We start from the raw sequence: 57,671 nt of genomic DNA, 5'->3' as shown, positions 1-57,671 counted from the left end.
ACTTCTGTCGCCCGGGCCTTCACCCTGAATTGAACTGAATCGCCCTGCTTGAAAAATGAAGTATATGCCTCCGGCACCGAAACAACCAGACGCAAACGACGCTGCTCCTGTAACGTAAGGAGCGGAAACTCTGAGCCCTTGCCCGTGGGCCCGACATATGCACCAAGGTTTACGTTACGGGCACTTACAACGCCCGAAAATGGAGCGCGAATTTCTAGATAGCGCCGCGTATCACCCACCTCCTGAAAGGACGCCTTGGCAGACTCCAGCTGTGCCAGGTCAGCATTCATGCGCGCCTTAGCCTGGTCAAGATCATTTTGTGACACTGTACCGGGAGTCTTGCTGGTCTCCAGCAGACGATCATACGTTGCCTTGCTTGCGGTGTACACAGCCTCCTGCGACTTGTAACGCGACTCTGCCCCCGACAACCGCGAGTTGATCTCCGGCGCCTCCATGGAAATTAACAAGTCACCCTGTTTAACTTCTGAACCAACATCAACGTACAATTTCTTGACAAAAGATGTCTCCCGCGCATACAGATCCACCTGCTGATACGAAATCAATTCACCGGGCACCCCAAGTTCTGTAGTAAACAGTTCCTTTTGAAGGTTAAAAGTCTCCAGCTTTGGGGCAGCCTTCACCGGTTGGGTGTCCTCTTTCCTGGAACAGCCGGACGTTATCGCAACAGCGACGAGGCAAGCCGCCACAAATCGCACCCTCAGGACGTCATTCATATATTTTGCAAATGCCTCAAGGCTTACAGTTCCAACGGTACAGGTATCCGCCTTGCGCCTCCTATTGATATTTCTTTCGTTCATACGATCAGTTCTATGACGACCACAAGTATTACTCCTGATGATCGTGTGCTTACGGTCTCTTTATCCATTGACAAAGGCAACATGTTGCCTCGTCTTGTTATTCCACATAGTATTTGCTTTCCTTATCCTCCGGGTCAAGTGATACGGATACAGTCGAAGTTTTCTCCTGCACCCAGGCAAACACCAGCGGCAGCAGAATAATAACAGCGAACGTAGAAAAGAAAAGTCCTCCAATGACGGCTCTGGCAAGTGGCGCTGCCTGATCACCACCCTCGCCGTGGCCAATCGCCATCGGCATCATACCTGTGATCATCGCGACGCTGGTCATTAAAATCGGGCGCAACCTCAGGGCTGCTGCTTCGCGGGCCGACAGTAATGCGTCGCCGTTATGCCTGCGTAACTCCTCCGCGTTTGTAATCAGCAATACCGCATTGGCAATCGATACCCCGACCGACATAATGATCCCCATATAGGATTGAAGATTCAGCGTCGAACCCGTCAGCAACAAAGAAATCAATGCTCCGGAAATTACTGCAGGCACAGTTGCCAGGATCACCAGCGAAACTTTGAATGATTGGAAGTTGGCTGCCAGCATCAGAAAGATAACGACAACAGCAACAACAAGGCCCGATTGAAGACTTTCCAGCGTTTCTCCAAGCACGAGACCGAGACCGATGGGTTCGATCACCATACCCCGTGGAAGCTCGCCAAGCGAAGCAATTACTCTTTTCACTTCATCAGTGGCCGTACCCAGGTCCATGTCATATAAGTTCGCTGTTACAGACACGATCGGCACTGCACCAAGGTCATCGTTTCTGCCATAGGTAGTGTCGTATGTAAACGTGGCTACATCGCTCAACACAGGCCGTGACATATTGCGCTGTACCGGAATTTCAGCGAGATCATCCAGTGTGTTCATTTGGTTCTCCGGAACCTGTACCTGCACACCGTAGCTCAACCCCGAGGCTTCGTCCAGCCAAACGTTCTTGTCGGTATATCTCGATGATGACGTGGATGCTACCAGTGAACGTGAAATGTCTGTTACATCCACGCCAAGCTGTGCTGCGCGCAGCCTGTCGATTTCGATCTTCAATGATGGATACCGGATCGATTGAGCAATCTGGACATCGCGCATGTACGAGATCCCTTTCAGTTTTTCAACCAACTGAAGAGCCATACGCTCATTGTTCTTCTTATTTCGGCTCGCAATGCGTATCTCTACCGGTGTAGCAGCACCTTGAGCAAGTATCCGCTCGGTAAGCGCTATTGGCTCAAAGGATACTTTTATGCCGGGCAACTTTTCAGACATCATCTTCCGGAAGTCGTCCTTGAACTGATCGATATCAACATGAAATTCCGGCTTCAGGCTAACCTGAAGCAATGCCTCATGCGGACCACCCATGAATAGATAAATCGGACTTGTTGAAAAGAGACCGGGATGCTGACCAACATAAGCAGAAGTAACGGCAATGTTTTCCTTTCCAACCATGTCCTCCATGTAGCCAAGTGCCTTGATCAGCATTTCTTCCGTGCGCTCAACGCGAAGCCCTTCGCGTGCTTTAAGCCTGACCTGAAACTGTCCTGATCGAACTTCCGGTAACACATCCCTTCCGATGTTTAACAACAAGGTCACGGCAAGCGCTATGGTAAGCAAACTATAAAGGATAACGACAGGTTTCCGCACGGACATTAGTCTCTCCAGCATCCGCATAAAGCGCTGCCTGAATTTCTCAAAAGGTGTATCCGCTTTCCCCTCAACCAAAAGTTTCTTGTCATCCCAGGTGTCACTGGTTTCGTGATGATGTGCCGGTGCCTGAATCTGATGGTCGCTCTCCTTTCTCTTATGCGGCTTCATTATCCAGTTCGCCATGACAGGTACAAAGGTCTGTGACAACAGGTAAGACGTGATCATGCTGAACGCAATTGCCAGTGAGAGGGGAAAGAACAACGATCCTGGTATCCCCTTCATCGTCAATGCAGGTGCAAATACAGCGAGGATACAAAACAGGATGAGCAATTTCGGAAAAGCAATTTCCTTACAGGCATCCCAGATAGCAAGTGCTTTTGGTTTTCCAAGATCGAAATGCTGGTGAATGTTTTCAATCGTTACGGTCGATTCATCAACGAGGATACCTATGGCGAGCGCAAGGCCACTCAGCGTCATGATATTGATCGTCTGGCCAAAAAGCTGCAGAAACAATATCCCTGAGATAATGGAAGTAGGTATAGTTAGAATTACGATGAGCGCTCCCCTAACATCTTTAAGGAACAACAACACCATGAGTCCGGTTAAGATGGCACCAATGGCTCCTTCCGAAATAAGGCTCTTTACGGCATTGATTACGTACGTTGACTGATCAAATTCATAAGACAACTTTACATCTTCAGGCAACTGCGCCTGAAACCGGGGCAAGTTCTTTTTCAGTGTCTGCACCACTTCCCACGTGGAAGCATCTGCAGATTTCGCAATATTCAGGTAGATCGATCGCTTGCCATTTACCTGCGCATATCCCATGGTGATATCTGCGCCGTCCTCTACCGTTGCAACGTCGCCGAGATACAGGTTTTGTACGCCACCTTTGAACAATGGGATTCGCTCAAACTCTTTAAGCGTTCGAATCTGCGTATTGGTTGGTGTGAGGTAATTAATATCGCCAATCTTCATACTACCTGATGGCGAAGTCTGATTATTGATGCGAATTGCCTCTACAATCTGATCAGGAGTCAGGTTGTGAGACCGAAGCAATTCCGGATCTGCTTTAATAACAATGGTCCGCACATTTCCTCCAAACGGCGCAGGTGATACAAGGCCAGGAATTGATGTGAATGAAGATCGCACATAGGTGTTTGCAAGATCCAGCAGCTGATTGTTTGATCGGGTTTCGCTGCTGATTACCAACTGACCTATAGGAAGTGTTGATGCATCGAATCGGATAATGAACGGCGGCTGCGATCCTGGTGGGAAAACGGCCTGCAGTCGGTTACCGAACGCACTCACCTCTGCCTGCGCACCGGCCATGTTGGTGCCCGGATAGAACGTGAGTTTCATGAGCGTGAGTCCCTGGAGGTTACGTGTCTCTATGCTCTTCAAGCCGTTCACATAAAGGAAAATGTTTACGTACTGTTTTGCGAAGTACGCCTCCATCTGCGACGGCGTATATCCACCGAATGGGTGTGACAAATAAATCACCGGCAGATCCATCGCCGGAAAAATATCAATCTTGATAGTACGCACGGCGCCGATACCAAAGAATAGCAAACCCGCCACAAGTACGACGATGGATATTGGCTTACGTAAGGCGAGACGGATCAGGTTCATAGGATAATCCTGGTTGAAATACTAGCGTGCCTGGTTAATAAACAAATCAAAGTCGCCGGTAGCGGCCGCCTTCAGCAACAGCGCCTGCCACACATTAATGAAGGCTACGCTGCGATCAAGCTCGGCACGATTGAGGGCATACATGGCCAGTTGGAGGTCAGGAAGGTTGGTAAGACCGTTCTTATATAAAACACTCTTCTGCAGGTAAGCATCACTCGCCGCCTGAAACTGAAGCGGAACTTCTCTCGCACTGCGAAGACTGTTGGATATTCGCTGGTCAGATACCAGCAACTGATTCTGGAGTTGAGTATTAATAAGGTTGTATTCATTCCGGTATCCCTCTGCCACGAATTCCTGGGCGCGCGCCTGCTGCTTTACCCGAAGCGGGCTTAACAAATTCCAGAATATGCTAAAGCCCGCTACATAATTGTGACGGTCGGGACTAACGCCATCGGTATATGATTGAGAATATCGTTCAGGAAACTGCGGTGTGTAGTTATACTGAAATCCGGATCCCCGGGCCTGGTAAATTCCAAACAGTGTAAGACCGGGCATTATGCTTCTGCGGGCAACCGTGGCGGCGCGCTGAGCCTGATTGATACGTGCTGCAAAAAACTTCGATTGTGGATTGTCGGATATATCTGCCGTTGTTTGAAATTCCGACGGTATCCGGTCGAGAAAAGTGGTATCAAGCTGAAATGTCGTAGCCGTCGTGTTCAGCAATACGGCCAGGTCCTGACTGCTCTGCAGCACGTTGTTCTGCATGTCTACAAGCGAAATCCTCGCCCGGGACGCATCGGCATTGGCTAATGAGGAATCAACCCCGGGATTCAAGCCAGATAGTACTCTGGCCCGTACATTTTGTCTTACAACTTCTGCCCGACTAAGGTTAGATTGAGCATTGCGTACGAACCTCTGGGCAACAAGGAGGTTGAGATAGGCCGAGGCCACCCGCACGGAATGCTGAAACTGTTCCTGCAAAAGATCAGCAGAGTCCTGTCGAACCTGCGCGTCAGCCAGCGCGATGCGTGACTTCAGGCGTCCAAATGAAAACACCTCCCAGTTGGTGTTGAGTATGTACATCGCGCCAAAGGCCGAGTTCCAACTCTCGGTTCCGAATGGCGGACCTGCAGAAGATAGTCCAAGCACACCTATCGCGGCAGCTGGCCCGAACTGACCGTTCACGGTGCCGTACGACTGTTGTGCCGATGCAATTACATTGGGCAAATATTCGTTTCTCGCGTTACGCGACAGTGCCATCGAGGCATGGTAATAGTTCTGTTTCGCCTTGATACGCTCAAAGGTTAACAAGCCCTGTTCAACAGCATCTGGCAGACTTAATTGAACTTCAGGTTGCTGCGTTTGTGCCCAGGCACTGCCAGCAATAAAGAGAAAGATGAGTAACGGTGCGTACGAAACGCCTGTTCGTTTGGTAAAAATCAAAGTATTATGACCTAGGAAAGGGTTAAACTTAACTATCGGCGCGCGGTTAGAAAAGTAAGGAGGTGATCATTTTATCACCATTATGTTGCAATCGGTTGCCGCGTGCCGCGAACGGAGTAAATGATACTCATCACTTTCCGTTTCTGTATTCGCCAAGGATCCCCTCCCACACTACGCCACGGCCATAATTGCCTGCCACAAATTCCCGGGTCGCTTTCCCAAACCGCTCGCGCATCTCACGGTCGTTCGCAAGCTGTCTCATCGCGTGGGTAAGAGCCTCAGCATTCTTGGATGGCACTATCAGGCCAGTTTCGTTTGCTGTTATGATCTCATTGCAACCGTTGATGTCCGAAACTATACAAGGCAATTCTAACAGGCTCGCTTGCATGACCACATTCGGAAATCCCTCTCTATAACTCGGGAATACAAACACATTGGATGCGAGAAGCCAAATCCGAACATCCCGTTGGAAGCCTGCTAAGACAACATCCGGATCACTCCTGAGAAACTTCATGTATTCGGCAGGCAATGGGTCTAAATCTTCTTCAAAGTCGCCAACGATTAACAGCTTCTTGCCTGAAGAACGTTGTGACTGGTTACCCTGCACATCTTTTTGCCGCAGTTGCTGGAAGGCCTGAATGAGCTCAACAATACCCTTGTCGCGAACAACGCGTCCAATAAAACAGAAAACAAGGTCCTGATCGGTGATGTGATTTTCCTTCCTTATGCGTTGTGCCTCTGCCTTTAGCGCATCTGTTGCTTTGAAGTATTCGGTATCGATACCGTTGCTACTTCCTTTTGCAATCACCTTAAGTTTTGGTGAACTGATGCCAAATTGCTTTTCAATGAACCGCTTCAGTCCCGACGAATTGGGATAAACATTGGTGGCACATGCGTAGGTCACAGCTTCTGTAAATTCCAGGATGCGGCGCTTAACCCCCGAAGCTTCCATCAGCGGAAGACCTGCAACGGTATGCATTCGCATCGGAACATTACACATGCGCGCTGCGAGCATGCCGATCAGGCCCGCCTTGGGTGTATGCGTGTGAATGATATCCGGTCGCTCTTTGCGAATGAACCTCAGCAACATGAAGAGACAGCGCAAATCCTGAAATGGAGTTATCTTCCTCGTGAACGGTACGGCTATGTGCGGCACTCCCTCCTTGATGACCTCACTTACCTCCTTTCCCGACGCGCTCATCGTGTAAACTTCAAACCCCTGCTCACGCATAAATCTGAACTGACCGGCCAGTAGCAGATGTAAGGAGATGGGAACGGTCGTTATACGAAGGAGCTTCGGCACAGGATGTCAGCGTTTCTGTTTATCAGCGTAAAAATAAAGAACATGCAAGGAAGTTTTTCAACTGCTTGTGACATAGCAAGTTCAAACAATTCCCATTCGAACTTCAAATGACAAATCGCCTCGGTTCCGGAATCAATATTTCCAACGTACTTTTCAAAATGCTTACGAAGACAGAAATCGAAGAATTCATCACCCGTGGCTATGTTCGGGTTGACAACGCCTTCCCGGTGGAAGTTGCGAGCCAATGTCGTGAATTACTATGGAAAGCTTCGGGATGCAATCCCGAAGATAAAACTACCTGGACGCAGCCTGTGGTCAGAATTGGCGAGATGGCCATGAAGCCTTTCGTTGACGCATCAAATACTGCCGTGCTGCATGAGGCTTTCGATCAACTGGTTGGCGCCGGCAATTGGATACCCCGACAGTCCCTCGGAACCTTCCCGATACGATTTCCCTCACAAGCTCCGGCAAATGACACGGGATGGCATGTAGATGCAAGCTTTCCCGGCGATGATCCCGTAAACTATCTGGAATGGCGAATCAATGTGAAGTCCCGCGGTCGAGGCCTTCTTATGCTGTTCCTGTTTTCGGATACGGCAGACAACGATGCGCCTACACGCATTCGCGTCGGTTCCCACCTCGACATCAGTAGAGTTTTGGCCCCACACGGCGACGCAGGACTTTCGTTCATGGAGATAGCAGAAAATCTTGCAAAGCTCCCGGTGCGGACCGAGGCGCTGGCCACCGGAAGTGCCGGGACAGTTTACCTCTGCCATCCTTTTCTTGTCCACGCTGCCCAGGAAAACAGAGGATCACAACCCAAATTTATGGCGCAACCTCCCCTGCATACACGACAGGACTTTTCAATTGTCCCAAGCGGGGATACATGCGCGGTTGAGGCGGCAATCAAACGAGCGCTGGCACAATTGTGAATCCGGGCATAAATTCTGATTCCACGAAACGATAACTATAATATCTGACATCTCACTATGCGCGAATTTTCCACGAAGACGGCTCCCCATAGTGATGAGATGACACCTCGTTCGTATCGGTTCTGTTGTTCAACTTCTTTCTCGCATTCGCAGCAACGACGAGGTTCATTGAGGTTTAACAATTGAAACAACGGGAATAAATTTCTCAAAAGCTTCTCCTTCATCACTCCGGTATTCATGGCATCTGAATTGAGAATCTTCTTGTCATAGCGTCAGTCGATGAAAACAGATATGACCATCATCTGAGTTTTCCTCGGACGAGTGATACCAATTTTGTAAATTGAATAGCAACCTAAAAGTCAAAGCCATGTTTGAGCCAATCACTTCCGAAATTGATTTGCACACCGGCCAGGTGCTGAAAGAAATTGCGACCGGAACATTGTTCGAAGTTGGAGTGCGGATGCGTGATGGATCCGACAAGTGGGAAGTCAGGGAAATGGAACCAGAGAATCACGCCCGAATTATTATGGTAGCCGATCGTCAGACATTAGCAATGAAATTCTTCGCAGAAGCAGAAGATTGAGAATCAAAAAAACGATTAATTCATGACTGAGTTATGACAGAAACAGAAGACCTGCCCGGGGTTCACATCAGCGAACTGCACAAACGTAAAAACACACTGCGAACCCTCCTGGTTATATGGACTGTCATTCTGATCATCCTGGGTTTGACGGCCATTTTCATAACGCTCAAACAAGGATACAGCGTGTTCACTGTGCTTCCTGTTGTATTCCTTCCAGGATTGATTGTTTCAAAGCGAAAGCTTGACCTGATTAATGTTGAATTGAAAAGGAGAAACCCCTAGTAGATAAAACGGCTGAAATGCGGTCTCTTAAAATCGTGCTCGATTCTGGCGCGGATCTCAGTGTCCACATTCTCAAAGTTCTTCTTTACCAAAATCAGTATCGGCATACAGAATACCGGAAGCAAAGTGATGACACTGAAACCATGTTTCGTCACCATCACTATCGAAACAGCGAACATCAAAACGATCGAGCCAGTGAAAATAGCCAGAGTCTTTTTCAGTGTTACTCTTCGTTTGTAAAGGTTGTCGGTAGACAGGCGTCTTAACTCAATATCCCTCATACAATGGATTTCAAACGTTATAAAGTTAGTAATTTTTTGATCATATACGCAACGCCTCGTTAACAGAGCCACTTGCGCTCAGATGTCCGTCAAAAAATTGGCAACGTTTGCACCATCACTCAAAGGGGAAATCAGGTGATGGAATCCTGGCCTGAGTCATAATTTTTCTAAGCTTGATTACACGCTCGGCATTGGAGGAAGAAACATCATGTTGTTCCGAAGGATCGGCCTTTAGGTCGAACAGCTCATAGTTTGTCTTCGTCGGGTCGAGTACATTCCTGCATACCAATTTCCACCGTCCCTGGCGAACAGCCTTAGATCCTCCTCCTTCGTGAAATTCCCAGTATAAAAAGTCGTGTCCCGTCTGCTTTCCTGAGCCCAATATCGTAGGCAGCAGGGAGTGCCCCTGAACGGCCGGCGGTTCGCTCACCTTACTCAGAGCGGCAAGAGTCGGAAGCACGTCCCATGCTGCCGCAAGCACATCAGACTTCGCTCCTGCACGAACCTTCCCCTTCCATCGGACAATGAACGGAACTCTGATTCCGCCTTCATACAAATCGCGCTTGTAGCCGCGAAGTATTCCATTGCTATCGAAGTAATCAGGATCTGCTCCGCCCTCAAGATGCGGACCGTTATCCGAAGTAAACATCACAAGAGTGTTGTTTGCTAATCCGAGTTCATCCAATTTTTTCATTAGTTCCCCGACCTGCCGGTCAAGGATTGTGATCATCGCAGCAAATGCCGCGTGTGGCTCTGGCTGAGAGCCATAAGGTCCCTCTCGAAATTTACTGTCGCCCGGGTTCGTGCCAGCATACGGCCGTTCAGGATCGTACTTACCCCGAAAAGGTGCCATCTCCTCCTCGGGTACTAACAACTCAGCATGAGGTAATGTGGTGGGATAATACAGAAAGAATGGTCGATCCCGATTAGCCTCCATAAATGCCAGGGCCTGGTTATGGATGAGAGCAGGTGCATATGCACCCGTGCCGGCATTGTTGTTGGCTGACAGATCTACCCGATGCCGGTTGTCCCAAAGATGATCCGGATAGTAGTTGTGGGCCAGCGACTGGCAATTGAAGCCAAAGAAACGATCAAATCCCTGGTGGTTCGGATCACCTTCAGTTTCAATATATCCAAGCCCCCACTTACCAAACGCCCCGGTCGTATAGCCCGCCTGTTGCAGCAGCTCGGCAATCGTGATGGACTTTGCAGGCAGTGGCCACTGACCTTCCGGCTCGACACTCTTGTTGCCCCGTATTGGCGTATGTCCTGTATCTTGTCCGGTCAACATAGCAGAGCGTGACGGGGCACATACCGATGTGCCAGCGTAATACTGTGTGAACAACATTCCTTCTGCCGCCAGCCTGTCGATATTTGGAGTTGGTACTTTTTTCTGATCGTAGCAGCCAAGATCTCCATAGCCAAGATCATCGGCGACAATGAGAATAATATTCGGAGTACTCTGAGACTTTGCCTTTGACGAGTCACTATGGAATTCAGGCAAGTTCAATAATTCAAACCCGCCAAAACAGTTTGATGAAAGAATGGTCGCAACAGCAAGAATCCAGACTTTGCTTAACTTTTCGATACAAATCATGATCGTCGAAAATAACACTAAAATCGTATAGGCATGGAACGCGTGTCCGGAAGATATTGCCGCATACACGCCAGTGGCCTGGCGACGTCTCTTCTTTTAAACTTAGCACTGATCATATTTCCTCTCATGGCAAATGGTCAGGCGGCCTTCCCGTTAAAGATCAGCCCGGACAACCGCTACCTGATGGACCAAAATAATAAGCCCTTCCCGATACTTGGGCGCACGGCCTGGTTTGTTGTTTCTCAGTCGGAAGAAGGATACAAAAAATTCATCTCGAATACCCTTCAGCACGGCTATAACTCGATTGAACTTAGCGTAATCACGCATTGGCCGATGGGCAATCATGCGCCCTTTAACGCAGCAGGAGATCTTCCATTTCTAAAGCGACTGGACGGTACACCCTGGCGTGGCCAGCTTGCCTACGACTCGATCGATATTCAGGCACCCGATCTCACAACACCCAACGAAACGTACTGGCAATTTGTTGACAATTTTCTCGGGTACTGTGAGTCAAAGGGTGTTGCCGTATTTATGTTTCCCGGCTACGTCGGGTATGAAGGACAGGAGCAGGGTTGGATGAAAGAGCTCATGGCGAATAAGGACAAGACGGAAAAATACGGTGCCTGGATTGCGTCACGGTACAGAAACCGGAAGAACATCGTCTGGATGTTGTTGGGCGATATGGGAAAATTCAATCAGGAACAGGAACGCGCGGAGTCGCTTTTAATCAAAGGACTGAAGAGCGTTGCTGGCCAGTCAACTGAGTACACTGCCGAATCTCACAGCGGAGAAAACGCTGCCGATAATGTTCAGTTTGGCCGTGAGATGACACTCAATGGTTGTTATACCTGGGAGTTAAAAGTCCCGGTACCCCACCTGGCACGAAGGGCCTATGCGCACAAACCGGTAATGCCGGCGTTTCTGCTGGAAGAACCATACGACGAAGAGGGACCTGATGGCAACAACTATAACCCCAACGCGACCCAGCCAGTGAGACGCTTTCAATGGTGGGGCTGGTTAAGCACTATTGGTGGCTATATCTCCGGTAATGCTTATGTGTGGCAATTTGTCGATCCTGTTTGGGAGCAGCACCTTAATACTCAGGGGGCGATGGACATGGAAAGATTAAATGCTTTCATCAACTCTATCAGATGGTGGGACCTGATTCCTTCAGGAATGAACGGAATGAAAACTCTTGTGACCAATCCGGCAAACATCGATTCAACGGCTCATTACGTTTCGGCCGCTGCCACCAAAGATGGCTCACTGCTTATTGCCTATTTACCACCGGCTCAACGTGGAAGCATATCGATTGACCTGAGTGCACTGGCAAAAAAAAGTTATGGCTATTGGTATGACCCGACCAGTGCAAAGTATTCGGCCATTCCAGGCGGCCCGTTCGTTAACAAGGGTAAAAAGGAGTTTAATCCTCCAGGGCTTAACAGCCGTGGTGAATACGATTGGGTTCTCATGCTCACTACTGATCCATCAAAAAAATAACTTTCCGCGTGAAGCTGAGTGCTCTGTGTTACAAGGTGATAACGCGATGGTGAGCGTACCGCGTTTCTTTTAAGTCGTCAGGGGAAGAATTCCGGCCCATGATAAATGCAGAAGCCGGCGAAATACCGGCTTTCTGATATTTGAACGGGGAATTCCCGCGATATGACTGGGTTAGCTTCCTTTCGGCTCCTGGCGCATATGCCGCCCGTTGTTATGACTGCGATCCTTCTTCATTTCAGACCATTTCTTATACTGGTCTTTGCTAAAAATTGACTTTATCGACTTGTCATAATTCTTTCTAAGCTTACTAAACTCATTTTTGCGGGTATCATCACTTAACTGTTTTTGTTTCAATTCATGCGCCTGCCGGCGAAACGCTGCGTTCGCCTTTTGGAACTTTTCGAATTGTGCATCACTTAATGAAAGGTCCTTCCGGATCTTCTCCGCACGATCATTCGCCACCCTCTGACCATGAGCCCGATGCTCATCGCGTCTTGCCGACTGTTGCGCCTGCCATTTGGATCTCTGTTCTTCTGTAAGCACACTTTCAACTTCTTTCTTTCTGGTGTCGCTTAATGAATGCATCGATTTCACCTTAACCTCTTTTGTCTTCGTGGAGTCTGACCTAAGATCATGAAACTTTGCCTTATAAGATTTATCGATGACCTTGATCTTCTCATACTGATCGTCGCTCAAAGACAATTCAGTTTTCATTTTCTCAGCCATATCCCGGTGGTGATCACCTCTCCCCTTCTCCTGAGCCGACACAACAGCAGCCGCCATTATGAAGGCCATTAAAGCCAAATGCTTCTTCATACTTCGTTGTTTAATTTGACTTCAAAGAATCAACAACAGTTCCAAAAACCATTGATTTGGAAAGTATTAGACAAACATCATCAATTCATCTACAGATGCAGCCAATGAGGCGATTGGCTTTTCGTTTATGCTGATCCATTCAAAGGTCGCCTGCAATTAGTCGACGGATGGTAACTCCGCAACTAAAACGCTGACTCGGCAATGTCCACGTCCGCGGACGAGAATGCCTGTCGTGCCTTACCCTTATTGAGTTCGGCATCTTTGGTTTTGCCCTGCTTTTGCAAGGCCTGGGATAGGCCTGTCAACGACCATCCATTCAGTGGATTGTGAATGAGGTCCTCGCGATAGACACTCTCTGCTTCCCGGAGTTTTCCATTCTTCAAAAGATATTTACCAAGAAACTGCCGGGCAGGAATCACCCAGTCATGTGGTTCGCGATATATCAGTTTGTCTTCTTCAGCGATTGCTTTGCGGAATGCGTCAAATGATTCAGTTGCCTTACCCTCACTGTAAAGGATCTCACCGGCAAGCAACGCAGAAGCTATACGGCATGACTGGACAGGACTATTAAAGGGCATATATCGTATAGCTAGTAATGAATCCGACAATTGCGCATTGATCCGTTTCAGGCATTTATTAGCTTCCTTCTGCTGATTGTGCCGAACATGAGCGACACCACGGGCAAACTGATCGAGAACATATGCGTATCTCCAGGTGCTGTCGGGCGCGCTGCCGGCTAGTATCTCTTCCCATTTGCCCAGACGAATTCGCGCCAGGACGGGCATCATGAAAACGAACTGCCCATAGGGATCTGTTCGCAAGTCGGATGACAGCGCAACGGTACGGTTACGCGCTCGATCATAAATTGGCAACCCATCCTTATACATGCCAGCTGTCATTGCACAGAATGACTGAACAGCAAAGAAATGAGTTGACCGGTCCTGCCCCAGGCGCAGACCCGGAATGCGCAGATCTGTCACGTTGTTAATCGCATTTGCCTGTTCGTTTACACGAACACCTTCGCTGTACAGACCATTTCGCTGATACATGTGTGTTGCCATATGCACCATATGACCTATTCCGGGATTCACATCTTTCAATGCATCGGCCGTCCCTAACGCGCGGCCTGGTGTACGCGAAGCCTCGACCAGGTGAATATAGTAATGCATGATTGCAGGATGCCTTTCCTTTTTAAGCACTGATTCACAAATGTTCACCAGAGAGTTTGTCCAGGGGCGTGGATTTCCGTCATTGCTCCAGAAATCCCATTTGTGCTCAAGCATAACAGCATCCACATACAATGACTTGATGTCACTGTCGTCAGGATATTTAGCCACAAGTTTTTCCAGTGCGGATGCATAGCTGCGATTCAGCAGCTGTCGGTCGACGTTGCTCATATCGCTGGAATACCGCTGACTCATGGCTGAAATGAGGTCGGACTCTTTTGCACTCACTTGCATTGCTGCGCGTCGCATTTCCACAATGATTTCGGGCACCTCTTTAGGCATCTTGTAAACAAACGTGTTATAGTAAGGACCGCGGGAGAGTGCCTGGCCCCAATAGGCCATGGCGCATGTGGGGTCAAAACGCGAAGACTCCTTGAATGATGCAAATGCTTCCTGAAAATGATAACCATAATAGAAGCCCAAACCCTGGTTGAAATAATACTGCGCGCTGTCGCTCTTCGTTGATATTTTGTAATTGCGGCCGCCCCAGCCCGGCAAGGCTTTTATGAACTTTCCATCATCACCAGCCTCTATATTAGCTCCAGTCGAGCCACACAACGCCGACGCGTTGAGCTCAGCCGCCTTAACACTTTCGGATCGTTGGCGCCGACTATAGGTCCAATCCGCACCCATCAATAGCACGGCACCTATGAAAGCAACCAAAAGGAAAAAGTTCAGTTTTCGCATGGCAAGTTGGTCGTCGAGTGTTTTTTGCAATATACTGGAACGTGCAATGGAAAAACACTGCTGCCTTATTGCAATGGCCCGACGCAAACCTATCGACGGTCAGCCGGGAATCGCTGCAGGGTTGAGAACAAGACAACGGCGATAGCCATGAACATCAGTGCAATAAACGATCCTCTCAACGTGGCGGCGGCTGCAATGAATCCAATCGATGGTGGGCCGATGAGAAACCCCATAAAGCCCAGTGATGACACCGCAGTTATTGCAATGCCGGGGGCCATATTAGTCGATTGACCGGCGGCACTGTAAACCATGGGCACTACGGCAGACACGCCCATTCCTACGAGCGCGAAGGCGATCAGGGCTGGCGCGAACTGAGGAGATACAACAGCGAGTAGCAACCCCGTTGTAGCCAGCGATCCACTGAGTTGAAGGGTTCGCCGCAGACCAAAGCGCGCCGCTATTGCGTCAGCCATAAAACGCATCGTTGTCATGGCAATCATGAATGCCGAGTATCCCATCGCCGCGTGATCGCGGGTCGCCTGTACAACTTTACTCATATACACACCACTCCAGTCAAACATAGCCCCCTCAACCATCATCGAACAGAAGGCAATCAATCCCAATCCCAAGAGCGATTTATCAGGAAGAGCCAGCAAAGACTGCTTCTCTTTTGTAGTGCGATCGCCTGGCGACAGGAAACGCGTCGCGAATGCGAGCCCCGGCACAAAAACGCATGCTATACAGACAAAGTGCCAGAACGGATCAATGTTATGACTGATCATCCAAGCACCCGTCGCTGCTCCGGCGAAGCCTGCAAGACTCCACAGCCCATGAAACGAAGCCAGCAGGCGCTTGCCATATGCCTGCTCGATGGCAACAGCCTGAGTGTTCATAGAAATGTTCAGCATGTTAGCAAAGAAGCCAAACAGCAACAGGCTAACGGCAATCTGTACACCCGTTGTTGCTACACCGATTCCGATCAGCGAAAGGCTGTAACACGTTGACGACAACAACACCACCTTCTTGCTGTGCAGCCTGGCGATGAGCCACCCAGAAAATGGGAGAGAAACAAAGAAGCCGACAGGCAGCGCAAACAGAATTGTACCGAGTGCTGCTTCATTTAATTGTAACTGTTCCTGAATCGTAGGGATGCGCGATGCCCAGCTGGCAAAGCACAGGCCGTGAAGTATGAAGAAGACGCTTACACCCACACGACGCGAGAGCAACGAATACCTGCTAATTGACGGCTGCGTTGCAGCAATGAAGGAAGAATCGTTCATCTGTTCCTGTTTCTCTGATGCCTGCTGAACCGCCTTGAGGCCGCTATTCGACAGTCTAAAATCTCTTCTTATTTGATCCATAAGTTATGTCGTTTGCAATTTCATGCAAACAAAGGAAGCGACATTGCAACAATAATGCAACATTATGCTACATTTTGTGCAATATATTGCAATAAAAGCACCATTGAATCCCAATAAAATGCATAATATTGCACCATGTTAAAGGAAGAACGATTCCAGTATATTCTCAGGAAGCTTTCTGAGGACCAGAAGGTTAACCTCACCACCCTGAGCAAAGCTCTTGATGTTTCATCATACACTGTTCGCAGAGACCTAAAGGAACTTACAGACAAGGGCCTGTTGCAGGCAGTCCGTGGTGGCGCCGTTCCGCACTCTCCTACTCCACATCATTTTCTCGATCGTCTTGGATATCAACAGGAGCAAAAGCGGGCCATTGCTGCAAAGGCTGTATCCATGGTGAAAGACGATCAGGTGATAGTACTGGACAGTGGCACGACAGCGCTGGCAATTGCCAGCATGCTTCCGCGCGAGCTTCGAATTACAGTCGTGACCAATAGCTTCCCCGTTGCAAGTGTCCTGGAATCTCATCCTTATATCGAAGTTCTTTTCGCCGGTGGGCGCCTCTACAAAAGCGCATTTACTACTACTGGTCACGACACGATTAGATTTTTTAGAAATATCCGCGCCGACATCTACTTTATGGGGATTTGCAGCATTCACCACTCCATTGGAGTCACCACCATTAACTATGAAGAAGCAGAAGTGAAGAAATCTATCGTTGAGGTATCGAAGCAGGTCATCGCACTTACGCCACACGAACGAATTGATACTGCCGAGGCATTTATCATTTGCCCGTTGGAAATGGTCGATACTGTCATCACTGACGATGAAGGCGCGGCTGTGGCCAGAGACCTCCTGGCCGGTACCGGAATCACCGTTCTATAAAAGAACCAGGCGCAAATCATAAAGGATCACTCATCCTTATTGGTAACACAGGCACATCAATTGCAGGCGAATGTTCACACAAGGTTGATAAACCACCCTTAGGTTATTCTATTCGAATTCGTTAACATTATTCAGCCTATCAATAACAAAACCAACTGCATCATGAAAAGAACCTCTCACTTCCTCTCTGCTCTCATTGTGCTGGCCTTTGTCGTTGTCGCCTGCGGGCCTAACGATGAAAAAATCTCTGCTGCCGTTACGGAAGCCTTGAAGACCAATCCCGAATTATCGCCAGTGTCTGCTGCTGTCAAGGACGGCGTCGTTACGCTTACAGGTGAAGTCGAAGCCGATGAACAAAAATCATCTGCTGAGTCTGTCGTGGCAGCCGTCAAAGGCGTGAAAAGCGTCAACAATTCGGTAACGGTTAAACCCAAAGGTCCATCGCCTGAAGAACTAAAGAAACAGGCCGACGACGCATTGACAGCCAAGGTTAATGCGAACTTCACAACCTATAAAGTCGAAGGTGTAACGGCTACCGTTTCCGACAGCATCGTAACTCTAACCGGTGAGATCAAGCGTGCAAATCTTCAGAATGCAATGAAGGCCGCTATGGAATCAGGCGCAAAAAAGGTAGACAACAAACTAACCATTAAGAAATAGCTATGACACTGCAGGAAAAATACACGGCGGTGATCGACATCGCTAAGAAGAATGGCGTCGCCAATCTTAAAGTGGAACAACAAGGTGCAGTGCTTCACATTGCCGGAAAGACAAGCGAGACAGTGAAGCAGAAGATGTGGGATGCCTATTCTAAAATCGATCCTGACATGCGGGCAGGAGATCTCATGCTCGATGTTGAAGCAGCCGATTTCGACGAAGTCTATGAAATAAAAAAGGGTGATAGCCTGAGCAAAATCGCGAAGCAGTTCGGCACCACCTGGCAGAAGATCCATGAGATGAACAAGGATACTATCAAGAATCCGGACGTGATTTTTCCCGGTCAAAAGATCAAAATCCCGAAAGGTTAGTTGGTATCACAGTTTGACAGTAAGATTCTGGCTGGTAGGACATTTAATTATCCTACCAGCCTTGTTTCAATCTTTTGCAAACGCAGTCCCTGCATAGTCCCAGTACGGCCCCAGTACGGCCCCAGTCTCCTCCAGCCCTCGCCAAGACTTCTCCAGACTTTCCCAGACGTCGCCGCGTTTTGCAGCTTCGTCCAGCATTTAGTATCTGGCCGCATCCCATACGGGAATTCATTAACCGGAAAAACTCTAACTTTCCACAAACCTATTCCTATGAGCTCCGCTTCTCGCACTTCAGCCTTGTTGTTCGCTGACAATTTGCGCCTCGTCTGCACGCACATCGTCGTTGTCTTTACTGTTCTCATATACAGTCAATCACGCGGTCAGGATCTTAAACAGCTGGACGCATATTACGCAAAGGCATTGAAAGACTGGAACGTTCCTGGAATGAGCGTCGCCATCGTTAAGGATGGAAAGGTTATTTTTTCCAAAGGCTATGGCGTGAAGGAAGCCGGCAAAGCTGATCCTGCCGATGCCAATACACTATATGCCATCGCCTCCAATAGTAAAGCATTCACAACCGCTGCTATCGCCATGATGGTTAAGGAAGGGAAACTTTCATTCGACGATAAAGTCCGCAAGTATCTTCCCTATTTCGAACTCTACGATCCGTTTGTTTCACAAGATGCTACCATCAGCGACCTCCTTTGTCATCGTATTGGATTTCGAACCTTCAGCGGCGATGCCATATGGTACCTGTCCGACGATCTCACTGCGGAACAGATCATCAGGCGTGCAAAATATCTGGAGCCCACTTATCCATTCCGCGCGGGGTACGGCTATTCAAATGTAATGTACATTACTGCGGGGGAGCTTATGCGCACCGTTGCCGGCAAGCCATGGGGTGAGATCATTCAGGAAAAGATATTCAACAAACTTGGGATGGATCGCTCAGTTACCTCGAGCCAATACATCGACTCCAAAGGGAACTTTGCTACGCCTCATGCGCTCGACGGCGACAAACACATTCCTATTGCCTGGGAAAACTGGGATGCAATTGCTGCAACAGGTGGTATCGTGTCGAGTGTTGAAGATATGAGCAAGTGGATGATCTTCAACCTGAACAACGGAATATGGAAAGGCGACACACTGCTCACCACTGCACTAAGGACAAAATTATGGACGCCCCATAACGTGTTCCCAGTTAACAATACAGACGACAATTTTGAAACGCACTTCGCCGGATACGGCCTCGGCTGGTCGCTCACTGACTACAAAGGGAAAATGCGTGTAGGCCATACAGGAGGATACTCAGGAATGCTCTCACTTGTTACAATGATCCCTGATGAAAAACTCGGCGTGGTCGTTCTTACCAACGGAATGAAAGGTGGACTGATGCGCGCGATCGGCGATTATACCGTCGACAGTTTCCTCAAACAAAAGGTCAGAGATTATTCCGCAGAATATCTTGCTGAAACAAAAAAACGACGCGCAGCAGATACTCGTATTACGGACAGGGAGAAGGCGCGTGTTTCGGGAACAAAGCCATCTGTACCACTCGGGCAATACGCCGGCAGTTACTCAGCAGACATCTACGGTAACATCGAAGTGAAGAAAGATGGAGACAAACTTCGCCTCTCATTCGAGCATTCAAAACGATTCAATGCCACTCTCGAACATTGGCATTATGATGTTTGGCGAATCAAATGGGACAATGCAGAACAGTTGTCATGGTTCAGTTTCGGCACGGTAGCATTTCAACTCGACAACAACCTAATAGTGAAGGGACTGGAATTCGACGTACCGAATGATGACATCTGGTTTGAGGAACTGAAGGGAATTAAGAATTAAGAATTAAGAGTTAAGAATTAGCTGCCAGCCTTTGGCTGTCGGTGGGCACGACCGTAGGTCGTGAAAGCTAATTCTTAACTCTTAATTCTTAATTCTTAATTCTCTTCTTTCCTACAAACCTAACCACCGAACTCGCACCCGAGTGATACCGTCCCTCCTCGTTCAAAACTTCCAGTTCTTCGAGCATGATGATATCATAGCCTGAGAAATCGGCTGCTAGTTCTTCTGTCGAGAACAGCATCTCAATATCCCGTGGGCCACCAACTTTTGGATTTGCCTTCACGTATTCAAGGTGAGCCTTACTGAAGGCTTCGAATATGATAATACCTCCTGGCTTAAGAAACGTGCTTAGCTTTCGATGGATCGATGACTTCTTATTGGCAAGGAAATGCGCGTAAATAAGACCAATTGCATCGAATGACTTTTCCTGAAATCCAAGCCGTTCAAGATCACCCACCAGGTATTCAATCTCAACATCCATTTCGTCGGCAAGACGCAGCGCCTTGGATCTGCCTTCGACGCTGAGATCAACGGCAGTCACCTCCCATCCAAGGGTTGCCGCATAGACGCCATTGCGACCTTCTCCGTCGGCAGGCATCAGGATCGAACCTGGTTCTAATCCCTTTAATTGATCGCGAAAGAATTCATTGGGGGCTTTTCCGTAGGCGAATGCCTCGTCGCTGTAGCGCTGATCCCATTGCTTCTTATAAGATTCATCATTTTGACTCATAACTCGTAAGGGGTTTATTGATAGCTTTTGTTTGGTCAACCAAAAACATATACCGCGTGGTTCCCGGCAGCGATGTATCGATCAGAATATTGTTGAGGTATCGGATGATTGGTCAAAAGCGGGAAGTTGTCTGATCCGGCTATGGCTATACAGGTATTTACCCGTAAATTACCTGTTTATGAAGCAAAAAAAGGGAAAGAAACCGTTTCCTGTCTTTTCTAAAGATGATCGTAAGAGGATTGTTGACCTGATTGAGCGAGGTGAGATTAGCCGTAGTCAAGCGATGGAGCAATACGGTATTTCTTCGGTGGAGACTATACGGTCATGGATCCTGAGATATTCAACCAGCCCTGAAAGTATTTTAGGAAAAGTATTTACTAAGGCGGAAAAACGACAAGCCGCATATCGCATTATAGCTGGTGAGGTTACTAGTTCACAGTTGGCGATAGAGCTTAGTGTAGACCCTAATTCGTTGAGAAGATGGGTTAGAGAGGTCAAGTCAGAAACTGGCTATGGCGAATCAATCAAGAATCCTCATTCTGCTAAACTGATGGCTGTTCAAAGCCAAACCGTGGAAGATTTGCTGCTTAAGATAGCGGCATTAAATACCTTAATTGATATTGCCGAAAAAGAACTGGGCATCGATATCAGAAAAAAGTCTGGTACCAAACAGTAGTGATGATGAAGGGATCTTTTGCCAAGGTGGGTGTCGGCCGCCTTTGCAAACTGTTTGGTAAGACGCGACATGCCTTCTATGAAAAGACCTGGTATAAGCAGCAGCGTTACAGCGATGAGCAGATTATTGTTGAGCTACTGGTGACTTTGAAGCGTGAGATACCTGTGCAATCAACTAAGAGCATTTATATTGTGCTCAAGTCCACCTTACGGAGTCATGGTATCACCATAGGGCGGGATAGTTTGCATCAAATACGAGAGCGATACAATCTCTTAAACAGGCCCAGGAAACGATATTATAAGACGACAGACTCATTCCATCGCTTCTATAAATATCCTAACAGGATAAAAGATCTGGCCATTACCGCTATTGAACAAGTTTGGGTTTGTGACATTACTTACATCCGGGTCGGAGATCAATTTAGCTTCTTGTCTCTTGTCACCGATGCCTATTCACATTTTATTGTTGGCTATTGCTTGTATCCAACTTTAGCTGCTGAAGGTTCCTTAATCGCTCTTCGTATGGCGATAGCAACACTAAAAGGTAATGGTCATGGTCTCATTCATCATTCCGACAGAGGCATCCAATATTGTTGTGATGTATATACCGAAGAGTTAAGAAAGCACAATATTGAAAGTAGCATGACGGAAAACGGTGATCCATACGAAAATGCAGTTGCCGAAAGGCTGAATGGCATCTTAAAGTACAATTTTGGCTTGGGTCAGAACTTCACATGCGAACAGTTTGCCGGACAAACGGTAGATAGATCAATTAAAAACTATAATCACCTAAGGCCTCATCAGAGTGTTAGCATGTTTACACCTGCTACTGCCCATCAATACGATGGCGACCTAAAACGATGCTGGAAAAAGAAATCCTACAAGGCGAGGGACCCAACAATATCGACTATTGAAGCTGAGCGAGACGCCTGTTTATAGATGTTGAAATATGGATAACTCCAAATCATTTATTGCTTGCCGAACGTTCCTGCGGGAGTTACCCACATTCCAACATCGACAACGATGATTACTTAAAAATTAAAACTACTTTTAACCAACCTGTATAGCTATAACCGGACTAATTCGTGAGCCTGTAAAGTCCCAGCCGGAATAACTCAGACTGTAAAGGTTTTTCCGGATCGGACAAAGACTGGCAAACTCTGGGAAAAGCTGGGAAATACTCTGGGAAAGTCTGGGAAGACTTGGGAAAAAGTTGGGAAAGACTTTGGGAAAGTCTGGGAACACCTGGGAAAAAGTTGGGAAAGACTTTGGGAAACGTTGCCTGAGAGCTGCGGACCTGGCGCCAAAGACTAGCCAAATCGTTGCGGCCTATATGCCGACTACATGCCTGCTACCAGCCGACCAGCCTCCCACCAAATTTCACGACGCCTTCTTCCCCATACTAGCCTTCAACTGTTCCATCAGATCCATCGGCTTGCGGTGCGTAACCTTCATTACAGGTTCTTTCACCTTGCCGCCTTTAGCCTTAGCTTTAATGAACTTCATAAGAGCAGCTGTATATGTGTCCTTGTATTCAGTGATATCGAATTCTGTTGTCAACTGATTGATCAGACTAAGCGCCATCTTCATCTCTGTGGCTTTCGCCTTTGCCTTGGGGACCTTAAGCTCAGAGGTCTTGCGGATTTCCTCCGCGAAGCGGATCTTCTCAAGTAACAATATGTTTTCATAAGGCTTTATCACACACAATTGTTCTTTGCTTCGGAGCACAAAACTGCCAACACCAACTTTTCCGCTTTTTTTCAACGCATCGCGCAACAACACATAGGCACGCTCGCCTCCCTTAGTTGGTTCCAGATAATAAGGCACTTCGTAATAAACTGTTTCGATCTCCGCCTCATCGATGAACGCCTCTATGTGCACAGTCTTTGTTTTCTCCGGACTCGCTTTCTTGAAGTCCTCGTCGTCGAGAATTACATAGTCTCCGTTCAGTTTGTATCCCTTAACAATGTTCTTCCACTCAATCACTTTGCCCGTGTCTTCGTTCACACGCTGATAGTGAATGCGGGAATGATCTTTCTTATCAAGCATATCGAGATCGAGACTGCTTTCCTGCGATCCACTGAAAAGTTTAACCGGGATGTTGACTAATCCAAAGCCTATTGCGCCAGTCCAAATTGCTCTCATTTGTTTTAATTTTGTCCAACGAATATCTGCATCTCAAACCGTGTGCCTGCAGGGTTAAAGCGAGGATACGCCGTGGCGCTGCGGACTAATTTCTACAATGGAGGGACGAATTGAGCAAAATAAATAATGGTAGGGAGATGGCATGAAAAGGAAACGTATAAAGAAAAGTGGTGTGCAGATACCGCACAACAACGAAAGCGAGATAACTAAAACGAGATGTCCCACTGAACGCGATAGCGCCACCCCTTTGTAAAGTCTAGGTCATCATTGAGGAAGTTGAAGTAGCTGGCTTCGGCGGTGAGCTTATTCTTGTGACCTTTGAAGAACCAGTTCATATCGAAAGATGTCTCTGTCTGTGCATCGTCGTCGACATTAACTTTCGGACGATACGTGGCGTGCCTCACGGCGAATTCTAAAGGTTTTGGCCACCAATGAACAGACTGATGCACCATATAGCCAGCCTGGACATAAAATCCGTGCAATAGAGTAGTCTGATCGCTGTTCAACTTATCTATGACCTGTTTCCAGTGCAGTTCAGACTGCCAGCTAAGGCCGCGGTACTTAAATGCAGTTTCGATGTTGAGTTGATTAACCCGGTATTGGCCGGGTGCACCTTCTTCGAACCCTTCCAGAGTACCACCTCCCGCCTGAGAGAAGCGTGTATATGGGCTGCGGTTGGTCACTGCCGCAACGGCCAGGATAGCCGCCGGCTTAGGCGTGATCTCCAGATCACTTCCCTCGAATTCCACTTCACGCCCAAGAAAATTCCATTGCAGCCGGCCAAAGTACATAAGATTGCCGTCATCGTTTTTAGTATTCCCTCTTCCTGTACCCGTGAGCGCGGCTGCCCAATAATTGAAATCGGCGATGCCCTCCCCTTTAAGATGGCCATATACTTCCACTCCCTGCTGACGATCGACCGTGAAAGCCCGATTAATTAGTGATCTTTCGATCAATTGTTGCTCACCGCTGCTGATGAATCGTTCACGCGTAAATTCGACCTTCCATTGACCAAGCTTGAAATTCAACCATTCCCACTTCTCAATCATAACGCGAAAGTCGAGCAGGTTCGATTGTGACAACTCATATTCCCAGTAATAGCCTAACCACGGCTTGAAAGCGTGTCCCCCAATCTTAATGCGGGCTCGGTTGATCTTAAATACAGGCTTCCGCTCACCAACAAAATCGTCGTAAGTAATCGGATCGGTGTCGGCAGGGGTTGCAAAGCGAAATTGAAGACGGCCCTGTATTTGAAGAAGAAAATTGTTATCAATAGTACGGAGCTCAAACCCTTTATTTCCATATCGCGCCACGACGCGGCTCGAATCGGAGTTCTGGGCAAAAACTTCACCCAGACCGAGCACACAGTTTATCGCCGTCAGAATTATGGCGACGCGAATATTCAAATACGGGGCTAACGACTTTGACATCTTGACTTAGGGGCAAGGACTAATAAAAGTAAGAATTAACGATGAAGAATGAACAATCGATGGATGGCCTTTTGGCTAACGCTTCTACGAATGAACAAAGCGAACATACCGACATCGTTCTGATTGGTGCCGGTGTCATGAGCGCAACGCTTGGGTTACTGCTAAAAGAGCTCGACCCTGCGTTTACGATACAAATCTTTGAACGTCTTGACGGCGCAGCCATGGAAAGCTCCGATGCATGGAACAATGCAGGAACGGGGCATTCGGCATTTTGCGAACTTAACTATACGCCACAACGGCCTGACGGCACCATCGATATTACCAAGGCCGTCAAAATTGCATCATCGTTCGAAGTGTCGAAGCAGTTCTGGGCACATCTTGTTGAACAGGGAATATTAGGCACTCCATCCTCTTTTATCAATCAGGTTCCGCACGTTAGCTTTGTGTGGGGACAGGACAATGTTCAGTTTCTGCGGGCCCGTCATCGCGCCATGATCGAATGCCCTCTGTTTGAAAGTATGCAGTATTCTACCGATCGAAATCGACTAGATCGCTGGATGCCGGTTGTCATGGATGGACGTGACAGCGCCTTACCTCTGGCTGCAACCTGCATGGACATTGGCACCGATGTAAACTTTGGATCTCTTACCAGCAATATGATTGGCACCTTATCATCACGCCAGGGTGTTCACGCACACTACAATCACGAAGTGAAAAAACTCAGACGAGACCAAGCTGGAATGTGGAATATAAAAGTGAAGGATCTTCAAACAGGTGACAAGCGCCGGATAACCGCGCGCTTTGTATTCATTGGAGCCGGCGGGGGCTCTTTGCGTTTGTTGGAAAAATCCAGGATACCTGAAGGCCGCGGTTACGGTGGCTTTCCGGTAGGTGGACAATGGTTGGTCTGCACTGATGATGCCGTAGTTAGCCGTCACGACAAAAAGGTGTACGGTATGGCACCCGTTGGCTCTCCGCCCATGTCGGTGCCACATCTGGATACGCGGGTCATTGGAGGACAGAAGGCATTGCTGTTTGGTCCCTTCGCCGGATTCTCCACGAAATTTCTAAAGGAAGGATCGTACCTGGATCTGTTCAAGTCCATTCGCGTCGACAACATACTTCCGATGATCGCAGCCGGCATGGACAATATTCCCCTCACCCGATATCTGATTGATCAGTTGCGCCTGTCGCCGGATGAACGGATTCAGGCGCTACGCCAATACGTCCCACTTGCCAAACGCGAAGACTGGAAACTGGAGGTTGCCGGGCAACGGGTTCAGGTTATTAAGCGCGGAGAGAAAGAGATTGGAGTATTGGAATTCGGAACGGAAGTGATCGCATCAGCCGATGGCTCGCTTGCCGCACTGCTCGGTGCATCGCCGGGGGCGTCAACCGCTGCATCCATCATGCTCGATGTTATTCAAAGATGCTTTCCATCCAGGATGAACGAATGGAGAAAAAAGTTGCCATCAATTATTCCGTCTTATGGACAAGATATTTCGCGCGACAGAAAATTATTAACCGAGATAAGGCGGTCGACTAACAAAACGTTGGAGCTGCATCCAAAAGAAAAAATTGAAAACTAAACTGTTTGGCCGATTCTCATCGTGTAGCCGGCGGTTGTTTCGCTTCAGAGTAGTGGTCAACGCTCACCGACAAATTTGCCGGACGGTAGTTAAAGGTCAAATCGGACTTGCTAGTATTGCGGAACACTGAAAGATCTGCACATGAACAAGCCCATCCGTCTGACACTATCTCTCGTCGCACTACTGATCGTTCCTGTTGCGTACGCACAAGAACTTAACAAAGACATTGATCGCTATCGCAAAGGCGAGTTTGTAATAAAGGCTAAACCAGGAGCATCGGTTGTTGTTGAGCAATTACAGCACAAGTTCTGGTTTGGGGCTGCTATCAGTAACGGTTTCGTCGATGGTCATATGCAGCCCGCGGACAAAGCCCAATACGAACAAAAGTTTCTGCAGAACTTCAATTCGGCAGTTACAGAGAACGCTGTGAAGTGGCTAAGTATGGAACGCGAGCAGGGCAAAGTGATTTACAGCGTCGTCGACAGCATGCTCGCATGGACAGACCGTCATCATATTCCACTCCGCGGTCACAATCTCTTCTGGGGCATCGATAAGTTCGTGCAGCCATGGTTGAAAGAAATGAATGATGCAGAGCTTCGGGCCACGCTGCAGCGCAGGGCAGAAAGCGTTACCAGTCGTTATCGCGGGCGATTCGCTGAATATGACCTTAACAATGAAATGGTTCACGGAAACTACTACGAACAACGACTTGGTAATGGAATCACTAAGGACATGGCAACCTGGGCCCACAACGGTGACCCTGGTGCAAAGCTATTCCTTAACGACTACGATATCACTACTGGCAACAAATTGCCGGAGTACATGATGCAGATACGTTCCCTACTGAAACAGGGAGTACCCATAGCCGGTATTGGAGTACAGGGGCATCTCCATGCTGAGACTTTTGATCGCAAGGAACTCAAGAGGGCATTAGACTCACTTGCAATCTTCAAGCTCCCGATTCGCATTACAGAGTTCAACGTTCCTGGTCAGCGTTCGCGATACTACAAGGAGAACATTCGTACCATGACTCAGGAAGCAGAGGCTGAAAAAGCCAAAGAACTTACGGATTTTTACCGCATATGTTTTGCGCATCCTGCCGTAGAAGGCATATTAATGTGGGGTTTCTGGGAAGGCGCCAACTGGATACCGGTCTCGTCGCTATATCATACAGATTGGTCGCCAACTCCTGCCGCTATTGCCTATCAGAATTTGCTGTTTAAAGAATGGTGGACAAAGTCATCAGGTAAGGCGGGCAAAGACGGCACATTTAAAGTCAGAGCTTTCTATGGCAAATATAAAGTAACGATTGATGGTGTGGTGAGTGAGAGGGAGTTCAATTAAGAATTAAGAATTAAGAATGAGAGGCGGCAGCGCTATCATGTGTTCCCATTTTTATAGCGGATGCCTGCAATAATAATTAGTACATTGATGGCTATGGCAACTCCGTTGGTGACGATAACGGGAATATCCTCCCTCCTGACGCCATAAATAATCCATAGAACTAACCCCACAAAGAGAACGGCAAGGTAAAAAAGCGAGATGTCGTTTGCCTTTTTCTCCTTTAAGATCTTAATCAGTTGCGGCAACAGTGACAAGGACGTGCAGGACCCTGCAATCACACCAATGATCATCGTTACCTTTTCAGCCATGCGCTATTTGCAATTCTCGAGGTCTTTTTCAAGATTCTTCTTCAACTCATGGTTTGCCTCAGCCTCATCTATTGAATGAGACTGCTGAAGCGATTCCTCCTGCTTTGAGAATTCACTCAGCTGCGCGTAATACTTTCTGATAACTTTTAGCTCCTCTTCCGTCATATCCTCTACATTCACGAGACGGTTGCTTGCAAACTGATGAGCAGCCACCAGTTCGTTCAATTTCAATTGAATAGCCAGGGAATCCTTGTTCTGCGATTTCTGAATCAGAAAGACCATCAGGAATGTAATAATTGTCGTACCTGTATTTACAACAAGCTGCCATTGTTCTGAAAAATGAAACAACGGTCCTGTAACTGCCCACGCAATGATTAATGCCAATGCAACAATAAACGCAGGTGTACTCCCTGCCAAAGCTGTAACGCGGGACGAGAATGTTTCCATCAGCCCCATGTGAGGAGCCGGCAATTCACTTGGCCTTAGTTGCTTCCCTGACTGCGCATTCCGTACTCTGGTGTCTCTTTTATTTGTCTTAACCATAATTCTATTGCTATAGTTGATAATAAATCAACGGCTACCATTACGCGCGTCGATCTCACCGCCCACTTACAAAGCAAAGGCCAACAGATTCCTCAGAAAATATGTTACAATACGTGGATAGAGATCAATTCACCATAGATCATCTGGTCCACAGGCATCATTCCAGTAAACGCTATCTGTGGATAATTGTCCCCGGCACCGCGAAGCCACTGAAGAGCCTCATCCCCGCTGCTTGTTTCCAATAAGTCCTTGTCTCGATATCGTTTCTCACTTTAACGCCCTTTGGTGAATCGAATACTACAGACTTCGGTCACTTCCTAATGTCGTTTACGGCTTTGAGGTATAAGCTGGCTTCATGTACATCTCGTCTGAAAATGATCTGATTGCTGGCACTTTGTTTGGCAGTCGAGAGAAGGCATGATGCGCAATGCGTGCTGACCAGACTTGACGCGAGATCAATTCATTGCCGGAACAACACTCATGGATCAAACCATTGATATATGAATTACAAGGTGGGTAAGGGATTGAATCTTCTTATTCGATCCACGTCAAATCTCAATATCATTCTGTAAACGTGCCCGAGTATCTAACTTTTGAACCACAACAGCATGGCAAAGAAAAATCAAGAAGGAGGCAAAAAGACCAAAGTACAGTCAAACGCGAAACTTAACCTGCTTGCTGCTGACCGCGAGGTAGCCCAGGATGAACTCATGACCACCAATCAGGGGACAAAAATAAATGACGATCAAAACTCCCTGAAGGCGGGCGATCGTGGACCGACCTTGATGGAGGATTTCATCTTCCGCGAAAAGATGACACATTTCGATCACGAAAGGATTCCGGAACGAATTGTCCATGCAAGGGGGGCTGGTGCACACGGTGTGTTCAGACTTAATAAGTCGCTGGCTAAGTACACAAAAGCAATGTTTCTTACGCAGCTGAATGTTGACGTTCCAGTATTCGTACGGTTTTCAACCGTTGCTGGCTCGCGTGGATCATCTGATTTAGCCCGCGACGTACGCGGCTTCGCCGTTAAGTTCTATACAGAAGAAGGAAACTTTGATCTGGTCGGAAATAACATGCCCGTATTTTTTATTCAGGACGCGATGAAATTTCCCGATCTGGTCCACGCCGTTAAGCCTGAACCGAATAACGAAATTCCGCAGGCGGCTTCAGCACACGATACATTCTGGGACTTTATCTCACTTATGCCTGAATCTGCGCATATGATCATGTGGGCGATGAGCGATAGAGCAATACCCAGAAGTTACAGGATGATGGAAGGATTCGGAGTTCACACGTTCAGGCTCATCAATAAAAACGGAGAAGCTCATTTTGTAAAGTTTCACTGGAAGCCACGATTAGGTGTGCACTCTGTAGCATGGGATGAAGCTCAGATCATATCCGGGAAGGATCCTGACTTTCACAGGCGCGATCTTTGGGAGGCAATCGAAAATGGTCAATTTCCAGAATGGGACTTTGGGGTTCAGATTATACCCGAAAAAGATGAATTCAAATTTGAATTTGATCTGCTCGACCCAACGAAGATCGTTCCTGAGGAGACTGTTCCTGTTCAACTCATAGGGACACTTCAACTTAATCGCAACCCCGACAACTTCTTTGCGGAAACTGAACAAATAGCTTTCCATGTCGGTAACGTTGTTCCTGGGATAGACTTTACAAATGATCCCTTAATGCAAGGTCGTCTCTTTTCATACACTGACACACAACTCATCCGTCTCGGTGGACCAAACTTTCACGAATTACCAATCAATCGACCGGTAAATGTTATTCATAATAATCAACGAGACGGCTATGGGCGCCAACAGATAAATACCGGACGCGTTTCTTACCATCCAAACTCACTAGGTGGAGGATGTCCGTTTCAGGCGAAGATGACACAAGGTGGATTTAAATCTTATGCCGAACGAATAGATGCAAGCAAAGTGAGGGAACGCAGCAAAAGTTTTCGCGACCATTTCAGCCAGGCCAGGCTATTCTTCCATAGTCAGTCCCTGCCTGAAAAAAATCACCTCATTGATGCCCTTCGGTTTGAGTTGGGCAAAGTAAAGACGGTTGCCGTTCGCGAACGAATGGTTAATATTTTGCAACAGATAGATACAGATCTGGCTGCAGCTGTGGCCGTAGGACTGGGACTGACTGTTCCGAAAAAATCAGCGGGTCAGCTCAATCACAGTGTTCCTGCAGACGCAGACCCCAGGTCTTATGAATCGATACAATACGAGATGTCTTTAAAGACATCTGCTGCGCTTAGCATGGCCAATACCATTAAAGGGAGCATTAGCTCCCGCAAGATTGCAGTCCTGGCCGCAGATGGTGTTAATGGTAATTCATTGTCTGCGCTTCGCCAGGCAATCCGAAAGGCGGGTGGCAGTACTGTCATTATTGCGCCCCATCTCGGGGCCATTAAAACCGATGGTGGTGAAGCAATCAGTGTCGATGAGAGTTTCCTCACTGCAGCATCAGTCCTCTATGACGCTGTATACGTACCTGGAGGTACCAAAAGTGTTGACGCTCTCACGCAGGAGAGTAATGCCATACATTTTCTGAATCAGGCCTATAAACATTGTAAGGTAATAGCAGCGGAAAGTGACACGCTTCCTGTATTACAGCAGACGTACTTTGCGGAAGGCCTATCTTCGGGTGATAAACTTAAGTCCGACGAGGGCGTGCTACTTGGAACAAATCCGTCTAAACTGAGTAAATTATTTATCGCGGCAGCTGGCCAACATCGCTTTTGGGAAAGAGAGATCCCAAGAAAAGTACCTGCATAATATCCCCGGATTTGAGAGCCGTCGTAAGAAAATAGCTCTGGCGAGCAGTTTGCTTAAGCCAGATCACCATATGTCAGCGAATCAGAATAGTAATGGAACCGGCTTTCTTGATCAACGGGGGCCAACCTTTGAGCTCATTCGATCCACAGACTGGTCTAAGACCGCCATTGGGCCGCAAGAAACATGGCCCCAAAGCTTTCAATCGGCGTTGAGCATATGTGTGAACTCAAACTTTCCCATTGCGATTTACTGGGGACGTGACCTCGTGCTTCTGTACAACGATGCGTGGAGTCCGATTCCAGGAAATAAGCATCCATGGGCCTTCGGAAAGACTGCTGTTGAAGTGTGGCCGGATATCTGGACTGCCATTGAACCACAGTTTGAAAAGGCATTTTCAGGAAGACCAGGTGGGTCTAAAGACGCCCTCCTTCCGATGCAACGGCATGGCTACACAGAAGAATGCTATTTTGACTTTACGTTCACCCCGATTTACGGTGAATCCGGCAATGTTGAAGGCATTTTTAACGCCGTTATTGAGACCACCTATCGTGTTATTAACGAGCGACGCGCTGGAGTAGTGCAGCGACTGGCTCAATCAATCAAAGGTTCAGCAACTGCCAGTGAAGTACTAGACAGAGCGCTGCTGGTCATGGGAGAAGCCAGGGCGGATATCCCGTTCTTTTTCTTTTATAATGTAACCGCCGGCACTGTTGTACAGTACAGTCAGTTTCCGTTTGCCGAACAGAACGCAGACAGTGTATGGCCGGCCGACCAGGTGATCGGGAATGGCATTACCTTGATTGTAGAAGAACTTCCACAATTTCTTCCATACATTCCGCATGTTTATTGGCCGGAGACACCTGTAGAAGCGGCAATTGTTCCCCTTAAGGGCAATGATGGAATTGTGTTCGGTTTCATCGTATGTGGCGCAAGCGCAAGGCGAAGAGTTGACAATGACTATCGCGCCTTCTTTGATTCTCTCGCCAATATCATCTCCGGAGAAATCAATACAATTTCTTCGCTGGAAAAGGAAAGACAGCGCGCGGAAGCCCTGGCTGAGATAGATCGCGCAAAGACAACTTTCTTCAGCAATATCTCACATGAGTTCAGAACTCCATTAACTCTGATGCTGAGTCCGCTGGAGGAATTAATCGACAGCAGTGACAATCTTTCTGAAGCACAAGCAGCGAATCTCCAGACATCACTCAGAAATTCTCTCCGGTTGCAAAAGCTTGTCAACACGCTTCTTGATTTTTCCCGGATCGAAGCTGGAAAGCTCGATGCGAAGTTCGAACGTGTCGATATTGCCAGGGTCACTGTTGATCTTGCAAGCACATTCAGGTCAGCCATTGAATCCTCAGGTATTGAATACAACGTATCAATCGAAGATGTTAGACATCCCGTAGAGGTAGATGTTGATATCTGGGAAAAGATCGTGCTGAATCTCATCTCCAACGCTTTCAAATACACTGAGCGCGGCCGCATTGATGTAAAACTGTATGAAAAGGAAAATGTATTTATACTTGAGGTTTCTGATACGGGAGTAGGCATAAGTGACGAACATCTTCATCGGATATTTGAGCGCTTCTATCGGGTAAATAATCAGGGAGGTCGCAGCCAGGAAGGAACAGGCATTGGTCTCGCAATGGTAAAGGAACTTGTTCATCTGCATCATGGCGACATCCGCGTAACCAGTGAAGCCGGGAGGGGAACGACGTTCACAGTCACAGTACCCTTCCTTACCGGGCAGGGGCAGATTGCAGATGCAGGAACAAAAGGATTAAATAACAACAGCAACACCCGAAAGGCATATCTTGAAGAGGCGGCCAAGTGGAACAAGTCGTCGTCAACTGACGTTGATCGGCGCAACGGCGGCCGTCAGTCTAACAAGCCAGTGATTGTGGTGGCCGACGACAACAGCGACATGCGCGACTACATGACGAGGCTTCTTCACAAAGACTTCAACGTTCATGCAGTGACCAATGGCGAAGATGCCTTTGAAGTTTCGCAGCAGGTCATGCCGGATCTCGTTTTGTCTGACATCATGATGCCCAGGCTTGACGGCTTTGGACTATTGGCAAAGCTTCGCTCCCACCTCACAACCCGCAGCATACCGGTCATTTTTCTGTCTGCAAGAGCGGGAGACGAAGCCAAGATCGAAGGTATCCAGGCAGGTGCGGACGATTATCTTGTAAAACCCTTTTCTGCAAACGAATTACTGGCAAGAATCAACAATCAGATTGCCATTAACACCACGCGAAGGAAGACAGAAAAAGAATTTTACAACCTATTCATTCAATCGCCGGCGCATATTCACGTCTTTAAGGGCCCGGAACACATAGTGGAGTTCTTCCATCCCTTAGGCGCAAAGATGATCGGCCGCGATATTTCCGGAATGAAAATCAGAGAGGCCGTGCCTGAACTGGAGGGCCAGGGCTTCTTCGAACTGCTTGACGATGTTTATATCAACGGAAAGACCATTGACATCCCCGAAAGCAAAGCCTTACTTCCCGATGAGGGCGGACAGCAGAAAGAGCACTACTTCCATATCACATATCTCCCCTGGCGCGACCTCGACGGAAAGATTCAGGGAGTGCTGCAGTTTACACTTGAGGTCACCGAGCAGGCAAAAGCCAATATCAAACTGAAGGAAAGCGAAGCGCAATTTCGCGTTCTCGCCAACAGCATACCTCAGTATGTATGGATCGCCGATGCGACCGGCAAAATTGAATACATGTCTGATCAATGGGAGCACTATTCAGGTACGTCCATTGAGACTGGCAAAACGGCATTCTCCAGTTTCATTCACAAAGACGACGTCGATGAAGTGAGAACCAGGTGGGCATCGTCTATGAAAACGAAACAACCCTGGAAATCCGAGTTCAGGCTACGCAATGAAAAGACAGGTGAGTATCGCTGGTTCTCAGGTCATACGGTACCCATATACGACGATCATGGCAATGTTGTGAGATGGATCGGCTCTTCATCAGACATTCACGCACAGAAAACTGCCAACTTTGAACTCGAGGAACTGGTTGCAGAGCGCACAGCCGAATTGATCAAGCTCAATGTCATGCTAAAAAGTAAGAACGAAGAGCTGCTTCGCGCACAAAATTTTCTTCAGACAGTACTCGACTCATCCGTTGAACTTGTTACAGCACTGGACAAAGATCTGAACGTTGCATTTGTAAATAAGCGGATTAAATCGCTGACGAATCGCGCGCCGGAGGATCTCATAGGAAGAAATATACTTCAACTGGCGCCGGGGATTGAAAAGACTGAAAGTTACAAGCTCCTGCAAAAAGCGCTTGATGGTGAGACAACACATATCAAGGCCAGCAGCTCTCAGATCAATCCATCGCTGGTGTTTGAATCATTTGTCATCCCGCTAAAGCAGCACGGCAAAGTGACCGGCGTTGTCACCATGCAGCGCGACATCACGTCCATCATGAAACTGACGGAACAATTACGAGAGTCCAATGAACAATTGAGGCGCTCCAACGACGATCTCCAACAATTCGCCCACGTTACAAGCCACGACTTGAAAGAGCCTGTGAGGAAGATAAAAATGTATGGCAACATTCTTAATAATGACTTTTCAAATTTCCTTCCCGACAAGGGCAAAGACTATCTGTCGAGGATTGACAAGGCTGCCAGCCGTATCTCATCAATGATTGATGGCGTGTTGCAGTACGCCACCGTCGAGACTTCCGACCAGGCTATGCGCGAGATTGACCTGAATGAGGTCGTGAAAAACATTGTCGAAGATCTTGAGATCCCTATCAATGAACATCAGGCGCACATCAGCTATCACGACTTGCCCGTTATCGTGGGATTTCCTACACTGATCTATCAGCTCTTTTACAACCTTGTGAACAATTCCTTAAAGTTTCGTAAAAAAGACGTACCTCCGGAAATTGATTTTATTTATACTCCATCACCCGACGTGGAGGAGGGCGACTACTTCATCATTCAGGTGCAGGATAACGGAGTTGGTTTTGAGCCTGCTTACTCAGAGAAAATATTTGAATCGTTTATACGCCTTCATCCAAAAGACAAATATGAAGGCACTGGGCTTGGACTCGCCCTTTGCCGGAAGATCGCGTTGCGTCACCGCGGATTTATTAACGCATCATCACAGGCCGAACGCGGCGCAGTTTTCAGTGTATATTTTCCGACAACAATTCTGAAGGATTGAGTTTATGAGGCTGATTCTCGTGGACGACGATATGGAGGAAGAAGAGCTTTTCAGAGACGCCGTACAGACGATTGATCCGTCAATAGAGGTCATTTGGTATGACGACGTCATGAATGCCCTTGATGCACTGCTTAAAGATGCCGCACAGCCAGACCTTCTCTTCCTGGACCTGAACATTCCAAAGGTATCCGGAAAGGAGTTGCTAAAGTTGCTAAGGCAGTATGATGCCACCTCGAGACTGCCAGTTGTTATCTACAGCACTTCAATCTCAAAGAAGGACGTTGAAGATACAACGCCATACCATATTAAGGCGTATCTGCAAAAGCCAGAAGAATTCAGACTGTTGTGCGAGAAGCTTGCTGAACTGGTGCGAAACAGTCATTAATCGTCATTGTTACTGTTTGCATTGCAATTGTTAGTCGCGGACGAACGATGCACTAATGACCGTGTGCGCCAGGCACCATCTTGACCACTAGCGACAGCGTTGACTTTGCAATTTCATCGTTTAATCTGAAATCGGAGCTTTCACCATTTACCCGATAATGTCCTGCCCCGGCTTCCACGACTTGCGCATAGCGAACACCCAGAATAATCCTGGCCCGCGACTCTGTGTATATCTTGTAATCAAACTCACCTCCATAAGTAAAAATAAAGTCACGCTTTCGCATTGACGTATTTACCATTGGCTCCAGGAGATCTGGAATAGTATTGACGTTGATGCTATTTTGTTTGACATCGAGAAGAAAGTCCTGGAACCCGATTGCTATCTGTGGAAAAAGGTCAATATGGCGATTCTTTACCAGGTCATAGCCCACCCCAACTTCGATCGTTCTTCTTTTAGTCCTTAATTCAAGATCCTCATTCGAGGTCTTATTGCGGAAGCCTGGTGTCAAAATGAACGACGTCATAAACCGGTTCTTATATAAATCCAGGGACAACAGAATGTTGCTCATATTTTCGCTGATGTTGTTGAATCCATAAGGCGCCAGTTCCCTTTTCAGGTTCGAAAGAGATGCAAATGCGTGCTGATAGCCTATGGCCAGAGTAGCGAACTGATTATCATCGGTGGTATAGACATATGCTGTAAGCGCCTGCAGAGAATCATAGCCAGATGCAACTCTGGCCGTTTCCAGCTTCTTTTTAAGCTCATCCTTATCCACCGTAGATGGATCGACCTTGCTAAAATCATACTTACGCATGCCCGGGAAGTGATGTTGTGCCAGGCACGTCATAGACAATACGCAGGCAAGTACAGAAAGGAACAGTTTCATATGATACAGGTTAGTAAATGAAAATGCGGCAACAAATGTCGCACCAGAAGTCAATCAACTTAGATTTAAGATTAGATCACCCTGATATTAAAAAGTTACACGTCCCGCGGAGAAAAGGTTAAATGGTCCCTTCGAGTCCTTCCCCGGTACCAGCATTGCAAGTAAGCGGCGAAAGCCCCTTGCTACCAATTCGGAGCAGCAACTACTTTGGGAAATTTAATTAACGCAATAGTGACGCTATAGTCGTCCTTGCCAAATGTGAGATACTTAATGCCTTCACCTTTCCTGAGCGCAATGCTTTTAAGGTAAATGCTTTGATTAGAAGAAATTCTCTTCAGTGGTTTAAGCTGAAAATGATAAAGTGAGTCCCTGGACAAAACATCATACACTCTGCCCATCGCGATCACCTGATCAGCCCTCCGATCAGAATAGTTTATATGCAACGTATCAAATCTTGGGGCATTCAGTTTTAGATAGGGCATGGCAGGCTTCTCTTCCGCCTGACGATAGAAAATCGTGTCATTCTTTACTTCGAGCACGCCGGCAAACGGGACAAGGTCAGCCTCTGTCGATCGCACTTCAATAATATTGTCGTCCAGATGTTTTAACTGGAGGCCTGCTACAAGGTCTTTTAATACGGTCAATGAATCAACGCTGTATTTCGTCGGCATGTCGTCGAAGAAATCCTTTGAACCACAGGACATCAACAATGATGGCAATAACGCGATCAGGATCAGATTTTTTGTTACCACTAATAGATGTTGACGGTTCATGCGTTCGACATTAATCAGCAAAGGTATGCAGATCGGTGATATTGCCCAGCAATTCAAAACTTCTTTCGGTGACAGCGGAGTTATATGCAGGTAGCATACCGTTATTCATTCACATTAAAGTCAGGGCAGTTAAGGAATCACTACTTGAAAAATGGCGACACTGCATTAAACCAGGTCTGGGAAAGTGGCAAAAGGCTGGGCGGAGTATGGAGAACTCCGATGAGACTGCGGAAAAACAGCGGCGGAAGTCTGGGAAAGTGCGGCAAAAGAGCGTTGCAAGAGCGTACCTAGTGCGTAGGGAGAGCGTTAAGAGAGCGTTAAGAGAGCATTGAGAGTGCGGAACGAAAGCGGTGAAACAGCGGTGGACCCAGGGAAAAGTCTTATCTCTGGTAAGTCTCTGGTAAGTAACTCGTTTGTCTTTATGCACGCCAATGCCATGTATATCCAGCATGCGGACGTTGCGCAGCAAGGTAAAAACAATACAAAAACGTAAATCCTGTTCTATACTTTTCGAATTGTCAGGCATAACATTGAGTGGAATTCGGATACACATGAAGGAACTCAATCCCCCATATTCACTAAAAGATCTTTGCCTCTACTTTCTCAGGCTTGGTACACTCGGATTTGGCGGACCGGTGGCGCTCGTTGGCTATATGCACCGTGATCTGGTTGATAGCAGGAAGTGGATCAGTGAAGAAGATTATCGCGAAGGCCTTGCGTTGAGTCAGCTCGCACCTGGTCCGTTGGCCGCACAGCTTGGGATTTATATCGGGTACGTCCACTATGGCGTGTGGGGTGCTACACTCACGGGATTAACTTTTGTTCTGCCCTCCTTCCTTATGGTGCTTGTTATAGGGTGGGCTTATGTACAATACGGTGGTTTACCATGGATGCAGGCAATATTCTATGGAGTTGGCGCCGCTGTGATTGGCATCATCACCATCAGCAGCTATAAGCTTACCACCAAAAGTATCGGCAAAGACTGGCTCCTATGGGTCATATTCATAGTACTAGCTATCAGCACCTTCGTGTTTGAAGAGGAAATGTTGTGGCTGATTCTGTTGGGCGGTGTGACTGTTTGGTTTGTAAAAGCACCTCCATCGTGGTTTAAAATAAGCAGCAACAGCTTCGTTCCTTTTCTGGCCCAAATTCAGGCCGTAACTTTTGAATCGAAGCTTTGGCAGATTGCATGGTTTTTCACCAAAGCAGGAGCGTTCGTGTTCGGCAGCGGACTTGCAATTGTTCCCTTTCTCTATGGCGGTGTTGTAAAAGACTACGCCTGGCTGAATGAACAGGAATTTGTTGACGCCGTTGCAGTAGCTATGATAACGCCAGGCCCGGTCGTCATAACCGTGGGTTTCATCGGTTATCTCGTGGCTGGCTTCTGGGGCGCAGTTGTTGCTGCATTGGCTACATTCGTGCCGTGCTACTTGTTTACTGTGCTACCTGCGCCGTATTTCAAGAGGTATGGTAAGCATCCGGCAATCAAAGCATTTGTTGATGGCGTGACGGCGGCAGCAATTGGTGCCATTGCCGGAGCGGTTGCCGTACTCGCCAAAAGAACACTTGTTGATGTTCCCACCCTTTTGGTTGCCATTGTTACTGCAGCGATCCTGTTTCGTTATAAAAAGCTGCAGGAGCCTTATGTAATAATTGTTGCCGCAATCCTGGGCATACTCTTAAAGACTCTGCTATGAATGGGTATACGTTAGCAAATCAGGCATTTCACCAAGCTCCCCCTCCCCGGGGTAAACTTTTCTTCTCTCCTTTTTGAAACCTTCTTCGACAGTGGGAGTATTAACTACAAAAAGGACTTTAATTGAATATTTTGGCTACATTAAGGACTTTAATTATTAAGAAACTCTGGCCATTTAATAGTAAACTATGTCGTCAAAGTATTCATTGGGTGAATTTGAGGAGGTGGTCCTGCTCACGGTAGCCGTTCTTTATGGAAACGCGTACGGTGCAGCCATAAAAGAAGAAATAGAGCAACGACTTAAAAGAAATGTTAGTGTAGGCGCTATGAGAACAGCTCTCCAGCGGCTTGAGGACAAAGGATTTCTTGAATCAGAGTTTGGAGAATCCACAGCCGTCAGGGGAGGCAAACGCAAGCGTTACCACAAGGTGACTCCACTTGGAAAAAAAGCATTGGACTATGTGATGGACTCCAGGCAAAAACTTTGGGATGCCATCCCTTCAACTGCTTTCAGATTTAAATATTCATGAGCGATAGAAAAACCGATATCAAACCTCCTTCGCTCCCGCTGAAAGCCCTTCGCTGGTTTTGCGATCCTGAGTTGCTGGAAGATCTCGAAGGAGATCTGTCAGAACTGTTTTACTCGCGAGTGTCGGAAAATGTGCGCAGGGCCAAGCTTCTATACGCACTGGATGTCCTCCTTTTATTTCGTCCGGGAATCATAAAAAGATTCGGTCAATTCAACCACATAAACAATAGCGATATGCTGTTAAATCACATTACAACTGCTCTTCGCCAGGCCACGAAACACAAAGGATACACGGCGATTAATATCGCGGGCCTTGTTGTGGGCCTCTCCTCGTGCATGCTCATTTTGCTGTGGGTTGCCGACGAAACATCGAGAGATCAATTCCATGCCAAGGGCGACCGTATGTACGAGGTGTGGCGCAACCTGGTTCAAAGCAATGGCGACATCCAAACAACCAACGGCATACCTCTTCCCCTGGAACATGTATTGCGTACTCAATATCCGGATGTTGACGCCGTTACTTCATTTACCTGGGAAATGGAGTCCATGTTTCGTCTCGGAGAAGTATCCTCCTTTGAAAAGGGGCGTTTTGCAACGCCTGGCTTCTTTGATGTTTTTAGCTATCCTCTGATTGTCGGGGATCCAAAAAAAGTATTGATCGATGCTCCGACGATGGTCATTTCCGATAAAATGGCCTTAAAGTTTTTTGGAAACGACTGGCGCGAAAAGGCGATAGGACAAACGCTAAGGCTAGACGATCGGGAAGATTTTGAAGTTACCGGGGTGTTCTCCATTCCCGCTAACGCTTCTTTGCAATTCGACTGGCTGGTTGCAGCACAAAGCTTCATTGATCGAAGCAGTTGGGCGAGCAGCTGGTATAACGGAGGATTCAGCATGTTTGCAACCTTGAAGGCAGGTGCCAACGTCCAGGCTGTACGCGACAGGATCGGCACGGAAGTTATCCGGAATACGAACCATGAATCGAATGAACCTTTATATCTCCAGTTGTTTCGGGAGAACTATCTGCATGGAACATTTGAGAATGGGGTTCCTGCTGGCGGTCGGATTCAGTACGTACGAATTCTGTCAGCAATCGCCGTGTTTTTGTTGTTGCTTGCTGCCATCAACTTCATGAATATGGCAACTGCACGAGCAAGTCTTCGTGCCCGCGAAGTTGGAATGCGTAAGGTGATGGGAGCACAACGATCGACGCTAAGTCTGCAGTTTATTACCGAGGCATCAATGTATGCCGTAGTGTCGACGCTACTCGCGTCAATCACCACTTACATTCTCCTGCCCTACTTTAATTCGCTAACAGGAAAATCTATCCATATCCAATTCTCAGACCCAGGTGTATGGGCAGCCTTTGGAGGAATGGTGATATTAACTGCTCTGCTGTCGGGTCTTTATCCTGCTTTCATGTTGTCGTCGTTCTCTGCGGCCAGGTCACTTAAGGGCAAAACCAAACATGGCGGAAGTTCCTCTTTTCGTCATGCCCTGGTAACCTTCCAGTTTGCCATTTCGATTTTCCTTGTAAGCGGAACGCTGATAATCTCCAAACAACTATCCTATATTCTTCACAAGGATATTGGGTTAAAGCGTGAAAACGTTGTGAGCCTGGAATTATCAGGGGAGCTCGCCAGGAAGAAAGAAGTCTACATGAATTCATTGCGCAGTGTGCCTGACGTGCAGAGCGTAACCATAACAAATTCCAGTCCTGTTAATCTGGATATGTCTACTGGTGGCGCCAAATGGCCTGGCAAGGATCCCAATCTAAAGATCGAGATCAATGTGATCAGTGTGGGCGAAGATTTTGTGAAGACGATGGGAATGAGCGTGGTCAAGGGTGAGGATTTTTCAAACGTGTTTCTGCGGGACTCCGCCCGTTTTCTGATCAACGAAGTCTTCGCCGGTATCATGGGCTATGATGATCCCACAGGCCGGGAGTTAACACTATGGGGAACGACAGGTACAATCGCCGGTGTGGTCAAAGACTTTCACATGTCCAGTCTCTATGATCCCATTGCACCGCTCATTGTTCGCTATGATCCAAAGGACACGTACACTGCATTCGTCCGCGTGAATGGAAATCTGCACACAATCATCGCTGAAATTGAAAGAATTACTAAAGACATCAATCCAGCTTTTCCGTTTCGCTATGATTTCCTGGACGAAGACTTTGCGCGCCAATATAAAAGTGAGCAATCCGTAAGTTCACTCGTAAATATCTTTGCAGGCGTATCCATCTTCATAGCATGTTTGGGACTGCTGGGACTCTCCTCCTTCTCGGCCGATCAACGCGCCAAAGAAATTGGTATACGGAAAGTTCATGGCGCAAGCATCAGTGCATTGGTACTTCTTCTCTCCAAACAATATGCGACACTTATGGTTCTCGCCTTCATTGTGGCAACACCTTTGTCATGGCTATACATGAACCGATGGCTCGGTGATTTTTCGTACCACATAGATATGAGCATAATATTGTTCATCGTCGCGGGGCTTGTGACGTTTATAATCGGGGCGCTTACGATAGGCTATAAGTCATATGCGGCGGCGGCTGCAAATCCAATGAAAACACTCAACGAAGAATGAGGTGAAATTGAGAATTAAGAGTTAAGAATTAAGAATTAAGAATTGAAGGGAGCCCAGCCGCGATACATCATTTGAATGACGACAGTGCTATTCACTGCCAGCATCAGCGTTGTTGTTTGGCAACTTATGGCTCAATACCGTCATTTTCGGACATCAATCAGGCAAACGGCCCTGAGAGGTCTCCCGTCTGCCGACAGTCCTTCCACGTGCGCCGCATATTTACCGGTAACCTGGGGAACGGAGAATACGACGGTATGATCTTCTCCGTGCTTCAAAGCAACGTATGGGTTCCAGTAAACTGTAGTACCGGTCTGGTATGATTGATAACCTTTAAACGTATCTGATGAGGCGTATCCCCGGATTCTCACCGGCGTGAATAATTTTCGGTCGAAGTTGTCGACGATCTTGCTCTTGTCGAAATCTGTTCGGGTAAATATTGCTATCACGCCATTGGCGCCACGGGCACCATATGCTGCCCCGCCACCAAACTTAATCACTTCAATACGATCGATCATATTCGCGGTAAGCCGGCTGACCTGTTCAGCAGAACTTTCACCCCATTCATTAGAGATCACGCTGCCATCAATAATAACGATAGGCTCCTGATGCAATGGATTGCTATCAAAGCTCGCTATGCCTCCCAGACGGAAGAACTTACGAACGATGCCGCCCTGTACGAAAGTCAGGAGACGGAGTCCGGGAACTCTGGATTGCAGCATAGAAATAATATCTCCATTGTCAGAGTTACGCAAGTCTTCTCCCTTAACAGTAATATCAGCAGACAGATGAACAGCGGAGCCGACTACCCTGGAGGCTGGCGACGAGCTTTCGATAGTTACTTCCTGCAGAACCTGAACTGGTCCACTTAGCTCAGGCGCTACCGGCCGGCGCGGCGTTTCAACTTTTTCAACTTCAGCTTTCACGTCTGCGAACGGCAATGCAGGAATTACAATTTTTGTTACCGAATCAATCTTGATGACTCCTCTCCTGTTGCCTTTGACGCTAAGTGCCTGCATGGATAATTTCATCGTATCGTACAGTTGAAGACCATTGAATGCAAAAGATCCATCTGCGTTAGCACGTGTACTGATCAGATCATCGGCACCTTCCTGCGCAAGCATTACGATGGGCTGACGATATTTCTTTTTACGAGATTTCATATCTGCTTTCCCAACAATGTCGATACCATACTGAATGGCGTGAGATGATTGCAGCGACGCATTCACTCTATCTGAAGGTAAAGGCTTAGAACTGATATTCGGATCTTCTTTGGCGATAGAGGCATAATTAACAGGAACGACAGAAACCGAAACATTGCCGGCAAACGCGAAGCCCTCTTCATCATGCGTGCGTATCGTCAGTGTAACCTTGTCCCCGGTTTCGTAAACAGATTTGTCGGCCGTCACTGTAAAAGATCCTGAGCTGACAGTATCGACATCCCGCCTCGAAATGATCTCATCATCACCAAGAATGCGAATCGTTTTCGTAAAAATAAATGACTTGTCGTAATTCAACATCCATCGTGTTGACGATCTGAGCTGGTACGTACCAACGGAAAGCTTTGAGAGATCAAGACTCCCAGTCGATACACCGAGAGTGTCAATATGAAGAAGCCTGGAGGTCACCACAGCGTTTGTTGTATCAACCAGGTCCAAATAAAGTACGTTGCTTAATGTGTCCTGGTAGGCAGGTGACGAATAATTCATATACGCCTTAAACCACAACTTTTCTCCCGAATAGTAGAACGTTTTGTCTGTGTGAAAATGAGTTGGTTCCAATAGCAATTGCGCCTGAGGTGCCACTGATTTCGGCGTCACAAAATGAGCAACCATGCCTGGATCATAATCGGTGGGCAAAAGGTCGGCGATCCTTGGATCGCTCATAGCGCCCGATAAAGTCATTACAGCAGGGTTCATTGGAATTCCACTGCCGTTCACTTCAAGCGTTTTGTTGTTCTTTATCTCAATCCAGCTGATCGGCGATGCAACATTTCTGTAAATGGTAGGTATTGCTTTTCCCTTTACATAATGCACCTCCGTTTTAGGAGGAAGATCGATAAAATATTGATTGGGATTTTTTCCAACCCGAACCCGGTCCTTAATGTCGAGCGGAGCGATTGATCTGTTCAGATTGGAGGTAAATGTAGATTTTCGGACAACATCAGGGTTCCTGGTTATATCCTCATACAATTCGAAGCCGTCCTTTTCAATCGACTTATGAGTTATAGAAGCCAGCAGATGAGTGATCGATCCGAAGTAAGCCTTGCGCCTCTCCCGTGCCCACATGTTCACAAGCGCACTGTCGTATGTAGGAATTTCCTGAAACCACGTAACACCGAGGATGGTATAATTGGACGCAGTGAACTCGAATTTTTTTAACTGATAAGATATCTTATAACCCAGTCCGAGGTTTTCGATAATGAGATTTGCCGATGCTGTAGCACTAAAATCACCGGAGGGACCTTCTGAAAATTCAAGTACCCACGGGTTAAGAATCTTACATTGCCTTGCCTGAGCATTCTTACCAAAGAATAAAAGATTAAATCGCTTGAGTTGCTCTTTCCAACGTTTATCCTGTTTAGCTGTCACGCTTACCTCCTTCAGTGTGACGGCCGTGAGCCTGATGTTAAAATTAAGTGTTGCTGTGTCTCTGACTTCGAAAGAAGTTTGAGAGGTGATGTAGCCAACATGCGATACAACCAACTCATGCCTCCCTGCTGAAACGTTCTTTAACACAAAGTGGCCATGTTCGTCGGAGTAAACTCCGATGGTGGTGAGGTTAATGTAGACACTGGCGAAAGGCAATGGATGATGGGTTTCCGCATCTGTGACTGTACCGGAAATGTTCGTCTGAGACGTAGCCTGAATGCTAAGGAACAGGAGTAGCAATACAACGGGTAAACGCATCAGGGAAATTAGGAATTAAGAATTAAGAATTAAGAATTGTTTTTTGGATGGTGGCGCTGGAAGATGGTGCAGTGTATCGCAATTCCACCTTTTACCTTGTAAACTTTTGACCAACGAACCATTTACAATATTGATACACCCGGTACCCTTTTTTGGTGGATTACCCAGGAGATTGCAGATTTTTCGTATGCAGGCGATCCTGGAAGTTCCTTAAATTTATTGAATATTGATCTGAATGTGGGAAGGATGTAAAACGGGACTTAAGAATTAAGAACGGAGGAAAGTTATGGAAATAATAAGATTAGAAGTGCGGGCTTCCGGTGTCGGACCGGCTGAATGGTTTACTGGTCAGGTGCGAATTGATCCGCTGTTTCAACCTAACGGCTACCGGCGGGCGGCAGGTGCCAAGGTTACCTTCGAGCCTGGTGCACGAACGGCTTGGCATACTCATCCGTTGGGGCAAACACTTATCGTGGTCTCCGGGTTAGGATGGGCGCAACGTGAAGGAGGACCAGTTGAAGAAATCAGGCCAGGTGATGTTGTGTGGTTTGCGCCTGGAGAAAAGCATTGGCATGGAGCATCACCAACAATCGCCATGTCACATATTGCAATTCAGGAAGAACTCAATGGCAAAGTTGTGGACTGGATGGAGAAGGTTAACGACGAGCAATACAAGTCGGGAATTAAGAATTAAGATTTAAGAATTAAGAATTGGTTTCCGGCCTTCGGCCGTTTTCAGCAAACCTATGGGCAAACATCTCAGACATCAGTAGGTATCATGACCTGCTCAATATTGAACCACCGCAGTGGAGTTCTTAAGGGGCAGGATCAGCAAACCGTTTCGACGCATCTTTAAAGTATTTACCAGCAACGAGTTACAAAACTGCCAACTCTGATTTTTATCAAGTATTAATTGTGATTCAAATCATGTTTTTCGATAAGCGCTTTTCACTACTTTTAAGCCGTGAAACGAATCACATCCATAGGCCTCGTGTTTCTGATGTCGCTGCAATGCTTCTACAAGCTGGGCGTGATTACTTACTTCACCCTCAATCGCGAATATATTGCTGAGGTGCTCTGTATTAATAAGGCTGAACCAATTCCAATTTGCCAGGGAACCTGCTTCCTGAAGAAAAATCTGGATCTTGCGGACAAGGCAGCGGACACCAACGGGCTGACAGGCAGCCGCCAACAAACAGTAGAGTTTCCCGTATTTCTTATCTCCCATATTTCCTACAAATTTTCCTTCGTTCATGAGAATGTAAGGGGAAATTCATACTACTCGCCGGGGACTTCACTCAAACATCTCCCCTCCCCCTTTCATCCGCCTTCTCAGGTCATAGGCTAAGTCAGCTATCTGCTTAAGCATGCCAGTGCTACCCGCATGAACGGGTAAATTAATGCTGCGCGTCAATCCGTATGACCAAATGAAATCAAATAATGAAAACGATAATTCTCGTCACACTACTTTGTGTGTCGATCTCAATAAATCTGTTCGGTCAGCAATCACACCTTACCGGCAACGTCTTTGATAGTGAAACTAAAGAACCTTTGATCGGAGCCACCATCCGCCTTCGTTCAACCCAGCAGGGTGTAATTACAAATGCGAATGGACATTTCACAATACCCGCTCCGCAAGAAAACGATACCCTCGAGGTAACTTATATCGGCTACGATAAACAGCTCATACCAAATTCGCGGGCATCCCTTTCTATTTCCCTGTCTCCATCAGTTAGCAACCTGCAGCCAATTATAGTGACAGCAAATCGCGAAGCAGCGCTGCGCACTGAAGCACCTGTTGCAATAAGCAAAGTATCACCTGTAATAATCAATGATACCAAACCGGTGTTACTCACGGAACTCGTCAACAAGGTACCCGGCGTAGTAATGCTCAATTATAACAATGAGCAACATGCTATGGCTATTCGTCAGCCCATGGGCACGTCGGCATACTACCTCTATCTCGAAGACGGTGTCCCTATACGCCCCATGGGCATATTCAATCACAATGCACTTATTGAGATGAATGTGTTCGGGATTTCAAACATTGAGGTCGTAAAGGGTCCGGCCTCTTCATTGTATGGACCGGAGGCAGTTGGCGGAGCCATCAATTTCATTACACATCGACCTACCTCCATGCCTACAGCTAAGGTCGGCGTTCAGGGTGACCAGTGGGGGTACAAAAGAATTCAGTATGCAGCCGGCGGCACTATTGGGAAAAAACTGGGGGTATACATCAGTGGATTCGAGGCGAGACAGCGGGACTCATGGCAAACATTTTCCGATTATAACAAGTCCTCTATCAATGCAAGGCTGGACTACACTCTCACGGATAAAACGAAACTCACACTTGCTTTCTCAGGAAACGAATATTACTCGGATATGGCCGGCAGTGTCGATAGCGTTGCGTTCTATAACTGCGAGTACTCAAGCACAACTGATTTTACGTATCGAAAGGTTCACTCAAACAGGACTCGTTTCAGCATCGAACATCAATGGAATGATCATCAGGAAACAATCCTTACTCTTGCTTATCGCGACAACTTCATAGAGCAAAATCCAAACTATGCTATTCGCTGGACAAGCGGCAGCACCAACGCTACCGGCGAACGCAATCGAAACAGTTTCAACAGCAAAGTCGCTTTACTTCAACATCGCATCAGCTTCAATTTCCTCAATGCCCGGCTTCTCATGGGAGGAAGTTTCGACTACTCTCCCACTGACTACTGGGCCTATCGCATAGACCTCGCTGCACAGCTGAGGCCTGATGGAAAGTCTGTTGAAAAGTACTCCGTCGTAGAGGAGCACCCCGACATTTATCTATCAAACTATCGCGCGAACCTTAAGAACTATGCTGCCTATTCGCAATTTGAAATTAGTCCGCTTGAGCGGCTGAAAGTTACGATTGGATTAAGGTACGACAACATGGCGTTCGATTATGAAAATTTCCTCGATGGATCCGTTGGCACACAATCATACGGGCAGTTTGCACCTAAGGTGGGCGTAACATTCGACCTGCTTCATGACAATGGGCTATATGCGAACTACAGTGAAGGCTTTTCACCTCCTGCACTTACGGCCATATTCAGAAAAAGACCCGCATCAAGCGCCACGCCAGGTAACGAATTCTATTACAATCTCGAACCGGCAAGATTTAAGAATCTGGAGATCGGTGGATGGGGATCACTTATTCAAAGCAAGGTCTACTTTGACTATGCCTTTTATCAGATGGTTGGGCACAACGAATTGTTAAGTATTCGTCAGCCTGACAACTCTACTGATTACCAAAGTGCGGGAAAGACGTTACATCGCGGTGTTGAATATGGACTTACCTTCAAGCCAAATGGTGAATGGTTCTTTCGCTTTGGAGGAACGAACGCGATCCACCGGTTCGAAGAATTTCAGCTCAGCACACGCAGTAACGACGAAGTACAGAACGTTAATGGCAAGGAAATGCCCCAGTCACCCCGTTGGATCGCCAATAGCGAAATTACCTATAAGCCTCATTATATAAAGGGATTCCGGATTGCGATCGAGTGGCAGCGCATAGGGTCATGGTACCAGGATCAGGTTAATAGCGTGAAGTATGAAGACAAGACTCTTTTTGGAATGCACGGTGTGAGTTACCTGAACGTGCGAGCAGGATATCAATGGAAAGGATTCGAGGTGTTCTCTAACGTCATGAATCTCACGGATGAGCTATACGCGAACGCAGCAACACGTGGCAACGCAGCCACCGACCGAACTACGTTTACACCAGCTGCACCACGAACTTTTGTCTTAGGGATTCAATACACATTTACAGGAAAAAACTAGCGACCTCATGAGACCATTTACATTCATTGCGCTGTCCCTGCTTGTCGTCGCCTGCAAACCAAAAGATCGCATTCAGGCACTCTCTTCGGAAAAAGCAAAAGCAGAGTCCGTTTACCTTACCCATGATGAGAACGACAATCCGGTTGCTGTATGGACAGAGCGTGATGGCGACCGGCTGAATCTTTACTATGCTATTTCAGGAGATCAGGGCAATACTTTCATGAACATAATAATGCTCCCGCTTTCTTCAGATGTTGCCACACACGCGGAAGGTATGCCGAAGGTAGCTTTCCGGAAAGATGGAACCATCATCGCCGCGTACGAAAAGAAGTCACCAACAGAAACCAATAAGTATGCAGGATCAATCTATTACCGAACTTCCTCAGACAAGGGTCAAACGTGGACATCAGAATCATTCCTCCACAGCGACACTATAGCTGGTCGGAGCAGATCATACTTTGATATCGAACGATTACCCGACGGCGAAGTCGGCGCTTCATGGCTCGACATCAAGCTGAACAATGAAACGGGTGGTCGTTCCGTTCGTTTCGCCAAAACAAACGGACTCCGTTTTGCAAGTGAGATACTCGTTGATTCTTCCGCCTGTCAATGCTGTCGCATAGATGTGTACAGCGACCTCGGAGGAAGAATCAACGTAGCCTATCGCGGACTGATGAAGGGCAAGATGGGGCAACCTGTTCGCGACATGATGATTGCTACTTCATCAAACAATGGTGATAGCTTTACAACACCCATAAAAATCAGTCAGGACAATTGGGTGATAGACGGTTGTCCGCACACAGGACCGACCCTCTGCAGCTCCAAAGGCGGCGTTTATTCGATGTGGTATACGGAGGGAAACGGCACGGGACTTTACTATAGCTTCAAGCAGACCGGCGCAGACAACTTTGGCAAGCGCGAGCTGATTTCCAATGCGGGACGTCATCCACAGGTCAGCGCAGATGAGACGCGTTTCGTTATGGTTTGGGAGGAGGCACTGGACGGCAACACGGACAAAGCGACGTCGATCGTTTGTCAGATCAGCAACGACAACCAGGTAACAAAGCAAAGTATCACCCCAGGTACCAGCAATGCGTACGCCCCGGTTGTTACGCAAACCAAAAATGGATTCCTCGTTGCATTCCTAATGGATACTGAAAGCGGCGTGAGAATGTTCACTGCAAAACTCTGAATTTCGAGATTCGATCGCCTTACGATTGTTCCCACCAGGCTTTAGAACGGTGAATGTCAAAAACTGACAAAAGTCATATTACAAACTGACCAGCGTAAACGTGGCCTAACGGCCATTCATGCACTTTTGTATGACCGTGAAGATGTTGCTCCTAACAGCCTCATAGTTAATAAACGACGACATCACTGTGCGTATTGGAGGACTTCCATTTGTGGCACTGGCAATGTTGTCGCTTATTGTGGGATTGCTCGCGGGATTACAACGCATTGGCTGGCGCAATGAAATTATTGAAACAAGCATCATCATATTAAAGAACAACATGGACAAACACGACATAATCTCCAGAAATGACATCATCGCTCTTGTGGATTCTTTTTACGAAAAGGTCAAGGCAAACGCGTTGCTCGGTCCCGTGTTCAGCCACGTTGACTGGCCGAAACATTTGCCGGTGATGTATGGTTTCTGGAGTTCCATGTTGCTGGGCGAAACGAGCTACAGTGGCAATCCGCTGCAGAGCCATTTGCCACTGCCGATAGACAGCACACACTTTAATCAATGGCTGGCACTGTTCGAAGCAACGTTAGATGAGCTTTTTGCCGGAGAGAGAACGGAAGAGACAAGAATGAGGGCAAGGGCGATTGCAGGAGTGTTTCAGCATAAGATGGGGTTGAAAATTTAGAATCCGGAGTTTGCTCTCCAGGATAGAAAGCAACAAGGAAGCAGCAACGGGGCAGTCAGGTCCATGAACCAGGCGGTATGACCTGAATCATAAGTTTGTAACTTAGTCCAATGTTGACCACCTTCAGCCTCGCCTCCTACCTCATTTCTATCCTGGTATCGCTGACACCAACGTCGCCAGCAAAAGAAACAAAGCATTGGTACAAAGGCAACCTTCACACCCATTCCTACTGGAGTGATGGCGATGAATATCCTGAGATGATACTGGACTGGTACAAGACTCATCAGTACGACTTCATTGCCTTGTCGGATCACAATACGCTCTCACGCGACGAAAAGTGGGTTAAGGTGGTGAAAAGCAGGATGTATGAGGACTCGTTTCAAAACTATCTGAAACGCTTCGGAGAAAATTGGGTAACGTATAAGATTGATTCCGGGCGTACAAACGTCAGACTAAAAACCTATCCTGAGTACAAGCAAAAGATGGAAGACCAGCGCTTCCTTATTTTTGCTGCTGAAGAAATTTCAGACCGATTTGAAGGCAAACCGCTTCACATGGGAGGCATCAACCTGCAGAACGTTATTCCTCCTCAAGGCGGAAGCAGTGTAACGGAGACACTACAGCACAACATCGATGCCGTATTGCAACAACGCAAAGAGACTGGAATACCGATGTTTCCTCACATCAATCACCCGAACTTCTATTATGCGCTCACGGCACAGGACATGATAGGGCTGCACGGTGAACGATTCTTCGAAGTTTACAACGGCCATCCACAGGTTCATAATGAGGGCGACGCAACCCATCCGGGGACCGAAGCACTGTGGGATGAAATTAATATTGCATACCACAAACGAGGTCAACCTCTCCTACTTGGCCTCGGTACTGACGACAGTCACAGCTATCATCAATTTGGTTCAGCTTACGCAAATGCGGGGCGTGGCTGGGTAATGGTTTATGCTGATTCGCTTAAGCCCGGCAGTCTCATCGGGGCACTCGAACGCGGCGACTTCTACGCTTCATCTGGCGTCATACTGAAGAATGTTACACTCAACAATCGGGACATTGCTATTGAAGTACAACCAGAGACCGGAATTAAGTACACCATTGAATTTATCGGTGCCCAGAAGGATGCAGACAAGTCAAGCGTGTTGTCGCGCGTTGAAGGTACGAAAGCTAAGTTTAAGGTGACATCACAGCATATGTTTGTGCGCGCCAGAATCACGTCGACGAAATTGAAGGAGAACCCATACAAAGACAAAGAGGTTGAAATGGCGTGGACACAGCCAATAGAGTACGGGCATTGATTACGTGGCCCTGAGATCCACGTGTGAGCATAGCAATTTGACGCATCAAGCGATTTCCAATATCGAAAACTATTTATGTTCGTCCCTTTCGAGCCTGGCAATATTCCTGTCAATCGTCTGTTTCATTGAATTGGACGGAGCAAGCGTCAACGCGATGCGATACTGTTCAATCGCTTTTGAATTATCAACATCAGTATAAATATTGCCCATTAGTGAATGGTAGAATGGGTTACCTTTCAATTCTATTTTCTCTCCCTCCACAATAGCCTCCTCTTTCCCGTTCGCCTTAGACAAAGCATAGGTTCGGTTCAGCGCAATAACAGGTGAATACTCCACCATTAGTAACATATTGTAGAGTTGCAGGATATTCTCCCATTTCTCATGTGTGTCATCCTTGCTGGTGTGCCAGAATGCAATTGCAGCTTCAAGTTGATATTTCGACAGACGATCACCTTTCATCGCCTGATCGAGATGCTGCGTTCCCTTCGCAATCAAAGTCTGATCCCATAACGACGCATCCTGATCGTTGTACAATATCATTTCACCTTTCTCATCAGTTCGCGCAGCAAGCCGCGACGCCTGAAAACACATCAAAGAAAACAAGCCATTTACTACGGGCGTATTTGTTAACTGGCTCTCAAGAAGAAGCTTGGTGAGCTGCATTGCTTCAAAACAAAACTCTGTCCGGACTGTTCTATCCTGCGAAGTGGAATGATATCCCTCGTTGAACAGCAGGTACAATGTTCTGAGAACCGTTTCAAGACGATTGTCAATTTCATGAACTGACGGCGGTTCAATTCTTATTTGTTGCGTCTTAAGTTTCTCTTTTGCCCGCTGCAGTCTTTTATAAATGACATCCCTGTTGGTGAGGAATGCACCTGCGATTTCCTCCACGCCAAAGCCGCAAAGAATATTTAAGGCGAGTCCGATTTGTGCCTCTTCCGAATTTACCGGATTGCACACGGCAAAGATCATTGCCAGCTGACTGTCACTGATGTTCTTAACGGACAGGTCGATTTCAACGTCGATAGTCTTGATTTCACCCCTTAAACCCGGAACTACATTCTTAACAAACACAGCCTGGTGTTTGAAATAGTCCCTGGCCTTGTTTTTCGCCACGGCATATAGCCATGCAGTGGGATTGTCCGGAAGGCCTTTCAAACTCCATACTTCCGACGCGGCAATGAACGTTTCACCCGCGATGTCTTCCGCTATCTCGATCTGACCGATGCCAAACAATCTGCAAAGCACAGCCACAATCTTCTTGTATTCTGTCCGAAACAGATCAGGAATAAGTGTTTGTTCATTGTCCATTCGATTAGTCAGTCGTTAGTCCTGAGTAATTAGTCCTGAGTATTGTCCGCTGGCAGTTAAAGTAATAAAAACACTCACTACTCAGGACTAAGGACTAAATACTCAGGACTAATTACTCAGGGCTTCATGTTTAACTCGTTGACAGGCCTTACTTCGACGCTGCCGCCCACTGTGAGTATGGGGCAACCGGATACCAAACTTGTCGCCTCTTCCAGTGAAGACGCCTTGACAATTGAATAACCTCCGAATAATTCCTTTGCTTCTGTGAAAGGTCCATCAGTAATTACGTTGCCCGGCTTCACGGTTTTACCAATGAATTCGAGACGATTTCCGCGATCAGTGAGTTTCTCCTGAGCGGCAATTCCACCAATCCAGTCCATCCAGCGCTTGGTCATGGCTTGTAACTCTGCAGGCGAACCCTCTGGTAAGTTATTTGAATCGTATCTGAATATTAAAAGGAAGTTCTTCATGATATTTAAAGATTAACAATTGGAATTTAAGACTACAGTTTTTGTACAGGACGTACTTCGATCGTCGCATTGGTATCCAAAATAGGACAGCTTTTAGCAATTTCCACAGCCTCACCCAGATCTGTTGCCTGCACGAAGGTGCAACCTCCGACAATTTCTTTCAACGATCCGAATGGGCTGTCGACTATGGTTCTATTCTTACCATTCACCAGTTTCCCACCAGACTCGAGCGGTTCGCTGCCAATATGCATGCCTTTTTCGGATAATATAACCAGCCAGTCTACCATCTTTTGTTTCAGTGTTTGAAGCATTTCTGGTGATTGCCCAGGCTGATAGACATCACTACCCCTGAACAGGAACATAAACTTATCCATGATGTAATCGTTTATTGTTTTGAATTTGTGTGTATCAAGACCGCCATCACAGGCATTCATAATGCACTATGTGCACGCCTGAAAGCAGATCTGTGCTCCCGACATATCGAAGACGCCGGTGATCATCCAGGCGAAGGCGATCGAAGAGGCGGACATCGCCTTGACCACCGAGCAGCGGCTGAATACAGAAATAGTAGTCATCGATGAGGCCCATTCTCGTAAAGCTGGCAAGGAGTTGTGGACTGGCGATAGTCAGAATCCCGCCTTTGTTATCTGCTTTATGCTTTTTGATATGAACGGGATCAGGCTCTCTGGCAATTGTCGAATTATGCCAGGTCGTTGATTTCAAAGTTGAAGAGTACACGATCTTCGGTATCGCATGCAGTGCTTTCGCCATTTGCACTTGCCATGGCGTCGCATTTTCAGGATTCATCCTCGATGGCCAGGTCGTCTGGAACATTTCAAAGCTATTTCGCCCGAATGCAACGGTATCGGTACGCGACAATAGCCCATGGATGAAATCAAAATATTCGGCGTCTGTTTTTACGTACTTCCCGTCAGCAAAGCCATCCGGTGTGACGTTGATCAAACTCATTACTCTGCCCATACATTTGAAAGTTTTGTTACGCCCGAATGACGACCAAACCTCCAGGATTGGACTAAGTCCCAAACATTTTTTTAAAAGGCTTCAATTTCTGCCTCGATCAATACAATACTTTCATTATTGCAATACTCTAGGACTTAGAGCCGAACCAATCCTGAATAAAAAAAGCCCCCTAGTAAAGGAGGCCTGGAATTTTCGATTTCAATTACAATTCTCAATCACTTTAACTCCTTCAACCATTCCTTTGCAAAAGCCGACGCAACATCATTTACATCTTTTCCTGCACGGTAAATTGCCTTCCACCTTAAGCTTTGGCTCTCGTATGCAGCTTTTGCAAACTTCTGATTATTAACAGTCTTTCCGGTTAATTGTGCTGTAAAGTCGACCGTGGCGAGCAGTTGCAGATATTCATTAAGCCTCGCCTTTACCATAACAGAAGGATCTTCGGGATACGTCTTCATCCATTTGGTCTTGTTGGGCGTTGGGTCGCCTGTTGGTATCTGCGCCTTCATTTGTTTTACCGTGGTCTCGTATTGAGTGATGGCTTCTTTGGGCGTCATCGGGCTTGCCTTCAACGTTTCGATTTGTTTCTCCATTTCTGCTATTGAGGCCTTGAATGATTCTATCTGCGCCGGATCCATGCCAGAAGGTTCCGACTCAGGCTTTGTCGCCTCCCTTAACTGCTGATAATCCGACTTGAACTGAGGGCTGTTCACGTACGCTTTCACATAGGCACACAATTCTTTAGCTGCCGCCTTTTTATCTCCTGTCACTACCGAAGACAATAGTTTGGCGCTCGGTATCTGAAATATCTTCGTCTCGGCAGCGATTTTATCTGACGTGTCTTCCTCAGAATTAGCATCATCAACTGGCGATGTTGAGAAGCGGCCTACGAAGTCCTTCAGAATGAAATCTTTTGCTGTCTGTTCCTGCAAACCGAGTTTTTCGACAATGTTCTCAACGGCCAAAACAGTACAAAGCACGAGGCTGATGGCCAGAATAGGAAGGGTGGTTTTCATATTGAATACATGGTATGGATGTCGCAGCGTAAAATTCAAAACCAACGGTGCTCGGCCAACATGCTATTCCGGGCCGTCATTTTCAGGCCGCTGCCAGGGCGACGAAGATGTTTGTAATGAAGTGCAAATGAATATAGTGAAAATTAGAAACAAGCCCTGAGTCCCTAGTCCTGAGTTTAAATTTCCGGCGTTGCGAAGGTGAGGAGGAATTTACTCTGTGGATAAAATTGCACGGGAAAAGGCTAATCAGAGATAACATCACCAAGTTGAATTTTAACCAGATGCACAGCCTTTTGTTTCAAATAAAGTGGCACAGTATTTAACGCCAAGCTAGTTGAAATTGGTCCCTTTGAAACGGCAGTGCCTTGAATTAAAACTTCACGAAACCTGCTGAATCGCAAAGTCGCCATCAATAAACTGCAAGGTTTTTAAATCGCAGACTTTGCATAAAGAGACCGGTGGCGGAGGCTGTCCTGAATAAGGACGGCTTCTTAGACGCTTAGCTATGAACGGCTACCCTATAATTATGGCAGCAATAGGTTTATCGTTGATCATGACGGTGGCTGTTTTGCTAATGGGATCGAGAGGCCCATGGGGCTCCTTCTGGACGCTTTTTGTAGTACTATTTCTTGCGCTTTGGGTCACCGGACTTTACGTTACTCCTATCGGACCGGTCTACTGGGGTGTAGCATGGATGCCGATGATACTAGCTGGGATAATCTTGGCTATCCTTTTGATAATTGGTATTCCAAAGCTTGCCACGATTCGACGAATAAGAAACGGTCGACTCAGAAATAAGAGTCGGGAAGCATATTCCAACGATAATGAGGAAAAAAGGACGATAGCTACGCGCATAACACTGGGAGCATTTTTTTGGATACTCGTGTTGTTGCTTAGTGTAGCGATCGTTGTTGGATTGTAAGTTGAAAGTGGTGGTGAACCGCACATAGATCCACCGGCGGCATAGTACATCCATCGCCAGATCAACCGTTGCAATCGTTAGATATATTGGAAATCATCAAAATAATGGTCACCTTAGTAGCTGAATTTACCCCTCTCTTAAGCATTCATTCTAATTTACCCAGAATTCATTCCTGCACGCAGTGCATGCCTGGCTTCGTATTACAAGACCCACATGATAACGACTTCTATCCGCCTGCTAAAAGGCTACCCATGGTTTAAGCGCCTTAACGCTAAGATCACTTACGAGATTTTGTCACGGTACATTCGCTCGTCTGACTGGCACTTCATGAATTACGGCTATACTCCCAAGTCGTGCGAAAATGAAAATGGCATCTGCCCTACTACACTGCAAAGATTCCCCATGCAGATGTATCACTATCTCGCTACCAAAGTGCCAATCGAGGGCAAAGTTATCCTGGAAGTGGGTAGTGGTCGCGGTGGCGGAGCTCGTTACATTACGCAAAGTCTCAAGCCATCGTCGTACACAGGGATGGACATAG

Annotated in this window: 48 protein-coding genes (2 of these 48 only partly in view); 25 read left to right on the top strand and 23 right to left on the bottom strand. The window is 47.2% G+C overall.

The features are described from left to right. From WBG78_RS08350 to WBG78_RS08335, 4 genes are all read right to left on the bottom strand, one after another. Nucleotides 1–818 carry the 5' portion of an efflux RND transporter periplasmic adaptor subunit gene (locus tag WBG78_RS08350; protein ID WP_337325947.1) on the bottom strand. Its footprint begins 355 nt before the window's first position, so only the first 818 of its 1,173 coding nucleotides appear in the window; the start codon lies at nucleotides 816–818; its stop codon lies beyond the left edge, outside the window. Nucleotides 819–915: 97 nt separating this feature from the next. Further along, nucleotides 916–4,137: an efflux RND transporter permease subunit gene (locus WBG78_RS08345; protein ID WP_337325946.1), complete on the bottom strand. Its 3,222-nt coding sequence runs from the start codon at nucleotides 4,135–4,137 to the stop codon at nucleotides 916–918. 21 nt (nucleotides 4,138–4,158) lie between these two features. Beyond that, nucleotides 4,159–5,580 (bottom strand): TolC family protein, encoded by a 1,422-nt coding sequence (locus tag WBG78_RS08340; protein ID WP_337325945.1) that lies wholly within the window; start codon nucleotides 5,578–5,580, stop codon nucleotides 4,159–4,161. Nucleotides 5,581–5,710: 130 nt separating this feature from the next. Further along, nucleotides 5,711–6,883 (bottom strand): glycosyltransferase family 4 protein, encoded by a 1,173-nt coding sequence (locus tag WBG78_RS08335; protein WP_337325944.1) that lies wholly within the window; start codon nucleotides 6,881–6,883, stop codon nucleotides 5,711–5,713. 107 nt (nucleotides 6,884–6,990) lie between these two features. Between WBG78_RS08335 and WBG78_RS08330 the strand changes: the two genes are divergently transcribed. From WBG78_RS08330 to WBG78_RS08320, 3 genes are all read left to right on the top strand, one after another. Continuing rightward, nucleotides 6,991–7,815, top strand: coding sequence for a phytanoyl-CoA dioxygenase (locus WBG78_RS08330; RefSeq protein ID WP_337325943.1), 825 nt, complete (start codon nucleotides 6,991–6,993; stop codon nucleotides 7,813–7,815). A gap of 367 nt (nucleotides 7,816–8,182) precedes the next feature. Next, nucleotides 8,183–8,398: a hypothetical protein gene (locus WBG78_RS08325; RefSeq protein WP_337325942.1), complete on the top strand. Its 216-nt coding sequence runs from the start codon at nucleotides 8,183–8,185 to the stop codon at nucleotides 8,396–8,398. Nucleotides 8,399–8,431: 33 nt separating this feature from the next. Continuing rightward, nucleotides 8,432–8,680: a hypothetical protein gene (locus tag WBG78_RS08320; RefSeq protein ID WP_337325941.1), complete on the top strand. Its 249-nt coding sequence runs from the start codon at nucleotides 8,432–8,434 to the stop codon at nucleotides 8,678–8,680. On the opposite strand, the gene WBG78_RS08315 is transcribed toward WBG78_RS08320, so the two are convergent. After that, nucleotides 8,677–8,961 carry a hypothetical protein gene (locus tag WBG78_RS08315; RefSeq protein WP_337325940.1) on the bottom strand — a complete coding sequence of 95 codons (285 nt, stop codon included), beginning with the start codon at nucleotides 8,959–8,961 and terminating at the stop codon, nucleotides 8,677–8,679. The two genes, WBG78_RS08320 and WBG78_RS08315, sit on opposite strands and share 4 nt — an antisense overlap. 115 nt (nucleotides 8,962–9,076) lie before the next feature. Beyond that, nucleotides 9,077–10,558, bottom strand: coding sequence for an arylsulfatase (locus tag WBG78_RS08310; RefSeq protein WP_337325939.1), 1,482 nt, complete (start codon nucleotides 10,556–10,558; stop codon nucleotides 9,077–9,079). A 33-nt stretch (nucleotides 10,559–10,591) separates the two neighbouring features. On the opposite strand from WBG78_RS08310, the gene WBG78_RS08305 reads away from it, so the two are divergent. After that, nucleotides 10,592–12,058 carry an apiosidase-like domain-containing protein gene (locus WBG78_RS08305; protein WP_337325938.1) on the top strand — a complete coding sequence of 489 codons (1,467 nt, stop codon included), beginning with the start codon at nucleotides 10,592–10,594 and terminating at the stop codon, nucleotides 12,056–12,058. A 171-nt stretch (nucleotides 12,059–12,229) separates the two neighbouring features. Here WBG78_RS08305 and WBG78_RS08300 read toward each other — a convergent pair whose 3' ends face one another. The 3 genes from WBG78_RS08300 to WBG78_RS08290 form a co-directional block, all read right to left on the bottom strand. Next, nucleotides 12,230–12,874, bottom strand: a complete 645-nt coding sequence (locus tag WBG78_RS08300) for a hypothetical protein (RefSeq protein WP_337325937.1) — start codon at nucleotides 12,872–12,874, stop codon at nucleotides 12,230–12,232. 182 nt (nucleotides 12,875–13,056) lie between these two features. Continuing rightward, the gene (locus tag WBG78_RS08295) at nucleotides 13,057–14,787 is read right to left on the bottom strand and encodes a tetratricopeptide repeat protein (RefSeq protein WP_337325936.1); all 1,731 of its coding nucleotides are present in this window, start codon (nucleotides 14,785–14,787) and stop codon (nucleotides 13,057–13,059) included. A gap of 89 nt (nucleotides 14,788–14,876) precedes the next feature. After that, on the bottom strand, nucleotides 14,877–16,148 hold the full coding sequence (locus tag WBG78_RS08290) for an MFS transporter (protein WP_337325935.1): 1,272 nt from the start codon (nucleotides 16,146–16,148) through the stop codon (nucleotides 14,877–14,879). Between the two features lie 135 nt (nucleotides 16,149–16,283). On the opposite strand from WBG78_RS08290, the gene WBG78_RS08285 reads away from it, so the two are divergent. The 4 genes from WBG78_RS08285 (at nucleotide 16,284) to WBG78_RS08270 (ending at nucleotide 19,909) form a co-directional block, all read left to right on the top strand. Next, a complete protein-coding gene (locus tag WBG78_RS08285; protein ID WP_337325934.1) occupies nucleotides 16,284–17,033 on the top strand; it encodes a DeoR/GlpR family DNA-binding transcription regulator in 750 nt (249 codons plus the stop codon). Between the two features lie 162 nt (nucleotides 17,034–17,195). After that, nucleotides 17,196–17,693 carry a BON domain-containing protein gene (locus tag WBG78_RS08280; protein ID WP_337325933.1) on the top strand — a complete coding sequence of 166 codons (498 nt, stop codon included), beginning with the start codon at nucleotides 17,196–17,198 and terminating at the stop codon, nucleotides 17,691–17,693. A 2-nt stretch (nucleotides 17,694–17,695) separates the two neighbouring features. Further along, entirely contained in the window at nucleotides 17,696–18,061 is a 366-nt protein-coding gene (locus WBG78_RS08275; protein ID WP_337325932.1) for a LysM peptidoglycan-binding domain-containing protein, read from the top strand. A 270-nt stretch (nucleotides 18,062–18,331) separates the two neighbouring features. Beyond that, nucleotides 18,332–19,909 carry a serine hydrolase gene (locus WBG78_RS08270; RefSeq protein ID WP_337325931.1) on the top strand — a complete coding sequence of 526 codons (1,578 nt, stop codon included), beginning with the start codon at nucleotides 18,332–18,334 and terminating at the stop codon, nucleotides 19,907–19,909. Nucleotides 19,910–19,997: 88 nt separating this feature from the next. Here the strand turns inward: WBG78_RS08270 and WBG78_RS08265 are convergent, their stop codons facing one another. After that, complete coding sequence (locus tag WBG78_RS08265) at nucleotides 19,998–20,639, bottom strand: class I SAM-dependent methyltransferase (RefSeq protein ID WP_337325930.1); 642 nt, start codon at nucleotides 20,637–20,639, stop codon at nucleotides 19,998–20,000. Nucleotides 20,640–20,817: 178 nt separating this feature from the next. Here WBG78_RS08265 and WBG78_RS08260 point away from each other — a divergent pair, with 178 nt between their 5' ends. Both WBG78_RS08260 and WBG78_RS08255 read left to right on the top strand, forming a co-directional pair. Next, on the top strand, nucleotides 20,818–21,315 hold the full coding sequence (locus tag WBG78_RS08260) for a helix-turn-helix domain-containing protein (RefSeq protein ID WP_337325929.1): 498 nt from the start codon (nucleotides 20,818–20,820) through the stop codon (nucleotides 21,313–21,315). A 2-nt stretch (nucleotides 21,316–21,317) separates the two neighbouring features. Continuing rightward, entirely contained in the window at nucleotides 21,318–22,253 is a 936-nt protein-coding gene (locus WBG78_RS08255; RefSeq protein ID WP_337325928.1) for an IS3 family transposase, read from the top strand. A gap of 441 nt (nucleotides 22,254–22,694) precedes the next feature. Here the strand turns inward: WBG78_RS08255 and ku are convergent, their stop codons facing one another. Beyond that, the gene (gene ku, locus WBG78_RS08250) at nucleotides 22,695–23,459 is read right to left on the bottom strand and encodes a non-homologous end joining protein Ku (protein WP_337325927.1); all 765 of its coding nucleotides are present in this window, start codon (nucleotides 23,457–23,459) and stop codon (nucleotides 22,695–22,697) included. Nucleotides 23,460–23,665: 206 nt separating this feature from the next. Next, entirely contained in the window at nucleotides 23,666–24,889 is a 1,224-nt protein-coding gene (locus WBG78_RS08245) for a porin (protein WP_337325926.1), read from the bottom strand. A 41-nt stretch (nucleotides 24,890–24,930) separates the two neighbouring features. Here WBG78_RS08245 and mqo point away from each other — a divergent pair, with 41 nt between their 5' ends. Together mqo and WBG78_RS08235 are read left to right on the top strand one after the other, a co-directional pair. Further along, the gene (gene mqo, locus WBG78_RS08240; RefSeq protein WP_443092769.1) at nucleotides 24,931–26,478 is read left to right on the top strand and encodes a malate dehydrogenase (quinone); all 1,548 of its coding nucleotides are present in this window, start codon (nucleotides 24,931–24,933) and stop codon (nucleotides 26,476–26,478) included. A 141-nt stretch (nucleotides 26,479–26,619) separates the two neighbouring features. Further along, nucleotides 26,620–27,822 (top strand): endo-1,4-beta-xylanase, encoded by a 1,203-nt coding sequence (locus WBG78_RS08235; protein WP_337325925.1) that lies wholly within the window; start codon nucleotides 26,620–26,622, stop codon nucleotides 27,820–27,822. A gap of 35 nt (nucleotides 27,823–27,857) precedes the next feature. Here the strand turns inward: WBG78_RS08235 and WBG78_RS08230 are convergent, their stop codons facing one another. Next, the gene (locus WBG78_RS08230; RefSeq protein ID WP_337325924.1) at nucleotides 27,858–28,130 is read right to left on the bottom strand and encodes a SemiSWEET family sugar transporter; all 273 of its coding nucleotides are present in this window, start codon (nucleotides 28,128–28,130) and stop codon (nucleotides 27,858–27,860) included. A gap of 3 nt (nucleotides 28,131–28,133) precedes the next feature. Beyond that, entirely contained in the window at nucleotides 28,134–28,673 is a 540-nt protein-coding gene (locus WBG78_RS08225; RefSeq protein ID WP_337325923.1) for a low affinity iron permease family protein, read from the bottom strand. Nucleotides 28,674–29,281: 608 nt separating this feature from the next. Between WBG78_RS08225 and WBG78_RS08220 the strand changes: the two genes are divergently transcribed. The 3 genes from WBG78_RS08220 (at nucleotide 29,282) to WBG78_RS08210 (ending at nucleotide 36,051) form a co-directional block, all read left to right on the top strand. After that, the gene (locus WBG78_RS08220) at nucleotides 29,282–31,468 is read left to right on the top strand and encodes a catalase (RefSeq protein ID WP_337325922.1); all 2,187 of its coding nucleotides are present in this window, start codon (nucleotides 29,282–29,284) and stop codon (nucleotides 31,466–31,468) included. Nucleotides 31,469–31,538: 70 nt separating this feature from the next. Beyond that, on the top strand, nucleotides 31,539–35,666 hold the full coding sequence (locus tag WBG78_RS08215; RefSeq protein ID WP_337325921.1) for an ATP-binding protein: 4,128 nt from the start codon (nucleotides 31,539–31,541) through the stop codon (nucleotides 35,664–35,666). Nucleotides 35,667–35,670: 4 nt separating this feature from the next. Next, on the top strand, nucleotides 35,671–36,051 hold the full coding sequence (locus tag WBG78_RS08210; RefSeq protein ID WP_337325920.1) for a response regulator: 381 nt from the start codon (nucleotides 35,671–35,673) through the stop codon (nucleotides 36,049–36,051). 52 nt (nucleotides 36,052–36,103) lie between these two features. Here WBG78_RS08210 and WBG78_RS08205 read toward each other — a convergent pair whose 3' ends face one another. Further along, nucleotides 36,104–36,937: a hypothetical protein gene (locus WBG78_RS08205; protein ID WP_337325919.1), complete on the bottom strand. Its 834-nt coding sequence runs from the start codon at nucleotides 36,935–36,937 to the stop codon at nucleotides 36,104–36,106. A gap of 182 nt (nucleotides 36,938–37,119) precedes the next feature. Then, the gene (locus tag WBG78_RS08200) at nucleotides 37,120–37,710 is read right to left on the bottom strand and encodes a hypothetical protein (RefSeq protein ID WP_337325918.1); all 591 of its coding nucleotides are present in this window, start codon (nucleotides 37,708–37,710) and stop codon (nucleotides 37,120–37,122) included. Nucleotides 37,711–38,261: 551 nt separating this feature from the next. Between WBG78_RS08200 and WBG78_RS08195 the strand changes: the two genes are divergently transcribed. From WBG78_RS08195 to WBG78_RS08185, 3 genes are all read left to right on the top strand, one after another. After that, a complete protein-coding gene (locus WBG78_RS08195; protein WP_337325917.1) occupies nucleotides 38,262–39,407 on the top strand; it encodes a chromate transporter in 1,146 nt (381 codons plus the stop codon). A gap of 187 nt (nucleotides 39,408–39,594) precedes the next feature. Beyond that, nucleotides 39,595–39,936, top strand: a complete 342-nt coding sequence (locus WBG78_RS08190) for a PadR family transcriptional regulator (protein ID WP_337325916.1) — start codon at nucleotides 39,595–39,597, stop codon at nucleotides 39,934–39,936. Then, entirely contained in the window at nucleotides 39,933–42,527 is a 2,595-nt protein-coding gene (locus WBG78_RS08185) for an ABC transporter permease (RefSeq protein ID WP_337325915.1), read from the top strand. The genes WBG78_RS08190 and WBG78_RS08185 overlap by 4 nt, the downstream gene beginning before the upstream one ends. 140 nt (nucleotides 42,528–42,667) lie before the next feature. On the opposite strand, the gene WBG78_RS08180 is transcribed toward WBG78_RS08185, so the two are convergent. After that, nucleotides 42,668–45,433 carry a carboxypeptidase-like regulatory domain-containing protein gene (locus WBG78_RS08180; RefSeq protein WP_337325914.1) on the bottom strand — a complete coding sequence of 922 codons (2,766 nt, stop codon included), beginning with the start codon at nucleotides 45,431–45,433 and terminating at the stop codon, nucleotides 42,668–42,670. Nucleotides 45,434–45,719: 286 nt separating this feature from the next. Here WBG78_RS08180 and WBG78_RS08175 point away from each other — a divergent pair, with 286 nt between their 5' ends. Next, on the top strand, nucleotides 45,720–46,127 hold the full coding sequence (locus tag WBG78_RS08175; protein ID WP_337325913.1) for a (R)-mandelonitrile lyase: 408 nt from the start codon (nucleotides 45,720–45,722) through the stop codon (nucleotides 46,125–46,127). A gap of 231 nt (nucleotides 46,128–46,358) precedes the next feature. Here the strand turns inward: WBG78_RS08175 and WBG78_RS08170 are convergent, their stop codons facing one another. Beyond that, nucleotides 46,359–46,688, bottom strand: coding sequence for a hypothetical protein (locus WBG78_RS08170; RefSeq protein ID WP_337325912.1), 330 nt, complete (start codon nucleotides 46,686–46,688; stop codon nucleotides 46,359–46,361). Nucleotides 46,689–46,873: 185 nt separating this feature from the next. Between WBG78_RS08170 and WBG78_RS08165 the strand changes: the two genes are divergently transcribed. The 4 genes from WBG78_RS08165 to WBG78_RS08150 all read left to right on the top strand — a co-directional run bounded on the left by WBG78_RS08165 (nucleotide 46,874) and on the right by WBG78_RS08150 (nucleotide 52,427). Beyond that, nucleotides 46,874–49,249, top strand: coding sequence for a TonB-dependent receptor (locus WBG78_RS08165; protein WP_337325911.1), 2,376 nt, complete (start codon nucleotides 46,874–46,876; stop codon nucleotides 49,247–49,249). A gap of 7 nt (nucleotides 49,250–49,256) precedes the next feature. Then, nucleotides 49,257–50,441 (top strand): sialidase family protein, encoded by a 1,185-nt coding sequence (locus WBG78_RS08160; protein ID WP_337325910.1) that lies wholly within the window; start codon nucleotides 49,257–49,259, stop codon nucleotides 50,439–50,441. Nucleotides 50,442–50,628: 187 nt separating this feature from the next. Next, nucleotides 50,629–51,120 carry a group III truncated hemoglobin gene (locus WBG78_RS08155; RefSeq protein WP_337325909.1) on the top strand — a complete coding sequence of 164 codons (492 nt, stop codon included), beginning with the start codon at nucleotides 50,629–50,631 and terminating at the stop codon, nucleotides 51,118–51,120. A 110-nt stretch (nucleotides 51,121–51,230) separates the two neighbouring features. Further along, nucleotides 51,231–52,427 carry a histidinol-phosphatase gene (locus tag WBG78_RS08150; RefSeq protein ID WP_337325908.1) on the top strand — a complete coding sequence of 399 codons (1,197 nt, stop codon included), beginning with the start codon at nucleotides 51,231–51,233 and terminating at the stop codon, nucleotides 52,425–52,427. A gap of 69 nt (nucleotides 52,428–52,496) precedes the next feature. Here WBG78_RS08150 and WBG78_RS08145 read toward each other — a convergent pair whose 3' ends face one another. From WBG78_RS08145 to WBG78_RS08125, 5 genes are all read right to left on the bottom strand, one after another. Continuing rightward, the gene (locus WBG78_RS08145) at nucleotides 52,497–53,741 is read right to left on the bottom strand and encodes an RNA polymerase sigma factor (protein WP_337325907.1); all 1,245 of its coding nucleotides are present in this window, start codon (nucleotides 53,739–53,741) and stop codon (nucleotides 52,497–52,499) included. Between the two features lie 116 nt (nucleotides 53,742–53,857). After that, nucleotides 53,858–54,211: a YciI family protein gene (locus tag WBG78_RS08140; protein WP_337325906.1), complete on the bottom strand. Its 354-nt coding sequence runs from the start codon at nucleotides 54,209–54,211 to the stop codon at nucleotides 53,858–53,860. A gap of 32 nt (nucleotides 54,212–54,243) precedes the next feature. Then, the gene (locus tag WBG78_RS08135) at nucleotides 54,244–54,585 is read right to left on the bottom strand and encodes a YciI family protein (RefSeq protein WP_337325905.1); all 342 of its coding nucleotides are present in this window, start codon (nucleotides 54,583–54,585) and stop codon (nucleotides 54,244–54,246) included. A gap of 46 nt (nucleotides 54,586–54,631) precedes the next feature. Next, on the bottom strand, nucleotides 54,632–55,192 hold the full coding sequence (locus WBG78_RS08130) for a dihydrofolate reductase family protein (RefSeq protein ID WP_337325904.1): 561 nt from the start codon (nucleotides 55,190–55,192) through the stop codon (nucleotides 54,632–54,634). 215 nt (nucleotides 55,193–55,407) lie between these two features. Then, nucleotides 55,408–56,208, bottom strand: a complete 801-nt coding sequence (locus tag WBG78_RS08125) for a hypothetical protein (RefSeq protein ID WP_337325903.1) — start codon at nucleotides 56,206–56,208, stop codon at nucleotides 55,408–55,410. 526 nt (nucleotides 56,209–56,734) lie between these two features. Between WBG78_RS08125 and WBG78_RS08120 the strand changes: the two genes are divergently transcribed. Then, the gene (locus WBG78_RS08120) at nucleotides 56,735–57,130 is read left to right on the top strand and encodes a hypothetical protein (protein WP_337325902.1); all 396 of its coding nucleotides are present in this window, start codon (nucleotides 56,735–56,737) and stop codon (nucleotides 57,128–57,130) included. Nucleotides 57,131–57,343: 213 nt separating this feature from the next. Next, on the top strand, nucleotides 57,344–57,671 hold the 5' end (the start) of the coding sequence (locus WBG78_RS08115) for a class I SAM-dependent methyltransferase (RefSeq protein ID WP_337325901.1). 482 nt of this gene lie beyond the right edge of the window; the window shows 328 of its 810 coding nt (coding positions 1–328); the start codon lies at nucleotides 57,344–57,346; the stop codon falls past the right edge of the window.

This window comes from Chryseolinea sp. T2 (assembly GCF_037203685.1).
Lineage (GTDB): Bacteria > Bacteroidota > Bacteroidia > Cytophagales > Cyclobacteriaceae > Chryseolinea.
The sequence above is the reverse complement of the archived record's forward strand: the minus strand, read 5'-3'. Positions and strand labels throughout refer to the sequence as shown.

Excerpts from the sequence above, each read along its gene's own strand:
- WBG78_RS08345 (WP_337325946.1), bottom strand. The coding sequence starts at position 4,137 with ATGAACCTGATCCGTCTCGCCTTACGTAAGCCAATATCCATCGTCGTA.
- WBG78_RS08330 (WP_337325943.1), top strand. The coding sequence starts at position 6,991 with ATGACAAATCGCCTCGGTTCCGGAATCAATATTTCCAACGTACTTTTC.
- WBG78_RS08325 (WP_337325942.1), top strand. The coding sequence starts at position 8,183 with ATGTTTGAGCCAATCACTTCCGAAATTGATTTGCACACCGGCCAGGTG.
- WBG78_RS08320 (WP_337325941.1), top strand. The coding sequence starts at position 8,432 with ATGACAGAAACAGAAGACCTGCCCGGGGTTCACATCAGCGAACTGCAC.
- WBG78_RS08315 (WP_337325940.1), bottom strand. The coding sequence starts at position 8,961 with ATGAGGGATATTGAGTTAAGACGCCTGTCTACCGACAACCTTTACAAA.
- WBG78_RS08310 (WP_337325939.1), bottom strand. The coding sequence starts at position 10,558 with ATGATTTGTATCGAAAAGTTAAGCAAAGTCTGGATTCTTGCTGTTGCG.
- WBG78_RS08305 (WP_337325938.1), top strand. The coding sequence starts at position 10,592 with ATGGAACGCGTGTCCGGAAGATATTGCCGCATACACGCCAGTGGCCTG.
- WBG78_RS08300 (WP_337325937.1), bottom strand. The coding sequence starts at position 12,874 with ATGAAGAAGCATTTGGCTTTAATGGCCTTCATAATGGCGGCTGCTGTT.
- WBG78_RS08295 (WP_337325936.1), bottom strand. The coding sequence starts at position 14,787 with ATGCGAAAACTGAACTTTTTCCTTTTGGTTGCTTTCATAGGTGCCGTG.
- WBG78_RS08290 (WP_337325935.1), bottom strand. The coding sequence starts at position 16,148 with ATGGATCAAATAAGAAGAGATTTTAGACTGTCGAATAGCGGCCTCAAG.
- WBG78_RS08285 (WP_337325934.1), top strand. The coding sequence starts at position 16,284 with ATGTTAAAGGAAGAACGATTCCAGTATATTCTCAGGAAGCTTTCTGAG.
- WBG78_RS08280 (WP_337325933.1), top strand. The coding sequence starts at position 17,196 with ATGAAAAGAACCTCTCACTTCCTCTCTGCTCTCATTGTGCTGGCCTTT.
- WBG78_RS08275 (WP_337325932.1), top strand. The coding sequence starts at position 17,696 with ATGACACTGCAGGAAAAATACACGGCGGTGATCGACATCGCTAAGAAG.
- WBG78_RS08270 (WP_337325931.1), top strand. The coding sequence starts at position 18,332 with ATGAGCTCCGCTTCTCGCACTTCAGCCTTGTTGTTCGCTGACAATTTG.
- WBG78_RS08265 (WP_337325930.1), bottom strand. The coding sequence starts at position 20,639 with ATGAGTCAAAATGATGAATCTTATAAGAAGCAATGGGATCAGCGCTAC.
- WBG78_RS08260 (WP_337325929.1), top strand. The coding sequence starts at position 20,818 with ATGAAGCAAAAAAAGGGAAAGAAACCGTTTCCTGTCTTTTCTAAAGAT.
- WBG78_RS08255 (WP_337325928.1), top strand. The coding sequence starts at position 21,318 with ATGATGAAGGGATCTTTTGCCAAGGTGGGTGTCGGCCGCCTTTGCAAA.
- ku (WP_337325927.1), bottom strand. The coding sequence starts at position 23,459 with ATGAGAGCAATTTGGACTGGCGCAATAGGCTTTGGATTAGTCAACATC.
- WBG78_RS08245 (WP_337325926.1), bottom strand. The coding sequence starts at position 24,889 with ATGTCAAAGTCGTTAGCCCCGTATTTGAATATTCGCGTCGCCATAATT.
- mqo (WP_443092769.1), top strand. The coding sequence starts at position 24,931 with ATGAAGAATGAACAATCGATGGATGGCCTTTTGGCTAACGCTTCTACG.
- WBG78_RS08235 (WP_337325925.1), top strand. The coding sequence starts at position 26,620 with ATGAACAAGCCCATCCGTCTGACACTATCTCTCGTCGCACTACTGATC.
- WBG78_RS08230 (WP_337325924.1), bottom strand. The coding sequence starts at position 28,130 with ATGGCTGAAAAGGTAACGATGATCATTGGTGTGATTGCAGGGTCCTGC.
- WBG78_RS08225 (WP_337325923.1), bottom strand. The coding sequence starts at position 28,673 with ATGGTTAAGACAAATAAAAGAGACACCAGAGTACGGAATGCGCAGTCA.
- WBG78_RS08220 (WP_337325922.1), top strand. The coding sequence starts at position 29,282 with ATGGCAAAGAAAAATCAAGAAGGAGGCAAAAAGACCAAAGTACAGTCA.
- WBG78_RS08215 (WP_337325921.1), top strand. The coding sequence starts at position 31,539 with ATGTCAGCGAATCAGAATAGTAATGGAACCGGCTTTCTTGATCAACGG.
- WBG78_RS08210 (WP_337325920.1), top strand. The coding sequence starts at position 35,671 with ATGAGGCTGATTCTCGTGGACGACGATATGGAGGAAGAAGAGCTTTTC.
- WBG78_RS08205 (WP_337325919.1), bottom strand. The coding sequence starts at position 36,937 with ATGAAACTGTTCCTTTCTGTACTTGCCTGCGTATTGTCTATGACGTGC.
- WBG78_RS08200 (WP_337325918.1), bottom strand. The coding sequence starts at position 37,710 with ATGAACCGTCAACATCTATTAGTGGTAACAAAAAATCTGATCCTGATC.
- WBG78_RS08195 (WP_337325917.1), top strand. The coding sequence starts at position 38,262 with ATGAAGGAACTCAATCCCCCATATTCACTAAAAGATCTTTGCCTCTAC.
- WBG78_RS08190 (WP_337325916.1), top strand. The coding sequence starts at position 39,595 with ATGTCGTCAAAGTATTCATTGGGTGAATTTGAGGAGGTGGTCCTGCTC.
- WBG78_RS08185 (WP_337325915.1), top strand. The coding sequence starts at position 39,933 with ATGAGCGATAGAAAAACCGATATCAAACCTCCTTCGCTCCCGCTGAAA.
- WBG78_RS08180 (WP_337325914.1), bottom strand. The coding sequence starts at position 45,433 with ATGCGTTTACCCGTTGTATTGCTACTCCTGTTCCTTAGCATTCAGGCT.
- WBG78_RS08175 (WP_337325913.1), top strand. The coding sequence starts at position 45,720 with ATGGAAATAATAAGATTAGAAGTGCGGGCTTCCGGTGTCGGACCGGCT.
- WBG78_RS08170 (WP_337325912.1), bottom strand. The coding sequence starts at position 46,688 with ATGAACGAAGGAAAATTTGTAGGAAATATGGGAGATAAGAAATACGGG.
- WBG78_RS08165 (WP_337325911.1), top strand. The coding sequence starts at position 46,874 with ATGAAAACGATAATTCTCGTCACACTACTTTGTGTGTCGATCTCAATA.
- WBG78_RS08160 (WP_337325910.1), top strand. The coding sequence starts at position 49,257 with ATGAGACCATTTACATTCATTGCGCTGTCCCTGCTTGTCGTCGCCTGC.
- WBG78_RS08150 (WP_337325908.1), top strand. The coding sequence starts at position 51,231 with ATGTTGACCACCTTCAGCCTCGCCTCCTACCTCATTTCTATCCTGGTA.
- WBG78_RS08145 (WP_337325907.1), bottom strand. The coding sequence starts at position 53,741 with ATGGACAATGAACAAACACTTATTCCTGATCTGTTTCGGACAGAATAC.
- WBG78_RS08140 (WP_337325906.1), bottom strand. The coding sequence starts at position 54,211 with ATGAAGAACTTCCTTTTAATATTCAGATACGATTCAAATAACTTACCA.
- WBG78_RS08135 (WP_337325905.1), bottom strand. The coding sequence starts at position 54,585 with ATGGATAAGTTTATGTTCCTGTTCAGGGGTAGTGATGTCTATCAGCCT.
- WBG78_RS08130 (WP_337325904.1), bottom strand. The coding sequence starts at position 55,192 with ATGGGCAGAGTAATGAGTTTGATCAACGTCACACCGGATGGCTTTGCT.
- WBG78_RS08125 (WP_337325903.1), bottom strand. The coding sequence starts at position 56,208 with ATGAAAACCACCCTTCCTATTCTGGCCATCAGCCTCGTGCTTTGTACT.
- WBG78_RS08120 (WP_337325902.1), top strand. The coding sequence starts at position 56,735 with ATGGCAGCAATAGGTTTATCGTTGATCATGACGGTGGCTGTTTTGCTA.